Source organism: Erwinia sp. PsM31 (assembly GCF_030433775.1).
In the GTDB taxonomy this organism is placed as follows: domain Bacteria; phylum Pseudomonadota; class Gammaproteobacteria; order Enterobacterales; family Enterobacteriaceae; genus Erwinia; species Erwinia aeris.
This window is the reverse complement of record NZ_JARUWZ010000020.1, coordinates 1-57671: the sequence shown is the minus strand read 5'-3', so window position 1 is coordinate 57671 and position 57671 is coordinate 1. Positions and strand designations below refer to the sequence as shown.

General features: G+C 57.7%; 47 protein-coding genes and 3 tRNA genes (1 of these 50 running past the window's edge). 39 read left to right on the top strand and 11 right to left on the bottom strand.

The genetic code is table 11. The annotated features are described in order from the left end of the window. Together garR and QCD69_RS15350 are read left to right on the top strand one after the other, a co-directional pair. A protein-coding gene (gene garR, locus QCD69_RS15355; protein ID WP_253458835.1) for a 2-hydroxy-3-oxopropionate reductase crosses the window boundary here: on the top strand, window positions 1-622 show its 3' portion. 260 nt of this gene lie to the left of the window's left edge; the window shows 622 of its 882 coding nt (coding positions 261-882); the start codon falls outside the window, past its left edge; the stop codon is at window positions 620-622. A gap of 62 nt (window positions 623-684) precedes the next feature. Further along, window positions 685-1827 (top strand): glycerate kinase, encoded by a 1143-nt coding sequence (locus QCD69_RS15350; protein ID WP_253458838.1) that lies wholly within the window; start codon window positions 685-687, stop codon window positions 1825-1827. 169 nt (window positions 1828-1996) lie between these two features. Here QCD69_RS15350 and barA read toward each other — a convergent pair whose 3' ends face one another. Continuing rightward, the gene (gene barA, locus QCD69_RS15345; RefSeq protein WP_301252641.1) at window positions 1997-4738 is read right to left on the bottom strand and encodes a two-component sensor histidine kinase BarA; all 2742 of its coding nucleotides are present in this window, start codon (window positions 4736-4738) and stop codon (window positions 1997-1999) included. A gap of 86 nt (window positions 4739-4824) precedes the next feature. Here barA and rlmD point away from each other — a divergent pair, with 86 nt between their 5' ends. From rlmD to eno, 5 genes are all read left to right on the top strand, one after another. Further along, entirely contained in the window at window positions 4825-6141 is a 1317-nt protein-coding gene (gene rlmD, locus QCD69_RS15340; RefSeq protein ID WP_301252640.1) for a 23S rRNA (uracil(1939)-C(5))-methyltransferase RlmD, read from the top strand. Window positions 6142-6168: 27 nt separating this feature from the next. After that, window positions 6169-8397 (top strand): GTP diphosphokinase, encoded by a 2229-nt coding sequence (gene relA, locus QCD69_RS15335; RefSeq protein ID WP_253458847.1) that lies wholly within the window; start codon window positions 6169-6171, stop codon window positions 8395-8397. Window positions 8398-8620: 223 nt separating this feature from the next. After that, entirely contained in the window at window positions 8621-9403 is a 783-nt protein-coding gene (gene mazG / locus QCD69_RS15330) for a nucleoside triphosphate pyrophosphohydrolase (protein WP_301252639.1), read from the top strand. 326 nt (window positions 9404-9729) lie between these two features. Then, on the top strand, window positions 9730-11367 hold the full coding sequence (gene pyrG / locus QCD69_RS15325) for a glutamine hydrolyzing CTP synthase (RefSeq protein WP_253458853.1): 1638 nt from the start codon (window positions 9730-9732) through the stop codon (window positions 11365-11367). Window positions 11368-11566: 199 nt separating this feature from the next. Next, complete coding sequence (gene eno, locus QCD69_RS15320; RefSeq protein ID WP_253458856.1) at window positions 11567-12862, top strand: phosphopyruvate hydratase; 1296 nt, start codon at window positions 11567-11569, stop codon at window positions 12860-12862. Window positions 12863-12954: 92 nt separating this feature from the next. On the opposite strand, the gene QCD69_RS15315 is transcribed toward eno, so the two are convergent. Continuing rightward, the gene (locus tag QCD69_RS15315) at window positions 12955-13959 is read right to left on the bottom strand and encodes a hypothetical protein (protein ID WP_301252637.1); all 1005 of its coding nucleotides are present in this window, start codon (window positions 13957-13959) and stop codon (window positions 12955-12957) included. A 136-nt stretch (window positions 13960-14095) separates the two neighbouring features. Between QCD69_RS15315 and queE the strand changes: the two genes are divergently transcribed. Then, window positions 14096-14767 (top strand): 7-carboxy-7-deazaguanine synthase QueE, encoded by a 672-nt coding sequence (gene queE, locus QCD69_RS15310; protein ID WP_253458861.1) that lies wholly within the window; start codon window positions 14096-14098, stop codon window positions 14765-14767. A gap of 86 nt (window positions 14768-14853) precedes the next feature. Here queE and queD read toward each other — a convergent pair whose 3' ends face one another. Further along, window positions 14854-15213: a 6-carboxytetrahydropterin synthase QueD gene (queD, locus tag QCD69_RS15305; RefSeq protein WP_125287429.1), complete on the bottom strand. Its 360-nt coding sequence runs from the start codon at window positions 15211-15213 to the stop codon at window positions 14854-14856. Window positions 15214-15518: 305 nt separating this feature from the next. Between queD and cysJ the strand changes: the two genes are divergently transcribed. The 3 genes from cysJ to cysH are packed head-to-tail and all read left to right on the top strand — an operon-like array spanning window position 15519 to window position 19836. Next, complete coding sequence (cysJ, locus tag QCD69_RS15300; RefSeq protein ID WP_301252636.1) at window positions 15519-17324, top strand: NADPH-dependent assimilatory sulfite reductase flavoprotein subunit; 1806 nt, start codon at window positions 15519-15521, stop codon at window positions 17322-17324. 52 nt (window positions 17325-17376) lie between these two features. Beyond that, window positions 17377-19092 (top strand): assimilatory sulfite reductase (NADPH) hemoprotein subunit, encoded by a 1716-nt coding sequence (gene cysI / locus QCD69_RS15295; RefSeq protein WP_253458867.1) that lies wholly within the window; start codon window positions 17377-17379, stop codon window positions 19090-19092. 12 nt (window positions 19093-19104) lie between these two features. Continuing rightward, entirely contained in the window at window positions 19105-19836 is a 732-nt protein-coding gene (gene cysH / locus QCD69_RS15290; protein WP_253458870.1) for a phosphoadenosine phosphosulfate reductase, read from the top strand. Between the two features lie 246 nt (window positions 19837-20082). Here the strand turns inward: cysH and QCD69_RS15285 are convergent, their stop codons facing one another. The 4 genes from QCD69_RS15285 to QCD69_RS15270 all read right to left on the bottom strand — a co-directional run bounded on the left by QCD69_RS15285 (window position 20083) and on the right by QCD69_RS15270 (window position 22476). Further along, window positions 20083-20628 (bottom strand): hypothetical protein, encoded by a 546-nt coding sequence (locus QCD69_RS15285; protein WP_301252634.1) that lies wholly within the window; start codon window positions 20626-20628, stop codon window positions 20083-20085. Window positions 20629-20645: 17 nt separating this feature from the next. Then, window positions 20646-21035, bottom strand: a complete 390-nt coding sequence (locus QCD69_RS15280; protein WP_301252633.1) for a hypothetical protein — start codon at window positions 21033-21035, stop codon at window positions 20646-20648. 149 nt (window positions 21036-21184) lie between these two features. Further along, window positions 21185-21469: a YciI family protein gene (locus QCD69_RS15275; RefSeq protein ID WP_125287434.1), complete on the bottom strand. Its 285-nt coding sequence runs from the start codon at window positions 21467-21469 to the stop codon at window positions 21185-21187. Between the two features lie 8 nt (window positions 21470-21477). Beyond that, window positions 21478-22476, bottom strand: coding sequence for an aminopeptidase (locus QCD69_RS15270; RefSeq protein WP_301252632.1), 999 nt, complete (start codon window positions 22474-22476; stop codon window positions 21478-21480). A gap of 252 nt (window positions 22477-22728) precedes the next feature. On the opposite strand from QCD69_RS15270, the gene cysG reads away from it, so the two are divergent. The 13 genes from cysG (at window position 22729) to rpoS (ending at window position 33934) form a co-directional block, all read left to right on the top strand. Further along, on the top strand, window positions 22729-24135 hold the full coding sequence (cysG, locus tag QCD69_RS15265; RefSeq protein ID WP_253458876.1) for a siroheme synthase CysG: 1407 nt from the start codon (window positions 22729-22731) through the stop codon (window positions 24133-24135). A gap of 9 nt (window positions 24136-24144) precedes the next feature. Further along, window positions 24145-25053: a sulfate adenylyltransferase subunit CysD gene (cysD, locus tag QCD69_RS15260; RefSeq protein WP_253458879.1), complete on the top strand. Its 909-nt coding sequence runs from the start codon at window positions 24145-24147 to the stop codon at window positions 25051-25053. 9 nt (window positions 25054-25062) lie between these two features. Next, window positions 25063-26490 (top strand): sulfate adenylyltransferase subunit CysN, encoded by a 1428-nt coding sequence (gene cysN, locus QCD69_RS15255; protein WP_301252630.1) that lies wholly within the window; start codon window positions 25063-25065, stop codon window positions 26488-26490. After that, a complete protein-coding gene (gene cysC, locus QCD69_RS15250) occupies window positions 26490-27095 on the top strand; it encodes an adenylyl-sulfate kinase (RefSeq protein ID WP_301252628.1) in 606 nt (201 codons plus the stop codon). Before cysN ends, cysC begins: the two co-directional genes overlap by 1 nt. 56 nt (window positions 27096-27151) lie before the next feature. Beyond that, window positions 27152-27469 carry a DUF3561 family protein gene (locus tag QCD69_RS15245; protein WP_253458885.1) on the top strand — a complete coding sequence of 106 codons (318 nt, stop codon included), beginning with the start codon at window positions 27152-27154 and terminating at the stop codon, window positions 27467-27469. A 202-nt stretch (window positions 27470-27671) separates the two neighbouring features. Then, window positions 27672-27977, top strand: coding sequence for a cell division protein FtsB (ftsB, locus tag QCD69_RS15240; protein ID WP_125287441.1), 306 nt, complete (start codon window positions 27672-27674; stop codon window positions 27975-27977). 3 nt (window positions 27978-27980) lie between these two features. Further along, complete coding sequence (ispD, locus tag QCD69_RS15235; RefSeq protein WP_301252626.1) at window positions 27981-28691, top strand: 2-C-methyl-D-erythritol 4-phosphate cytidylyltransferase; 711 nt, start codon at window positions 27981-27983, stop codon at window positions 28689-28691. Further along, window positions 28691-29170: a 2-C-methyl-D-erythritol 2,4-cyclodiphosphate synthase gene (ispF, locus tag QCD69_RS15230; RefSeq protein ID WP_125287443.1), complete on the top strand. Its 480-nt coding sequence runs from the start codon at window positions 28691-28693 to the stop codon at window positions 29168-29170. Before ispD ends, ispF begins: the two co-directional genes overlap by 1 nt. Next, window positions 29170-30207, top strand: a complete 1038-nt coding sequence (gene truD / locus QCD69_RS15225) for a tRNA pseudouridine(13) synthase TruD (protein WP_301252625.1) — start codon at window positions 29170-29172, stop codon at window positions 30205-30207. The genes ispF and truD overlap by 1 nt, the downstream gene beginning before the upstream one ends. Window positions 30208-30284: 77 nt before the next feature. Beyond that, on the top strand, window positions 30285-31046 hold the full coding sequence (surE, locus tag QCD69_RS15220; protein WP_125287445.1) for a 5'/3'-nucleotidase SurE: 762 nt from the start codon (window positions 30285-30287) through the stop codon (window positions 31044-31046). Then, the gene (locus tag QCD69_RS15215; RefSeq protein WP_301252623.1) at window positions 31040-31666 is read left to right on the top strand and encodes a protein-L-isoaspartate(D-aspartate) O-methyltransferase; all 627 of its coding nucleotides are present in this window, start codon (window positions 31040-31042) and stop codon (window positions 31664-31666) included. Before surE ends, QCD69_RS15215 begins: the two co-directional genes overlap by 7 nt. 156 nt (window positions 31667-31822) lie before the next feature. Beyond that, window positions 31823-32890: a murein hydrolase activator NlpD gene (gene nlpD / locus QCD69_RS15210; protein WP_301252622.1), complete on the top strand. Its 1068-nt coding sequence runs from the start codon at window positions 31823-31825 to the stop codon at window positions 32888-32890. A gap of 51 nt (window positions 32891-32941) precedes the next feature. Then, the gene (rpoS, locus tag QCD69_RS15205; protein WP_125287448.1) at window positions 32942-33934 is read left to right on the top strand and encodes an RNA polymerase sigma factor RpoS; all 993 of its coding nucleotides are present in this window, start codon (window positions 32942-32944) and stop codon (window positions 33932-33934) included. A 67-nt stretch (window positions 33935-34001) separates the two neighbouring features. Here rpoS and QCD69_RS15200 read toward each other — a convergent pair whose 3' ends face one another. From QCD69_RS15200 to narL, 3 genes are all read right to left on the bottom strand, one after another. Next, window positions 34002-35300, bottom strand: a complete 1299-nt coding sequence (locus QCD69_RS15200; protein ID WP_253458896.1) for a hypothetical protein — start codon at window positions 35298-35300, stop codon at window positions 34002-34004. A gap of 163 nt (window positions 35301-35463) precedes the next feature. Next, window positions 35464-38016: a DNA mismatch repair protein MutS gene (mutS, locus tag QCD69_RS15195; protein ID WP_301252620.1), complete on the bottom strand. Its 2553-nt coding sequence runs from the start codon at window positions 38014-38016 to the stop codon at window positions 35464-35466. Between the two features lie 321 nt (window positions 38017-38337). Beyond that, a complete protein-coding gene (gene narL / locus QCD69_RS15190) occupies window positions 38338-38985 on the bottom strand; it encodes a two-component system response regulator NarL (RefSeq protein WP_253458950.1) in 648 nt (215 codons plus the stop codon). A gap of 313 nt (window positions 38986-39298) precedes the next feature. Here narL and QCD69_RS15185 point away from each other — a divergent pair, with 313 nt between their 5' ends. From QCD69_RS15185 to lldD, 6 genes are all read left to right on the top strand, one after another. Then, window positions 39299-40693: a NarK family nitrate/nitrite MFS transporter gene (locus QCD69_RS15185; protein WP_301252619.1), complete on the top strand. Its 1395-nt coding sequence runs from the start codon at window positions 39299-39301 to the stop codon at window positions 40691-40693. Between the two features lie 67 nt (window positions 40694-40760). Next, the gene (locus QCD69_RS15180; protein WP_301252617.1) at window positions 40761-44519 is read left to right on the top strand and encodes a nitrate reductase subunit alpha; all 3759 of its coding nucleotides are present in this window, start codon (window positions 40761-40763) and stop codon (window positions 44517-44519) included. Beyond that, on the top strand, window positions 44516-46054 hold the full coding sequence (gene narH / locus QCD69_RS15175) for a nitrate reductase subunit beta (RefSeq protein ID WP_301252615.1): 1539 nt from the start codon (window positions 44516-44518) through the stop codon (window positions 46052-46054). The genes QCD69_RS15180 and narH overlap by 4 nt, the downstream gene beginning before the upstream one ends. After that, window positions 46051-46776: a nitrate reductase molybdenum cofactor assembly chaperone gene (narJ, locus tag QCD69_RS15170; protein ID WP_301252614.1), complete on the top strand. Its 726-nt coding sequence runs from the start codon at window positions 46051-46053 to the stop codon at window positions 46774-46776. Before narH ends, narJ begins: the two co-directional genes overlap by 4 nt. Then, window positions 46773-47450, top strand: coding sequence for a respiratory nitrate reductase subunit gamma (gene narI / locus QCD69_RS15165; RefSeq protein WP_301252613.1), 678 nt, complete (start codon window positions 46773-46775; stop codon window positions 47448-47450). Before narJ ends, narI begins: the two co-directional genes overlap by 4 nt. A 181-nt stretch (window positions 47451-47631) precedes the next feature. Continuing rightward, window positions 47632-48765: an FMN-dependent L-lactate dehydrogenase LldD gene (lldD, locus tag QCD69_RS15160; protein ID WP_253458967.1), complete on the top strand. Its 1134-nt coding sequence runs from the start codon at window positions 47632-47634 to the stop codon at window positions 48763-48765. A 36-nt stretch (window positions 48766-48801) separates the two neighbouring features. Here the strand turns inward: lldD and QCD69_RS15155 are convergent, their stop codons facing one another. After that, entirely contained in the window at window positions 48802-49389 is a 588-nt protein-coding gene (locus QCD69_RS15155) for a DJ-1/PfpI family protein (RefSeq protein WP_301252611.1), read from the bottom strand. Between the two features lie 203 nt (window positions 49390-49592). Between QCD69_RS15155 and mltB the strand changes: the two genes are divergently transcribed. The 9 genes from mltB (at window position 49593) to QCD69_RS15110 (ending at window position 57664) form a co-directional block, all read left to right on the top strand. Beyond that, window positions 49593-50663, top strand: a complete 1071-nt coding sequence (mltB, locus tag QCD69_RS15150) for a lytic murein transglycosylase B (RefSeq protein WP_301252609.1) — start codon at window positions 49593-49595, stop codon at window positions 50661-50663. Window positions 50664-50837: 174 nt separating this feature from the next. Next, the gene (pncC, locus tag QCD69_RS15145; RefSeq protein WP_301252607.1) at window positions 50838-51332 is read left to right on the top strand and encodes a nicotinamide-nucleotide amidase; all 495 of its coding nucleotides are present in this window, start codon (window positions 50838-50840) and stop codon (window positions 51330-51332) included. A gap of 98 nt (window positions 51333-51430) precedes the next feature. Continuing rightward, entirely contained in the window at window positions 51431-52498 is a 1068-nt protein-coding gene (gene recA, locus QCD69_RS15140) for a recombinase RecA (RefSeq protein ID WP_253458981.1), read from the top strand. Between the two features lie 516 nt (window positions 52499-53014). Further along, on the top strand, window positions 53015-53530 hold the full coding sequence (locus tag QCD69_RS15135) for a regulatory protein RecX (RefSeq protein WP_253458984.1): 516 nt from the start codon (window positions 53015-53017) through the stop codon (window positions 53528-53530). Window positions 53531-53658: 128 nt separating this feature from the next. Beyond that, window positions 53659-56286, top strand: a complete 2628-nt coding sequence (gene alaS / locus QCD69_RS15130) for an alanine--tRNA ligase (RefSeq protein ID WP_253458987.1) — start codon at window positions 53659-53661, stop codon at window positions 56284-56286. 248 nt (window positions 56287-56534) lie between these two features. Next, window positions 56535-56720: a carbon storage regulator CsrA gene (csrA, locus tag QCD69_RS15125; protein WP_004155916.1), complete on the top strand. Its 186-nt coding sequence runs from the start codon at window positions 56535-56537 to the stop codon at window positions 56718-56720. 306 nt (window positions 56721-57026) lie between these two features. Further along, window positions 57027-57119 (top strand) — tRNA-Ser (locus tag QCD69_RS15120). Window positions 57120-57122: 3 nt separating this feature from the next. Continuing rightward, window positions 57123-57199 (top strand) — tRNA-Arg (locus tag QCD69_RS15115). Window positions 57200-57587: 388 nt separating this feature from the next. Next, window positions 57588-57664: transfer RNA gene (locus QCD69_RS15110), tRNA-Arg, on the top strand. Window positions 57665-57671 lie beyond the last annotated feature (7 nt).

Sequence of the window (57671 nt, the reverse complement as noted above, 5' to 3'; positions counted from 1 at the left end):
CACTATCGTAATCGATATGAGCTCCATCGCGCCGCTGGCGAGCCGTGAAATTCATGAAGCGCTGGCGAAAAAAAGCGTCGCGCTGCTGGATGCGCCGGTCAGCGGCGGCGAACCTAAAGCCATCGACGGCACGCTTTCGGTGATGGTCGGCGGCGACAAAGAGCTGTTCGATAAGTGCTACGATATTATGAAAGCGATGGCAGGCTCGGTGGTTCACACCGGCGAGATTGGCGCGGGCAACGTGACCAAGCTGGCTAACCAGGTGATTGTTGCGTTGAATATCGCGGCAATGGCGGAAGCGCTGACGCTGGCGACCAAAGCGGGCGTCAACCCGGATCTGGTCTACCAGGCGATACGCGGCGGCCTGGCGGGCAGCACGGTGCTGGATGCCAAAGCGCCAATGGTGATGAACCGCAACTTCAAGCCGGGTTTTCGTATCGATCTGCATATTAAAGATCTGGCTAACGCCCTGGATACGTCGCACGGCGTAGGCGCGCAGCTGCCGCTCACGGCGGCGGTAATGGAAATGATGCAGGCGCTGAAAGCTGACGGGCTGGGCACGGCCGATCACAGCGCGCTGGCCTGCTATTACGAAAAACTGGCGAAAGTCGAAATCAAATAGTCCCGTGGTCCGGCCTGCTGATCCAGGCCGGAACCTTCCCGGCCCCGCGCACGGATTAACGTATGAAAATAGTAATCGCACCGGATTCGTATAAAGAAAGCCTGTCGGCTCAGCAGGTCGCCACGCAAATCGAGCAGGGATTCAGGGAAATTTTCCCCGAAGCTCAGTATGTCAAACTGCCCGTCGCGGACGGCGGCGAAGGCACGGTCGAGGCGATGGTGGCGGCGACGGGCGGCAAAACCGTACGCCTGCGCGTCACCGGCCCGCTGGGCGAAGAGGTCGACGCCTTTTACGGTCTTTCCGGTGACGACAGCTGCGCCTATATCGAAATGGCGGCGGCCAGCGGGCTGGAACTGGTGCCTGCGGCGCGGCGCGATCCGCTGATCACCACCTCTTTTGGCACCGGCGAACTGATCCGCAGCGCGCTGGATAAGGGCGTACAGCGTTTTATTATCGGCATCGGCGGCAGCGCAACCAATGACGGCGGCGCGGGTATGGTGCAGGCGCTGGGCGCCAAACTGCTCGACAGCCAGGGCAGACAAATCGGTTTAGGCGGCGGCAGGCTTAACGATCTGGCGACGATAGACATCAGCGAACTGGATGCGCGGATCAAAAACTGCCGTTTTGAGGTTGCCTGCGACGTCACCAATCCGCTGCTGGGTAAAGAGGGCGCTTCCGCCGTGTTCGGCCCGCAGAAAGGGGCTACGCCGGAGCTGGTGGAACAGCTGGATAACGCGCTGGCGCACTATGCCCGGATTATCCGGCGGGATCTGGATATCGACGTGCTGTCGATCCCCGGCGGCGGCGCGGCAGGCGGGATGGGCGTGGCGCTGCACGCTTTTTGCGGCGCGGAACTGCGGCGCGGCATTGAAATCGTGACCGAGGCGCTGGGGCTGGACGAGCTGGTGCGGGACGCCACGCTGGTGATCACCGGCGAAGGGCGCATTGACAGCCAGACCATTCACGGCAAAGTGCCGATCGGAGTAGCGAAAGTCGCCAAGCGCTATAACAAGCCGGTTATCGGCATCGCGGGCAGCCTGACCAAAGATGTCGCGGTCGTGCATCAGCACGGTCTGGATGCGGTATTCAGCGTTATTTACAGCATTTGTACGCTGGACGACGCGCTGGAAAATGCGGCGGATAACGTGCGCATGACGGCACGGAACATCGCCGCCGCGCTGGCGATTGGCCAGAAACTTTCCTGACTCGTTCACTACGTTTTGTTTGCCGTGGCCGGATGGGCAAGCGCGCCCGGTACAGTCTGAGAGCAAACAGGGCTTCTGTAACAACAAGCCTTTTGCATCGGCCTGCTGCTCCGCTGGTTTTCTCTCAGGCCGGGCCGTTGTGTTTTCCTTGCTGGCGCAACGCCTGGCCTCAGCGTCCCTTGCCCGCTACCCTCGTCAGCTTTTCCTGCGCCAGCCGGGCGACGTTTTGCATCTCGTCCAGTAGTTCAAACAGCTCCGGCTCGACGTCTTCAACGGGCATGCCGCCGCGCAGGCTTTGCTCCAGCTGCTGGCACAGCTGCTTCATGCGGGGAACGCCGCTGTAGCTGGCGCTGCCGTGCAGTTTATGAATGATATCGCGCAGCGCCCCGACGTCGCCTTCCGCCATATGGCTTTCAACCTGTTTCTGCACTTCAGGCAGGAAATCCACCAGCATTTGCAGCAGATCGCGCGCCAGATCGGGCTTGTTGGCCGCCTGACGCAGCGCCAGATCCCAGTCCAGAGAGGCAGAAAGCGCGCCCGGCGCGGCAAGAGGCTGCGCTTTGTGCGGCGCATAGCGCAGCAGCAGGTTTTCCAGCCTGGCCTCGTCGATAGGCTTGGCCAGATAATCGTTCATGCCCGCCTTAATCAGCTGCGCTCTTTCGCCATCCAGCGTATGCGCCGTCACGGCGACAATTGGCGTGGAGGCGTGCGCAGGCAGCTCGCGGATCAGCTCGCTGGCACGAATGCCGTCAATTTCCGGCATCTGAATATCCATCAGGATAACGTCCAGCGGCTGGGTTTTCGCCTGCTGGATCGCCATCATCGCGCTGTCGCACAGCACCACCCGTTCAACCTGTTCCTCCAGCAGAGCGCCGATCAGCTTCAGGTTCGCCGGATTGTCATCGACGGCCATCACCGTCAGCGGCAGCTTGTGGCGGCGGGGCAGATCGTTTTCTTCGCGGGTATGGTGATCGAGCAGCACCGGCAGCAGCCGCGACAGCGAAACCGGCTTCAGCAGGCAGGCGCTGACGCCTTTATCTTTCAGCTCTTCCGCCCAGGTCTGCATCTGGCAGGGCAGAGCCATAATCACATTATCCGCACGCTCAAGCGCGGGCAGTGCCTGCCAGGGCAGCTGCCGCGAAGGTTCCTGGCTGACCGGCAAACCAATCAGCAGCGTGTCGTAATGCGCCTGCGGCAGCCCGGCAAGCGTTGGGCTATAGCTGACGGCCAACGGCGTGCTGGCCAGCAGCGCCAGCGTGGCCTGCGCGGCGGCCGGATTCGCCTCTATATAAGCCAGCGTTTTGCCTTCCAGACAGGCTACGGCGCGCGGATCCTGAGCGGCATTCGGGTTCAGCGCCAGGTTGACGTGAAACCAGAAGGTGGAGCCCTGATTCAGGCGGCTATGAAAAGAGATCTCGCCGCCCATTTCGTTAACCAGCTTTTGCGTAATCACCAGCCCCAGCCCGGTGCCGCCATGGCGTCGGGAAATGCTGGCGTCGGCCTGGCGGAAAGCCTGAAACAGCTGCGACTGCTGCTTTTCAGCGATGCCGATGCCGGTATCGTGGATCTGCACCTCAAGGTCAACGCGGTTGTTGCTCTGGGAGCGCTTCTCAATGCAGATATCGATGTTGCCGTGTTCGGTAAACTTAATCGCGTTGCCCAACAGGTTGACGATGATTTGCTGTAGGCGTAGCGGATCGCCGATGGTGTTGTCGGGCACGTCGGACTGAATGCTCAGCGTCAGCTCCAGCCCTTTTTCATGTGCGGACGGCGCCAGCAGGACGACGACTTCATCCAGGGTGGCGCGCAGCGGGAACGGGATGGTTTCCAGCACCAGCTTGCCCGCCTCCAGCTTGGAGAAATCCAGCACGTCGTTAATGATGCTCAGCAGGTTGTTGGCCGAACGCTCAATGGTATGCAGATAGTCGCGCTGCGTAATATTCAGCGGCGTTTTCAGCGTCTGGCGGGTAAAGCCAATTACGCCGTTAAGCGGCGTGCGCAGCTCGTGCGACATATTCGCCAGGAACTCCGACTTAATTCGCGCGGCCTCCTGGGCACGTTTTTTAGCCAGATCCAGCTCGACGTTCTGGATCTCCATCTGTTCCAGGGTTTCGCGCAGATCGGACGTCGCCTGATCGATATTTTGCTGCATCTCTTCGTGATAGGCGGTCAGCGACATCGCCATTGAGTTAATGCCGTTTTTCAGCATATCCAGCTCGCCGAGCATATGGCCCGTGACGCGGCTGTCCAGCTGGCCGCGTCGAATACGATCGACGGTATTGACCATATCGCGGATCGGGCCGGTGACGTCGCGCATCAGACGATAGGCGAACAGCATGGCCAGGCAAAGGCAGAGCAGCAGCAGCAGGGTGGAAACAAAAACTTCTTTATACTGCTGCAGCCGCACCGACTGCAGATCCAGTTCAATGGCGACATAGCCCAACGGATTGCCGTTGGGTTTGGCGTCCTCGACCGGCGACTCATCGGGATAATAGCTTTCCGATAAAATGGGCGTGCGCAAAATGACCGAATTGCCCAGCCGCTGATAGCTGAAGGGGGTAGAGAAGGTCGCGTCTGCCGGCAGACGCAGCTTGTCGGCGCTGGCGTGATAGTTGGACGTGACAAAAAGCTGATTCTGCGCGTCGAAAACGGTAATGGCGCGCACGATATCGGAATGGCGACGGTGGAGCAGGCTGACCAGCTGCCGCACCGCCTCTTTGCTGTGGAACGTCATGCCGTATTCGCTGGAAACCGCCAGCGGTTCGATAATATTGATGCCGGCATCCACCAGCTGGCGCTGCAGTTCGTTATAGCGATGCACGATAAAAAACGTGCTCAGCAGCAGCCCAATCATCAGCGTAGGCGCCAGAATCAAGATCATCATTCGTGCCCGCAGGCTGTATTTGGTCATAATTATCCTGTGGCGCCGTCGCCAGTCGAATTAATCCTGATGCTGGTGTAGGCTACGCGGGTTTAACCACTGTCGAGACAAAAGTAATGGCGCAATTCTACTCTGCAAAACGGCGCGTGACGACCCGCCAGATCATGACCGTGACGGTTACTGACCTTGACGGCTCCGGCCAGGGCGTGGCGCACCATCATGGCAAAACGCTGTTTGTCAGCGGCGCGCTGCCCGGCGAGCAGGCGGAAGTAGAAATCGTGGAAGAGAAACGCAGCTGGGCGCGGGCCAGGACAAAACGGCTTCTGTCGACCAGCCCGGAACGGGTTGCGCCAGCCTGTCCTTACTTTGGCCGCTGCGGCGGATGCCAGCAGCAGCACGCTTCGCCCGAGCTACAGCAGCGCAGCAAGGCCAAAGCGCTGTCGCGCCTGCTGAGCCAGCAAATTGGCGAGCCGGTGGCGGTGGAGAATATTATCGCCGGCAGCGCGTACGGCTACCGCCGCCGCGCTCGTCTGGGTCTGCACTATCATGCGCGCAGCCAGACGCTGCAAATGGGCTTTCGCCAGGCCGCCTCCAGCGAGCTGGTCGCCATTACGCAATGCCCCGTTTTGAAGCCCGAACTTGATGCACTGCTGCAGCCGTTGCACCAGGTACTAAGCAGCCTGCAGGCCGTAAGAAGGCTGGGCCATGCCGAGCTGGTACTGGCGGACAACGGCCCGCTGCTGGTGCTGCGCCATCTCGATCCGCTCAGCGCGGCGGACAGAGAGAAACTGGAACGGTTTTCGCATAGCCAGCAGGTCGCGCTTTTTCTGGCGCCGGACAGCGAAACGCTGGAGCAGATTGCTGGCGAGATGCCGTTCTATCAGCTCGACGGCCTGACGCTGACGTTCAGCCCGCGCGACTTTATTCAGGTCAACGGCGAGCTGAATCAGCAGATGGTGGCTCAGGCGATGGCGTGGCTGGATTTGCAGCCCACCGACCGCCTGCTGGATCTGTTCTGCGGCATGGGAAACTTTACGCTTCCTTCAGGAAAGCGGGTGGAAAATGTCACCGGTGTGGAGGGGGTTGCAGCATTAGTGGCAAAGGGTGCGTATAATGCGGGCCTGAATAATCTGAATAACATTGCATTTTATCAGCATAACCTGGAAGAAGAAGTGACGGCGCAGCCCTGGGCGGCGGAAGGTTTTAATAAGGTACTGCTGGATCCGGCCCGCGCTGGCGCGGCAGAAGCGATCCCTCACATTATTAAACTTGCGCCGGAAAGCGTGGTCTATGTTTCCTGTAATCCGACTACACTTGCCCGGGACAGCCAGATTTTCCTGGCTGCCGGCTATCGACCAGAAAGGATTACCCTGCTTGATATGTTTCCGCATACCGGGCACGTCGAATCCATGGTGTTATTCAGCCGAAAATAGCTTCCCGGAAGGAGGTTTGGAGAGGATATGGTTGCGGTAAGAAGTGCACATCTGAATACGGCCGGTGAGTTTGCGCTCGACCAGTGGATCACCAGTTTGGGGATCGCGAATCCCCAGTCATGCGAACGACTGGCTGATACCTGGCGCTATTGCGAAGAAACCACCCGCCATCATCCCGATGCGGCGCTCCTGCTCTGGCGCGGCGTCGAAATGGTGGAGATCCTCTCCATGCTCAGCATGGACAGCGAAAGCCTGCGCGCCGCGCTGCTTTTTCCTCTGGCGGACGCGGGCGTGGTGTCCGAAGAGGTGCTGGAAGAAAAGTACGGCAAAGCCATCGTCTCGCTGGTGCACGGCGTACGGGATATGGACGCCATCCGCCAGCTGAAAGCGACCCACAACGACTCTATGGCTTCGGAGCAGGTCGATAACGTCAGGCGCATGCTGCTGGCGATGGTGGAAGATTTCCGCTGCGTGGTAATCAAGCTGGCCGAGCGTATCGCCCATCTGCGCGAGGTGAAGGACGCGCCGGAAGACGAGCGCGTGCTTGCCGCCAAAGAGTGCACCAATATCTATGCGCCGCTTGCTAACCGTTTAGGGATAGGCCAGCTGAAATGGGAGCTGGAGGATTTCTGCTTCCGCTATCTGCACCCGGATGAATACAAACGCATCGCCAAACTGCTGCACGAGCGCCGCATCGACCGCGAGCAGTATATCGACACTTTCGTGCAGTCGCTGCGTGACGAGATCGTCAGGCAGGGCGTCAAAGCGGAAGTGTACGGCCGCCCGAAACATATCTACAGCATCTGGCGCAAGATGCAGAAAAAATCGCTGGCGTTCGACGAGCTGTTTGACGTGCGCGCCGTGCGTATCGTCGCCGAACGTTTGCAGGACTGCTACGGCGCATTGGGGATAGTGCATACGCTTTATCGCCACCTGCCCAGCGAATTTGACGACTACGTCGCCAATCCCAAGCCGAACGGCTATCAGTCGATTCATACCGTGGTGCTGGGGCCGAAGGGCAAAACCGTTGAGATCCAGATCCGCACGCGGCAGATGCATGAAGACGCCGAGCTGGGCGTGGCCGCACACTGGAAGTACAAAGAGGGCGGCACGACCGGCAGCGCGCGCGGCGCGTCGGGGCACGAAGAGCGTATCGCCTGGCTGCGTAAGCTGATTGCCTGGCAGGAAGAGATGGCGGACTCCGGCGAAATGCTGGACGAGGTGCGTAGCCAGGTCTTTGACGATCGCGTCTATGTGTTTACGCCTAAAGGCGACGTGGTGGATCTGCCCGCCGGCTCCACGCCGCTGGACTTTGCTTACCATATCCACAGCGATATCGGCCACCGCTGCATCGGCGCGAAAATCGGCGGCCGCATCGTGCCCTTTACCTATCAGCTGCAGATGGGCGATCAAATCGACATCATCACCCAAAAGCAGCCGAACCCAAGCCGCGACTGGCTGAATCCCAACCTGGGCTACGTCACCACCAGCCGTGGGCGATCAAAAATTCACGCCTGGTTCCGTAAGCAGGATCGCGATAAAAATATCGTCGCGGGCAAGCAGATCCTCGATAACGAGCTGGATCACCTGGATATCAGCCTGAAAGAGGCGGAAAAGCTGCTGCTGCCGCGCTATAACGTCAACTCGCTGGACGAGCTGCTGGCCGCTATCGGCGGCGGCGATATTCGTCTGAACCAGATGAGCAACTTCCTGCAATCGAAGCTGAACAAGCCGAGCGCGGAAGAAGAAGATCGCGAGGCGCTGCGCCAGCTGACGCTGAAATCCTCCGTGCCGCGCAGCAAGGAGAGCGGCCGCGTGGTGGTCGAGGGCGTCGGCAACCTGATGCACCATATCGCCCGCTGCTGCCAGCCGATCCCCGGCGACGATATCACCGGCTTTATCACCCAGGGACGCGGCATCTCTATCCACCGCGCCGACTGCGATCAGCTGACCGAGCTGATGTCGCACGCGCCGGAAAGAATTGTCGATGCGGTGTGGGGCGAAAGCTACTCCAGCGGCTACTCGCTGGTGGTGCGCGTCACCGCCAACGATCGCAGCGGCCTGCTGCGCGACATCACGACCATCCTCGCCAATGAGAAGGTCAACGTGCTGGGCGTCTCCAGCAGGAGCGATACCAAAAAGCAGCTGGCGACTATCGATATGGATATCGAAATTTACAATCAGCAGGTGCTGGGCCGCGTGCTGGCCAGGCTGAACCAGGTGCCGGATATCATTGACGCCAGAAGGCTGCATTAATGCCTTCCCCCTGCCCGGACAGGCCTGCTTAGGCGACGACCCTGCAAGCCTGCTGCCTGGTTGCCGTTTTGCGCGCCGGCCGCGTTTATCCCTGTCAGGGGATAGCGCGCTGGCCGGGCGCAGGTGGTCTGCTGATGACCGAAGCTTTATTCCTTTCCCTGCATGAATTTTGCCTTGCCATGCCGTATAGTCGTTTTTTTCTTCCTTACAAATGGACTCCGTTATGAACGCTATCGATCGCCTGCTGGGCATCATGAAAACCCTGCGCGATCCGCTAGTTGGCTGCCCGTGGGATCGTGAGCAGACCTTTGCCAGCATCGCGCCTTACACCCTTGAAGAAACCTATGAAGTGCTGGACGCCATCAGCCGCGAAGATTTTGACGATCTGCAGGGCGAGCTGGGCGATCTGCTGTTTCAGGTGGTGTTCTATGCGCAGATGGCGCAGGAAGAAGGGCGCTTTGACTTTAATGCCGTTTGCCAGACCATCAGCGACAAGCTGGAGCGTCGCCATCCGCATATCTTTGGCGATGCGCAGGTTCGCGACAGCAAAGAGGTGCTGGTGAACTGGGAAGCGATTAAAACGCAGGAACGTGCCGGTAAAGCGCAGCACTCGGCGCTGGACGATATTCCTCGCGCGCTGCCCGCGCTGATGCGCGCGCACAAAATCCAGAAGCGTTGCAGCAACGTCGGCTTTGACTGGCATACGCTTGGCCCGGTGCTGGACAAAGTTTACGAAGAAATTGATGAAGTGATGCACGAAGCCAAACAGGCGGTCATCGACCAGCAAAAGCTGGAAGAGGAGATTGGCGATCTGCTGTTTGCCACGGTTAATCTCTCGCGGCATCTGGGCAGCAAAGCGGAAACGGCGCTGCAAAAAGCCAACGATAAATTCGAGCGTCGCTTCCGTCAGGTAGAAGAAATTATCGCCGCACAGGGATTGCCAATGCAGGAGGCCACGCTGGAGCAAATGGAGGCCGCCTGGCAGCAGGTGAAGGCGAAGGAATAGCAGGGCCTGAAAAGGGAAAATCTGTTTCTCCCGTCCGTTAGCCCGTCTTTCGCGGCGGGCCAGCGCGCCCCTTTTGTTTTTTCCGCTTTGCTATCCTGGCAGCGGTCGGATTATTCCCTCGTGGCGAATAACTCGCTGACTCGATTCAACAAAAGTGTGATCGCAATCAACTTCAGCACGCAGAGAATCGGGTACTCTCGTGACGGTCAATACGATGGCTGGCACATAACCGGAAACGATTAATTGTGGCATGCAGGGGAATCCCGTATACTGTTTTCCCGTCCTGGTTATTCCATCGTCTTTAAACCTACTTTCTCAGGTTCAGCATGACAACGAACTATATTTTTGTGACCGGCGGGGTCGTATCCTCTCTGGGTAAAGGCATTGCCGCAGCCTCCCTGGCCGCCATTCTTGAAGCACGTGGTCTTAATGTGACCATCATGAAGCTGGACCCATATATCAACGTGGATCCGGGTACCATGAGCCCTACTCAGCACGGCGAAGTCTTCGTCACCGATGACGGTGCGGAAACGGATCTCGATCTGGGCCACTATGAGCGCTTCATTCGCACCAAAATGAGCCGCCGCAACAACTTCACCACTGGCCGTATCTACTCGGAAGTGCTGCGCAAAGAGCGTCGCGGCGACTATCTGGGCGCGACCATTCAGGTGATCCCGCACATTACCAACGCCATTAAAGAACGCATCATCGAAGGTGGCGAAGGTCACGACGTGGTACTGGTGGAAATCGGCGGCACCGTCGGCGACATCGAATCCCTGCCGTTCCTTGAAGCGATCCGCCAGATGGCGGTTGACGTTGGCCGTGAGCACACCATGTACATGCACCTGACGCTGGTGCCTTATATGGCGGCGGCGGGTGAAGTCAAAACCAAGCCAACCCAGCACTCGGTGAAAGAGCTGCTCTCTATCGGCATCCAGCCTGACGTGCTGATCTGCCGTTCAGACCGCGCCGTGCCGGCCAACGAGCGGGCGAAAATCGCGCTGTTCTGTAACGTGCCGGAAAAAGCGGTTATTTCGCTGAAAGACGTTGATTCTATCTATAAAATTCCGGGTATGCTCAAATCGCAGGGCCTGGATGACTATATCTGCAAGCGCTTCAACCTGAACGCGCCGGAAGCGAACCTGGCCGAATGGGAACAGGTTATCTATGAAGAAGCCAATCCGGGCGGCGAAGTCACCATCGGCATGGTCGGCAAATATGTTGAGCTGCCGGATGCCTATAAGTCGGTGATTGAAGCGCTGAAGCACGGCGGCCTGAAAAACCGCGTAACGGTCAACATCAAGCTGATCGATTCGCAGGATGTGGAAAGCCGTGGCGTAGAAATTCTGAAAGATTTGGATGCTATCCTGATCCCTGGCGGCTTCGGCTATCGTGGCGTGGAAGGCAAGCTGATGACCGCTCGCTACGCGCGTGAAAACAATATTCCTTACCTGGGCATCTGCCTGGGGATGCAGGTCGCGCTGATGGAGTTCGCGCGTAACGTAGCCGGTATGGCGGATGCGAACTCAACGGAATTTGTGCCAGACTGTAAGTACCCGGTCGTGGCGCTGATCACCGAATGGCGCGACGAAGAGGGCAACGTTGAAGTGCGTTCTGAGAAGAGCGATCTGGGCGGCACCATGCGCCTGGGCAGCCAGCAGTGTCAGCTGACGCCGGACAGCCTGGTGCGCCAGCTGTATGGCTCCGACACCATCGTTGAGCGCCATCGCCACCGCTATGAAGTCAACAATATGCTGTTAAAGCAGATTGAAGCGGCCGGATTACGCGTTGCCGGGCGTTCTGGTGACGATCAGCTGGTCGAGATCATTGAGATCCCGAACCATCCGTGGTTTGTTGCGTGTCAGTTCCACCCGGAATTCACCTCAACGCCGCGTGACGGTCATCCACTCTTCGCCGGCTTCGTTAAGGCAGCCAGCGAGCACCAGAAGCGTTTGGCGAAATAAGTAGTTTTCATGGCAGCGCGCGAATTTATACTTGCCAGGTTTTGAGCTGAAGCAAGGCGGCTATCGAGTGGATCCCCGGCGCTTACTTTAGTAAGTGACCGGGGTGAGCCAGCCAGCACCGCTCCGGCTCGAAAGATAAGAACTATTTTCGCGCGTTGTTTGTCTGAGTTTTAAGTTAACTTGTACTGAGGAAAAACTAATGTCCAAAATCGTTAAAGTCATCGGTCGCGAAATCATCGACTCTCGTGGCAACCCGACCGTTGAAGCAGAAGTGCATCTGGAAGGCGGTTTTGTCGGTATGGCGGCCGCACCATCAGGCGCTTCTACCGGTTCCCGTGAAGCGCTGGAACTGCGTGACGGTGACAAATCTCGTTTCCTGGGTAAAGGCGTGACCAAAGCCGTTGCAGCCGTTAACGGCCCAATCGCTGACGCGGTAACCGGCAAAGATGCCAAAGACCAGGCAAACATCGACAAGATCATGATCGATCTTGACGGCACCGAAAACAAATCCAAATTTGGCGCTAACGCCATTCTGGCCGTTTCTCTGGCTGCGGCTAAAGCTGCTGCTGCCGCTAAAGGCATGCCGCTGTATGAGCACATCGCCGAGCTGAACGGCACCCCGGGCAAATTCTCTATGCCGCTGCCAATGATGAACATCATCAACGGCGGTGAGCACGCCGACAACAACGTCGACATTCAGGAATTCATGATCCAGCCAGTAGGCGCGAAAACGCTGAAAGAAGCGATCCGCATGGGTTCTGAAGTGTTCCACACACTGGCAAAAGTGCTGAAGTCTAAAGGCATGGGCACCGCTGTAGGCGACGAAGGCGGCTATGCGCCAAACCTGGGCTCCAACGCCGAAGCGCTGGCCGTTATCGCGGAAGCGGTAAAAGCAGCAGGCTACGAGCTGGGCAAAGACATCACGCTGGCGATGGACTGTGCGGCTTCTGAATTCTACAAAGACGGCAAATATGTACTGGCTGGCGAAGGCAACAAAGCCTTCACTTCCGAAGAGTTCACTCACTTCCTGGAAGATCTGACCAAACAGTACCCAATCGTCTCTATCGAAGACGGCCTGGACGAATCCGACTGGGACGGCTTTGCCTATCAGACCAAAGTGCTGGGCGACAAAATCCAGCTGGTGGGCGACGACCTGTTCGTGACCAACACCAAAATCCTGAAAGAAGGTATCGAGAAAGGCATCGCTAACTCCATTCTGATCAAATTCAACCAGATCGGTTCTCTGACCGAAACCCTGGCTGCAATCAAAATGGCGAAAGACGCGGGCTATACCGCAGTGATTTCTCACCGTTCAGGCGAAACCGAAGACGCAACTATTGCCGACCTGGCAGTAGGTACCGCAGCGGGCCAGATCAAAACCGGTTCTATGAGCCGTTCTGACCGTGTTGCCAAGTACAACCAGCTGATCCGTATCGAAGAATCGCTGGGCAGCCGTGCGCCGTTCAACGGTCTGAAAGAAGTTAAAGGTCAGTAAGCTGACGTTTTCCCGGCCTTAAAGGTCGGGATGATCTGAAAGCCCCGTCTCTGGACGGGGCTTTTTTATTGGCTATTTACCGGCCGTCACGCTTAGCCTTTCAGTTCAACCTTCAGGTTTTTCGTGCTGCTGCCCAGGGTGCTCGCATCATCGGAAGGGATAACATAGCCCTTGTCGGCGGCCACATGCTGCCGGTAATAATCCACTACCGCCGCGTCCTGCTGGTTTGAAGTCGTGGATTTTTTCAGGCCATAAACGTTGCCGTCCGCGTCTTTCGCTTTAATGCTGTCGGGCGCGTTTGAAACCAGATCGTCCAGCGTCCCGGAAACCCTGCCGTCGCCCTTCGCGGGGCCAATGGTCATGGCCGCGTTATTGCCTTCGATATAGCTGACGTCGTAATAAGTCTGTCCGCTGCCGCCGTCAAATTTCACCTCGCCCAGCGTCGCGTTGGCGCCGTCGCCTGCGGTGCTGCGGAAATTGCCCGACCAGTTGGCATCAAAGTTCTGCGTTTTGGTTTCGCCCGGTTGCAAGGTGAGATCGTCAGGCCTGGCGCTGCCGTCGGCGTTGGGCGTAAAGGCGATGGTCATGGGCTTGTCGCCTTTGTTTTCAAACGTCAGGCTGTTTTTGGCAGGATCGAGCGCTGTATTGCTGTTTACCGCCTGGCTGCTGCTGGTGGATGAGGCGGCCGTAACGTCAGCGTTTGCGGCCGTTGTGGTCTGCGACGGCGCGGCGGTTCCGTTGGCTAAGGGCGTGGTCGAAGGGCCATTAGCGACCGCTGGCGAGGCGGCGTTGATGCGTTCGGGCGAAGCGTGTGCCTTATTCACCTGCTGCGCCAGCGAATCGATAGCGGACAGCGCCGTCTGTAACAGTTTGCCAATCTGCTGCATAAACTGATTAAACGAAGAGCTGCCCGCGTCATCCTGCCCATTTTTACTCAGCTCCGGCAGATTACTGGTCGCGGGCGAGCCAAAGCTGATGCTGCCCGTGCGCGCGGCCTGCGCGCCGGACTGCTGCTGAGGCGGCTGGAACGCGCTCGACGCCTCGCTGCTGGCATTCAGCAGTACGCGATTCAGTAAACTGCTGATGGGCATGTTCATAGGATTACCTCAGAAAAGAGTGATGAGGTTAGGTGGGATAAAAAGTTGCCGGGTTCCCCCGCACAATGTGATTTGGTTAAAAAGCCGCTATCTGTCATACTTTGCGCCCTTATTTTTACAGTCAATTGAGAGCGTGATGCAGTACCCGATTAATGAAATGTTCCAGACGTTGCAGGGCGAAGGGTTTTATACCGGCGTTCCGGCAATTTTTATCCGCCTGCAGGGATGCCCGGTGGGCTGCAGCTGGTGTGATACCAAACACACCTGGGATAAGCTGGCCGATCGGGAAACCTCGCTGGGCGATATCTTGCTGAAGACGGTGGAAACCGATGCATGGGGCGCGGCGGACGCGGAGGCGTTACTGGCGGTAATTGCGCAGCGCGGCTGGACGGCCCGGCACGTGGTGATTACCGGCGGCGAGCCCTGCATTCACGATCTGACGCCGCTGACCGAAGCGCTGGAGCAGCAGGGCTTCAGCTGCCAGATTGAAACCAGCGGCACGCATCGGGTGCAGTGCAGCGAAAAAACCTGGGTTACCGTTTCGCCTAAGGTCAATATGCGCGGCGGCTATGATGTGCTGAACCAGGCGCTGGTTCGCGCTGATGAAGTGAAGCATCCGGTGGCCCGTCAGCGCGACGTAGAGGCGCTGGACGCCCTGTTGGCGACGCTGAGCGACAGCAAGCCGCGTATCATTGCCCTACAGCCGATCAGCCAGAAAGACGACGCGACCAAACTTTGCATTGAAACCTGCATCGCGCGCAACTGGCGCCTGTCGATGCAGACACACAAATACCTGAATATCGCCTGATAAAAAAAGGCGGCACCGAGGCCGCCTTTTTAGTTAATCCCTGTCATTGTTATCCATAGGCTTCGGCGACCTCTGCCGCCAGAGCATCAGCCTTTGTAAACGCAGCCCGCCGTGCAGGTCTCTTTGATCATCACGGCGCTGAGCAGAGGCAGCGTCGGCTTCATCCGATCCCAGATCCATTTTGCCAGCACTTCGCTGGTCGGGTTTTCCAGCCCTGGGATCTCGTTCAGATAATAGTGATCCAGCCTGTCGTAAAGCGGCCTGAAGGCCGCCTTCAGTTCGGCAAAATCCATGACCCAGCCGGTATGCGCGTCCACTTCGCCGGTGATTTCGAGCCGCACCAGGAAAGAGTGCCCGTGCAGGCGGCCGCATTTATGGCCTTCCGGCACGTTGGGCAGGTGGTGAGCCGCCTCGAATTGGAAATCTTTAAACAGCGTGGTAGCCATATGACAGTCTCGGTTATTTCTCAAAAAAACGGGCGAAGTCTACCTGAAAAAGCCTTTTTTCGCACCCGTTTCCCGGCCAATCCGCACATCCTGGCCCGTAGCAAAAGCGCCTTCTGACTAAGTTCATAATAAACAATAAGTTAATTAACCGGTTTCGCCGCTATCGCTTACTTGTAAAACCGTTTAGTCATTTTGGTTATTTTATATTACCAACCCTTCTTTAAGGGTTATTATGCCAGTCGTTACCCTAACGTTATCTTGCTGTCTTTACGGCCCTGACCACCGATACTGGAACTTTCAACGCAATGACGACTCAGGCACCTCCTGCTTCTCTGCTTCCGCTTAACCCGGAACAGCTTTCCCGCCTTCAGGCGGCAACCGGCGATTTCTCTACCACGCAGCTGGCCTGGCTCTCCGGCTACTTCTGGGGCATGGTCAATCAGGCGCCGGGCGCGGTAACCGCCAGCGCGCCAGCGCCGGTCGATGCGCCAACCATTACGCTGCTTTCCGCCTCGCAGACCGGCAACGCCCGTCGCGTCGCCGAGCAGCTGCGCGACGATCTGCTGGCGGCTAAGCTGAACGTGAACCTGGTCAACGCGGGCGACTACAAGTTCAAGCAGATCGCACAGGAGAAGCTGCTGGTCGTTGTTACCTCCACGCAGGGCGAGGGCGAGCCGCCGGAAGAAGCCGTGGCGCTGCATAAGTTTCTGATGTCAAAGAAAGCGCCGAAGCTGGCCGACACCGCTTTCGCAGTCTTTGGTCTGGGCGATACCTCTTATGAGTTCTTCAGCCAGGCCGGCAAAGATTTCGATAACAAGCTGGGCGAGCTGGGCGGCGAACGCCTGCTGGATCGCGTGGATGCCGATGTCGAATACGCGGCCGAAGCGGAACAGTGGCGGAAAAAGATTGTAGAGATCCTGAAAGCGCGCGTGCCGAGCGAATCGCCGGCCGCAGCGGCAGTCACCGCTACCGGCACGGTTAACGAAGTGCTTAGCAGCCCTTACACCAAAGAAGAGCCGCTGACCGCCAGCCTGGCCGTGAATCAGAAGATCACCGGCCGTAACTCCGACAAAGACGTGCGCCATATCGAAATCGACCTGGGCGATTCCGGGCTGCGCTATCAGCCGGGCGACGCGCTGGGCGTCTGGTATGAAAACGATCCCGCGCTGGTGCAGGAGCTGGTCGGGCTACTGTGGCTGAAAGGCAGTGAGCCCGTAGAGGTCAACGGCGCTACGCTGCCGCTCAGCGAAGCGCTGCAAAAGCATTTCGAGCTGACGGTCAACACCACGCAAATCGTCGAGCAGTACGGCAAGCTTAGCCGCGATGAAAATCTGCTGGCCCTGGTCGGCGATAAGAGCCGTTTGCAGCACTATGCGCAGACGACGCCGATCGTGGATATGGTGCGTCAGGCGCCAATCGAGCTGCGCGCCGAACAGCTGACGGCGCTGCTGCGTCCGCTGACGCCGCGTCTTTATTCTATCGCCTCTTCGCAGGCGGAGAGCGAAAGCGAAGTGCACATTACCGTCGGTGCGGTGCGCTATGACATCGATGGCCGCGCGCGCGCGGGCGGCGCTTCGAGCTTCCTGGCGGATCGGCTGGAAGAAGACGGCGAAGTCCGCGTCTTTATTGAACATAACGATAACTTCCGCCTGCCGGCCAATCCCGAAACGCCGGTCATTATGATTGGGCCGGGCACCGGCATCGCGCCGTTCCGCGCCTTTATGCAGCAGCGCGATAACGACGGCGCAGAAGGCAAAAACTGGCTCTTCTTCGGCAATCCGCACTTTACCGAAGACTTCCTGTACCAGGTCGAATGGCAGCGCTACGTGAAAGACGGCCTGCTGACCAATATCGATCTGGCGTGGTCGCGCGATCAGCAGCAAAAAGTTTACGTGCAGGACAAAATTCGCGCCAAAGGGGCGGAAGTGTGGCGCTGGATCCAGCAAGGCGCGCATATTTACGTGTGCGGCGACGCCAACCGTATGGCGAAGGATGTGGAGCAGGCCCTGCTGGAAGTGGTGGCGGAGCATGGCGGTATGGATACGGAAAGCGCCGACGAATTCTTAAGCGAGCTGCGTATCGAGCGCCGCTATCAGCGCGACGTCTACTAGCCGGCCCCGCCGGATATCCGGCGGCACTAACGAATATTAAAGAGAAAGCCTTATGAGCAATGAAAAACATCCTGGCCCGTTGGTGGTTGAAGGCAAGCTGACCGACGCCGAGCGCCTGAAAAAAGAGAGCAACTATCTGCGCGGCACCATCGCGGAAGATTTAGATAACGGCCTGACCGGCGGTTTCACCGGCGACAACTTTCTGCTGATCCGCTTCCACGGCATGTACCAGCAGGACGACCGCGATATTCGCGCCGAGCGCGCCGAGCAGAAGCTGGAGCCGCGTCACGCGATGATGCTGCGCTGCCGTCTGCCGGGCGGCATCATTACGCCGACGCAGTGGCTGGCTATCGATAAGTTCGCGGCGGACAACACGATTTACGGCAGCATTCGTCTGACCAACCGCCAGACCTTCCAGTTTCACGGCATCCTGAAGGGCAACGTCAAGCCTGCTCACCAGATGCTGAGCGAAGTCGGCCTGGACGCGCTGGCAACGGCGAACGACGTGAACCGTAACGTGCTGTGCACCTCGAACCCGATAGAATCCGAGCTGCATCAGGAAGCCTACGAGTGGGCGAAAAAACTCTCCGAGCATCTGCTGCCGCAGACCCGCGCCTATGCGGAAATCTGGCTGGATCAGGAAAAGGTCGCCACCACGGATAAAGAGCCGATCCTGGGCGAAACCTATCTGCCGCGTAAGTTTAAAACCACCGTAGTGGTGCCGCCGCATAACGATGTGGATCTGCACGCTAACGATCTGAACTTTATTGCTATTGCCGAGAACGGCAGGCTGGTCGGCTTTAACCTGCTGGTGGGCGGCGGATTGTCTATCGATCACGGCAACAAAGCGACTTACGCGCGCACCGCCAGCGAGTTTGGCTATCTGCCGGTCGAAAAAATCCTCGACGTCGCGGAAGCGGTCGTCACCACGCAGCGCGACTGGGGCAACCGTACCGATCGTAAAAACGCCAAAACCAAGTACACGCTGGAGCGCGTGGGCGTGGAAACCTTTAAGCAGGAAGTGGAGCGCCGCGCCGGCCTGACCTTCGAGCCGATCCGCCCTTATGAATTCACCACGCGCGGCGACCGTTTCGGCTGGGTGAAAGGGATTGATAACAACTGGCATCTGACGCTGTTTATTGAAAATGGCCGCCTGCTGGACTATCCGGGCCGTCCGCTGAAAACCGGCCTGGCCGAAATTGCGAAGGTGCACAAAGGCGACTTCCGCCTGACCGCCAATCAGAACCTGATTGTGGCGGGCGTGCCGGAAGCGCACAAGCCGGCGATCGAAGCGCTGGCCCGCGAGCACGGCCTGATGGAAAACGTCACCGCGCAGCGCGAAAACTCGATGGCCTGCGTGGCGTTCCCGACCTGTCCGCTGGCGATGGCGGAAGCCGAACGTTTTCTGCCGTCGTTCGTGACCCGCGTGGAAGAGCTGATGACGGCGCACGGCGTGGGCGATGAGCATATCGTCCTGCGCGTGACCGGCTGTCCTAACGGCTGCGGCCGCGCGCTGCTGGCCGAGGTCGGCCTGGTCGGCAAAGCGCCGGGGCGCTATAACCTGCATCTGGGCGGCAACCGCATCGGCACGCGCATCCCGCGTATGTACCGTGAAAACATTACCGAAGATGAAATTTTAACTACCCTCGATCATCTGTTGGGTCGCTGGTCAAAAGAACGCGAAGCGGACGAAGGCTTTGGCGATTTCACTATCCGCGCTGGCGTGGTGGAACCTGTTCTCGATCCGGCTCGCGATTTTTGGGCATAACGGAGGCGCGAAATGGCTGTACTCGATCTCTCGGCACTGAATGCACTACCCAAAGTCGAACGCGTAATGGCGCTGGCGGAAATCAACACCAGGCTGGAAAAGCTGTCGGCACAGGATCGCGTTATTTGGGCGCTCGAAAATCTGCCCGGCGAGGCGGTGCTTTCTTCCAGCTTTGGCATCCAGGCGGCGGTGAGTCTGCATCTGGTGACCCAGGCGAAGCCGGATATTCCGGTGATCCTGACCGATACCGGCTATCTGTTCCCGGAAACCTATCAGTTTATTGACGAGCTGACCGATAAGCTCGGTCTGAACCTGAAGGTATTCCGCGCCGAACAGAGCGCGGCGTGGCAGGAAGCGCGCTACGGCAAGCTGTGGGAGCAGGGCGTGGAAGGTATCGAACGCTACAACGAGATCAACAAAGTTGAGCCGATGAACCGCGCGCTGGAAACGCTGCATGCGCAGACGTGGTTTGCCGGTCTGCGTCGCGATCAGTCCAGCAGCCGCGCCCATCTGCCGGTGCTGGCTATTCAGCGCGGCGTGTTCAAGGTGCTGCCGATTATCGACTGGGACAATCGCCAGGTTTATCAGTATCTGAAGGAGCACGGCCTGGGCTATCATCCGCTGTGGGATCAGGGCTATCTGTCGGTTGGCGATACGCACACCACGCGGAAGTGGGAGCCGGGCATGGCGGAAGAAGAAACGCGCTTCTTCGGCCTGAAACGCGAGTGCGGCCTGCACGAATAACGTTAAAGGGCGGAGGTTATCTTCCGCCCTCATTACAAACAAATTATTAAAACCCGCCAATCCTTGTCTTTATTACACATCCATACCCAGCGATAGTTTTCTTTGGCGCCGCTGAAGCAGATATCCAGCAGTTTTCTATAGGTTTGGTACTGCAAGAGCTTACGTAGGTTTATCACTGCTGCGGCTATACTGTCTGACGCACGCTGAACCAGATAAGGTAGTTCGCCGCATAACATGACTTTTTGCTCAGAGGGGAGCAAGGATCCTTGAGGTAAGATTATTTCCCGGCTCTGATGCCCGGAAGTATGGCGTATGCCTTTTGCTATAAGCCAGGATCCGTACTCGCTTATCGTTATTTTCCCAGGCAAAATGAATGCAAGGCCCGCTGGTCATGCCTAACGGGTTGGGCTGTAGATCTTTTACTTTTGTATGACCACTATCGGTAGGAATATAAACAGAACGACCCTGTGCCGCATCCCAATTTCCGCTATGGTAATGCCATACGTCATAAAGCGCATAGATGTCGGCGCCTGCGTAACGCATTCCGTTGGTCTTACACCATGAAGGTTTGTTTCTGCCTTCTTGATCCAGCTCTTCAGCCAACTGTTGGATAAGATAATCAAACGATGCACGGCTGTTATCATCCATTTGAGGCAAATCCGTTAAAAATATATCGTTGGCTGCTTCACCTGGTATACCTAAAATTTGCTTGCGGTCGCCGTGTTCAAACTGTGGCGCTAATACGATTTCAATTTTCGATGTTGGGGTTATTGCTACCCTTGTTGCAACCATTTTTCTGACTTTCCCTTTCAGAATTTTTTATTATTCTTGCTGGCCACAAGAGCGGCATGAACAGCAATTGAAGCTTTTTTATTGCGAGTGTGAACACGAACGGACTGGTTAAATCCTTTACTGGCGGAATCTGGATCCAGAATGTCTGAATACTCAACGCTCGCATCAATGGCATGATGGCCAGAAGCTACGCTCTGGTTGACCTTCGAGGCGGGCAGTAAAAATTTGGGCTGGGCACGCTCTTCAACCATACGTTCCAGCTCTCTGTGATAGGCCTCTGCCTGTTTCAGCAAGACAGGATCGGACGCATAACGTTTCTCTTCAGCATTTTCTTCAGCCTGAATTTTAAGATATAGCTTGCGCTGCTCCGGCGTTAGCTGTTTCGTTTCAGGTGGATGATATTTCATAGATCCCTCCTTAATTGGCGATTTAATCACCACGATGAGGGTATCGTAGGCTAATTTATTTATGCTAACAATACCTCGCTAAGCAAAGCCTCCATCAGGGATGACGAAAGCTTTATTATGCGAGTCAGCCCTGATTTATTCCCGAAAACCTACAGTCCCACCAGCGCAGAAAAGTCCGCCGAACCGCGCGTGACGTTCACTTTAGTGACCTCGTAATCCGCCACCTTCTGAAAAGCATCCTCTGCCAGAATACGATCCAGCCGAGCGCGATCGATATCCTTTATCAGGATCACGCCGCCAGTACGGGGATCTTTACGTCCGGCGGCAATAAAGGTGCCGTCGGCAAAGTAAGTATCCAGCCAGGCGATATGCGCATCCAGCGCCGCTTCCACTTCCGGCATCGGGCGGTTATAGGTCAGACTGACAATGTACATAGGCTTCCTTAAGCTTCAGGTTGAGGATTGGCTAACTCGCGGATCAGCGGCAGCAGGATTTTCACGCTGTCGCGCGTGCGGTGCGTGATGCGGCCAGGCAGCCAGCGATCGATCCAGGCAAGGTTATCGCAGCTGGCCTGCTGCTGACAGCTTCCCTGCGGAAAATGCGCGTTACTGGTATGCACCCGATGGCCTTTTTTATCCCAGTTGGCGGCGCGAACGCTCAGCAACGGAATGCCTGCCTTATCAAACGTCTCTACCGCCGGTTCATTTTTCACCGCTTTGCCCAGCGTGGCGGCAGGAATATGCGCCGAGCGCGCCAGCGCCAGCGCCCGATCGCGCGTCTGCCGCGCCACCGGTTCAGGCGTGTTGGTGCCGCTGTTGAACCAGAGCCGGTTGCCCACGAGCAGATCGTTTAGTTTTATCACTAGCAGCGTGTTCTTTTTCTCTTCCGGCTTCATGCGGGCGAGATAATCCTCTTCGCCATGCAGCGCCGAGGCGCTTAGCGCCACAAAGCGCAGGCTGTAGTGCAGCGGCATCGACTGTAAACGCTCCGCCAGCTCCAGCATCACCGCCACCCCGGAAGCGTTATCGTCCGCGCCCTGTAAAGTCAGGCCGCCGCGATTTTTTTGCCGATCGCTGTCGCTTAGCGGCAGCCAGGTATCGGCCTGCGCCAGAATAACTATCTGCTGCGGCACCTCGCCTGCGCGGGCGGCGATAACCGATGTCGCGATAACGCTGCGATCGCTAACGCGGCCATCCTGTGATTTATAGTGATAGTGCGCCGTAAAATCTCTTTTATTGCTCTCATAGCCCCACTGCTGAAACTGCTGTTGCAGATAGTCGGCGTTTAACATCTCGGCAGGACTGCCAGCCATACGCCCTGGAAAGTAAGTCGCGATATGGCGCAGCTGCTGTTCGGCAAGCTGACCTTCATTGGTCGCGGCGTGAAGCGGGGAAAGCACGCCCAGCGCCAGCAGGGCGCTCAGGCAAAGTCGGGAAAACATGTCACGTCCTTAATCGTCATCCTGTAACGAAACAGCGAAAATATTTTGCTGTCCCAGTATGAAAGTGTGACGGGCTCCGCACAATTACAATCCTTCTGAAAGCCCCTGAAATCGCTCCGCTAAGCACATTTTGTGCGTAGCTTTACCGTAACGTTATTCCATTCGGTAACTACTCATTCCAATTAGTAATTTCATAAGCCTCCGCCGCCGCCCTATAGTCGCGTTAACTTTTTGTTATTTAGCAAGGCTGACGTGGATTATCTTCCCCTTTTTGCAGACATCCGAAACAAACCGGTGCTGGTGGTTGGCGGCGGCGACGTAGCCGCGCGCAAAATCGAACTGCTGCGTCGCGCAGGCGCGCGGGTGCAGATTGCCGCACGCGAACTGTGTGAAGAGCTGACGGCGCTGCAGGAGAGCGGTGAAGTCGAGTGGATTGCTCGCGACTATCAGAGCGCCCAGCTCGACCTGGTCTATTTCGTGATTGCCGCCACCGACGACGGCGAACTGAACAGCCGCGTCTTTGACGATGCCAGCGAGCGCAGGCTGCTGGCTAACGTGGTCGATGACCAGCCTAAATGCTCTTTTATTTTCCCTTCTATTGTCGACCGGTCGCCGCTGGTCGTGGCTATTTCCTCCAGCGGCACGGCGCCCGTACTGGCGCGCCTGCTGCGTGAAAAGCTTGAGTCTCTGTTGCCCGCCCATCTGGGGCAGATGGCCGCGCTGGCCGGCAGCTGGCGCGACAGAGTTAAGCAGCGGCTGAGCAAAATGTCAGAGCGCCGCCGCTTCTGGGAAAAGGCGTTTAACGGTCTTTTCGCCAGCCAGGTCGCTTCCGGCAATCTGACGGGCGCGGAACAGACGCTGGCTCGCCAGCTGGACGATCCGGAGGCGAGCCAGGGCGAAATTATCCTGGTCGGCGCGGGGCCTGGCGATGCCGGCCTGCTGACGCTGCGCGGGCTGCAGGTGATGCAGCAGGCGGACGTGGTGCTGTACGACCATCTGGTCAGCGACGAGGTGCTGGATTTAGTCCGACGCGACGCCGACCGCATCTGCGTGGGCAAGCGCGCCAGCGCGCACAGCGTGCCGCAGGAAGAGACTAACCGGATGCTGGTCGAGCTGGCGAAGAAGGGCAAGCGGGTTGTGCGCCTGAAGGGCGGCGATCCCTTTATTTTTGGTCGCGGCGGCGAAGAGCTTCAGGCGGCGGTTGAGGCGGGCATTCCTTTTCAGGTGGTGCCGGGCGTGACCGCAGCGGCAGGCGCGACGGCCTATGCCGGCATTCCGCTGACGCATCGCGACCATGCGCAAAGCGTGCTGTTTATCACCGGCCATTGCCGGGCCGACGGCGAAGAGATGGACTGGCCATCGCTTGCTCGCGCGCGGCAGACGCTGGCTATTTATATGGGCACGGTAAAAGCCGCCGAAATCTCGGCGCAGCTTATTGCCCATGGCCGCGACGCGCAAACGCCGGTAGCGGTGATCGGGCGCGGCACGCGTCAGGATCAGCAGGTGCTGACCGGCACGCTACAGGAATTAGAACAACTGGCACAACGTGCGCCAACGCCCGCCCTGTTAGTGATAGGGGAAGTGGTCAACCTGCATCAGCAGCTGGCGTGGTTTCAACATTCAGCGCAGCGGGCGTCCGCCGTTGTGAATTTGGCTTGAGGAAAAGTTATGGATCAAAAACGACTCACCCACCTGCGTCAACTGGAAGCGGAAAGTATCCATATCATCCGTGAAGTGGCGGCAGAGTTCGGCAATCCGGTCATGATGTACTCTATCGGCAAAGACTCTTCGGTGATGCTGCACCTGGCGCGTAAAGCGTTCTATCCGGGCACGCTGCCTTTCCCGCTGCTGCACGTGGATACCGGCTGGAAATTTCGTGAAATGTACGAATTCCGCGACCGTACGGTAAAAGAGATTGGCGCCGAGCTGCTGGTGCATAAAAACCCGGAAGGCGTGGCGATGGGCATCAATCCCTTCGTGCACGGCAGCGCCAAGCACACCGACATTATGAAAACCGAAGGGCTGAAGCAGGCGCTGAACAAATACGGCTTTGATGCCGCGTTCGGCGGCGCGCGTCGCGACGAGGAAAAATCCCGCGCGAAAGAGCGTATCTACTCCTTCCGTGACCGTTTCCACCGCTGGGATCCGAAAAACCAGCGTCCTGAGCTGTGGCACAACTACAACGGCCAGATCAATAAAGGCGAAAGCATTCGCGTTTTCCCGCTCTCTAACTGGACCGAGCTGGATATCTGGCAATATATCTTCCTGGAAAATATCGACATTGTTCCACTGTATCTGGCCGCTAAGCGTCCGGTACTGGAACGCGACGGCATGTTGATGATGATTGACGACGACCGTATCGATTTACAGCCTGGCGAGAAGATTGAGGAGCGGATGGTGCGTTTCCGTACGCTGGGCTGCTGGCCGCTAACCGGCGCGGTGGAATCTGAAGCGCAGACGCTGCCTTCGATCATCGAAGAGATGCTGGTTTCAACCACCAGCGAACGTCAGGGGCGCGTGATCGACCGCGATCAGTCCGGCTCGATGGAGCTGAAGAAACGCCAGGGTTATTTCTAAGGAGCCGAGATGAACAACGTCATTGCACAACAAATTGCCGACCAGGGCGGCGTGGAAGCCTGGCTGCACGCTCAGCAGCACAAAAGCCTGCTGCGTTTTCTGACCTGCGGCAGCGTCGACGACGGCAAAAGCACGCTGATTGGCCGCCTGCTGCACGACACGCGCCAGATTTATGAAGATCAGCTCTCTTCGCTGCACAACGACAGCAAGCGTCACGGCACCCAGGGCGAGAAACTGGATCTGGCGCTGCTGGTGGACGGCCTGCAGGCCGAGCGGGAACAGGGCATCACCATCGACGTGGCCTATCGCTATTTCTCCACTGAAAAGCGCAAATTTATTATTGCCGACACGCCGGGGCACGAGCAGTACACCCGCAATATGGCGACAGGCGCATCAACCTGCGACCTGGCCATTCTGCTGATCGACGCCCGTAAAGGCGTGCTGGATCAGACGCGTCGTCACAGCTTTATCTCCACGCTGCTGGGCATCAAGCACCTGGTGGTGGCTATTAATAAGATGGATCTGGTCGAGTACAGCGAAGAGAAGTTCGAGCAAATCAAACAGGACTATCTGGATTTTGCCGAACAGCTGCCGAACGATCTGGATATCCGCTTTGTGCCGCTGTCGGCGCTGGAAGGGGAAAACGTCGCTTCCGTGAGCGAGGCGATGGGCTGGTACACCGGCCCGACGCTGCTGGACGTGTTGGAAACCGTCGAGGTCAAGCGCGTGGTGGAACAGCAGCCGATGCGCTTCCCGGTGCAGTACGTCAACCGACCTAACCTGGATTTCCGCGGCTATGCGGGCACCCTGGCGTCGGGAACGGTACAGGTCGGCCAGCGCGTGAAGGTGCTGCCATCCGGCGTGGAATCGTCCATCGCCCGCATCGTGACCTTTGACGGCGATTTGCAGGAAGCGCAGGCTGGCGAAGCGATTACGCTGGTGCTGAAGGACGAAATCGATATCAGCCGCGGCGATCTGCTGGTAGATGCCAGTACAGAGCTGAAGCCCGTGCAGGCCGCCAGCGTGGACGTGGTATGGATGGCGGAACAGCCGCTGGCGCCGGGTCAGAGCTTCGATATTAAAATCGCCGGCAAGAAAACCCGCGCGCGCGTCGAAAAAATTCAGTATCAGGTGGAAATCAACAGCCTGGCCCAGCGTCAGGTGGAAAACCTGCCGCTGAACGGCATCGGCCTGGTGGATCTGACCTTTGACGAGCCGATGGTGCTGGATAAATACCAGCAGAATCCGGTTACCGGCGGCATGATCTTTATTGACCGTCTGAGCAACGTTACCGTCGGCGCAGGCATGATCCGCGAACCGAACGAGGAAGCGGCGCAGGCGACCGGTGATTTCAGCGCTTTTGAACTGGAATTTAACGCGCTGGTGCGTCGCCACTTCCCGCACTGGGGCGCTCGCGATATTTCAGGCGGTCAATAATGGCCGCTCACGATGAAAACGTCGTCTGGCATGCGCACGCGGTAACGCGTGCGGAGCGCGAGCAGCTGCACGGTCATCAGGGCGCGGTGCTGTGGTTTACGGGGCTTTCCGGCTCCGGTAAATCCACCGTGGCGGGCGCGCTGGAGCAGGCGCTGCATCAGCTTGGCGTCAGCACCTATCTGCTGGATGGCGACAACGTGCGTCACGGCCTCTGCCGCGATCTGGGCTTCAGCGACGCCGATCGTAAAGAGAATATCCGGCGCGTCGGCGAAGTCGCAAAGCTGATGGTCGATGCGGGCCTGATCGTTCTGAGCGCCTTTATCTCTCCGCATCGGGAAGAGCGGCAGATGGTGCGCGACATGGTTGGGGAAGGGCGCTTTATTGAAGTCTTTGTCGACACGCCGCTGGCTATCTGCGAAGCGCGCGATCCCAAAGGCCTGTATAAAAAAGCGCGGGCCGGCGAGCTGCGTAATTTCACCGGCATTGACGCCGTTTATGAAGCGCCGGAACGTCCGGAAATCCGCCTGGATGGCGAACAATTGGTAACAAATTTACGGGTTCAAGTGTTAGATCTGCTGCGTGACCGCGATATTATCAAAGCCTGAGATAGCCGCGGCAAAACGCCTCAGAGCGGGCCGTATTACGCGTCAACAGGATACTTATGCATAACGTTACGCCCATGCTGGCCCGCAAAGATGACGGTCAGGAAGAGTCTTCCTGGTCGTTTCCCGGTGGAGTGGCAGGCTTTGCCTGCTACTGGTTCGCGCTCGCGATCCCTTTTATGCTTTACGGCTCTAACACGCTGTTCTTCTTCCTCTATACCTGGCCCTTCTTTCTCGCGCTGCTGCCCGTTTCCGTTCTGGTCGGTATTATCGCCAGCGTGCTGCTGCGCGGCCATCTGATTTGGACGCTCCTGCTCACCGTCGTGGTGGTTATAGGCCTTTTCTGGCTGCTGTTTACGCTGCTGAGCGGTTGGTAATCGCCCTCATTGTGGTAAGGTTTGCCCGCCCGTGGGCAAAATCTGATGTCTGAATGCGCCCGGTGGTAACAGAAGGTTGCCTGACGACGCTGTTTAGCCCCGTGGAACGCTCACCAATTCGCCAAACGGCGGCTATTTCAAGGCCGCAGTGGAGTCGGGAGAAAAGTTATGGGATGATTGAGCCGTTTTTCAGGGGGCGGGGATGGGAAAACTTACGCTGCTGTTACTTGTACTACTCGGCTGGCTGCAATATTCGCTCTGGCTGGGCAAGAACGGCCTACATGACTATACGCGCGTTAACGACGATGTTGCGGTGCAGCAGAGCAGTAACGCCAAATTAAAAGCGCGCAACGATCGGCTGTTTGCGGAAATCGATGACCTGAATGGCGGTTCCGAAGCTATCGAAGAACGCGCGCGCAATGAGCTGGGCATGATCAAGCCCGGTGAGACCTTCTATCGCCTTGTGCCGGATCGCAGTAAAAACGCGCAGGCCAATCAACAACGATAAAACATGACTATCGCAGGTACTGAGGTGATTGCCGTTGTGCCCGCTGCCGGTGTCGGCAGCCGGATGCAGGCGGCCTGTCCTAAGCAATATCTTCGCATTAACGGCAAGAGCGTGCTTGAGCACGCCATTGACGGCCTGCTGGCGCATCCGCAGGTCAATCAGATTATCGTGGCTATCACGCCAGAAGATCCCTGGTTCTTTACGCTGCCGGTCGCTAAGGATCCTCGCGTGCGCTGGGTCGCCGGCGGCAAAGAACGAGCCGACTCGGTGCTGGCCGGTCTGCAAGCCGCGCCAGAGGCCCGTTGGGTGCTGGTGCACGACGCGGCGCGTCCCTGTCTGCATCCCGACGATTTACACCGCCTGCTGGCGATTACCGCGACCAGCCGCATCGGCGGCATTTTGGCCGCGCCCGTGCGTGACACCATGAAGCGCGCGGAACCCGGCTCGCCGGCAATTGCCCATACGGTGGAGCGGGAGGCGCTCTGGCACGCGCTGACGCCGCAGCTGTTTCCGCTGGAGCTGTTGCGTCACTGTCTGCAGCGGGCGCTGCAGGAAGGCGCGTCCATCACGGACGAGGCCTCCGCGCTGGAATATTGCGGCTATCATCCCGAACTGATCGTCGGCCGCAGCGACAATATCAAGGTGACGCGACCGGAAGATCTGGCGCTGGCCGCTTTTTACCTGACTCAATTACATAATAAGGAGAGCGCATAATGCGTATCGGCCACGGTTTTGATGTACACGCGTTTGGCGGCGAAGGCCCGCTGATTATTGGCGGCGTGCGAATTCCTTATGAGAAAGGGCTGCTGGCCCATTCCGACGGCGACGTGGCGCTTCATGCGCTGACCGATGCGCTGCTGGGCGCGGCGGCGCTGGGCGATATCGGCAAGCTTTTCCCCGATACCGACGCGGCTTATAAAGGGGCAGACAGCCGCGAGCTGCTGCGTGAAGCCTGGCGCCAGATTGAGAAAAAAGGCTATCGCGTTGGTAACGTCGACGTGACTATTATCGCCCAGGCACCGAAAATGCTGCCGCACGTGCCGCAGATGCGCATTCATATCGCGGAAGATCTGGGCATCCATATGGACTGCGTCAATGTGAAAGCGACCACCACTGAAAAGCTGGGCTTTACCGGCCGTGGCGAAGGCATCGCCTGTGAAGCCGTTGCGCTGCTGATCAAGGCTGACGCTTAATGACCGCCTGGCTTTATGGGCAGCCCGCCGCCAGCGGCGTGGTCAAAGCGAACCCGGAAGATTTCGTGGTGATCGAAGATCTGGGCTACCGGCCGGACGGCGACGGTGAACAGGTGCTGGTGCGCATTCGTAAAAACGGCTGCAATACCCGCTTTGTGGCCGAGGCGCTGGCAAAGTTCGCTAAAATTCATCCGCGCGACGTCAGCTTTGCCGGCATGAAAGATCGTCACGCCGTGACCGAGCAGTGGTTCTGCCTGCGCGTGCCCGGCAAAGAGACGCCGGATTTTACCGCTTTTCAGCTGGAAGGCTGTGAAGTGCTGGAGAGCGCGCGGCATCGTCGTAAGCTGCGTACCGGCGCGCTACAGGGCAATGCCTTTACGCTTATCCTGCGTCAGATTTCCGACCGGGCGTCCGTTGAGCAGCGTCTGCAGCAGATAGCGCAGGGCGGTTTCCCGAACTATTTTGGCGAGCAGCGCTTTGGCCATGCCAACAACAACCTGATTATGGCGCAGCGCTGGGCGGCGGATGAGATCCGCGTGCGCGAGCGCAACAAGCGCAGCTTTTTACTTTCCGCCGCGCGCAGCGCGCTGTTTAATCAGGTCGTCAGCGATCGCCTGAGTAAAATGGGATCGCTGACCCGCGTGATGCCGGGCGATGCGTTGCAGCTTACCGGACGCGGCAGCTGGTTTGTGGCCGCCGAAGAAGAGCTGCCTGGGCTGCAGGCGCGCACGGAGAATAACGAGCTGCGCGTGACGGCACCGCTGCCGGGCAGCGGCGATCCGGGCACCCAGGGCGAGGCGCTGGCGTTTGAGCAGCAAAGCCTGGCGCACGAAACGGCGCTGATTGCGCTGCTGGCGCGCGAGCGCGTAGAGGCGGCTCGCCGCGCCGCGCTGGTGGTGCCGCGTGATTTGCGCTGGAGCTGGTGGGATGATGTCACCGTCGAGCTTTCCTTCTGGCTGCCGGCGGGCAGTTTTGCCACCAGCCTGGTGCGCGAACTGCTTAACCAGCCGGACGGCGAGGCGGACGTAGCGGAATAGGCGCAAAAGGCGCGCCCCGGCGGCGGTCGGGGATGATATGATACCCAACAGATTGAAAAGAAGGGGTTAAATTCCAGATGCGAATATTGCTGAGTAATGATGACGGTATCCACGCGCCGGGTATTCAGACGCTGGCGGCCGCGCTGCGCGAGTTTGCAGAGGTGCAGGTGGTGGCGCCGGATCGCAACCGCAGCGGCGCATCTAACTCGCTGACGCTGGAAACGCCGCTCCGTACCTTCAGCTATCCCAACGGCGATATTGCGGTACAGATGGGTACGCCAACCGACTGTGTCTATTTGGGCGTGAACGCGCTGATGCGCCCCAAACCGGATATCGTCGTTTCCGGCATTAATGCGGGAGCGAACCTGGGCGACGACGTCATCTATTCCGGCACCGTGGCGGCGGCGATGGAAGGGCGCCATCTGGGCCTGCCCGCGCTGGCCGTCTCGCTGGACGGGCATCAGCATTACGACACCGCCGCCGCCGTAACCTGTTCTCTGCTGCGGGCGCTGCAGCGCGAGCCGTTGCGCACCGGCCGGATCCTGAACATCAACGTGCCGGATTTACCGCTCAGCGAAATTAAAGGTATCCGCATGACCCGCTGCGGCAGCCGTCATCCCAGCGATCAGGCTATCCCGCTACAGGATCCGCGCGGCCATACGCTGTACTGGATTGGCCCGCCGGGTGAAAAGTTCGACGCCGGTCCCGATACGGACTTTGCCGCCGTCGAAGAAGGTTACGTGTCGGTAACCGCGCTGCATGTCGATCTCACCGCGCATGGCGCGCAGGAGGTCGTTGCTTCATGGTTAGCCAGTTCGGGAGTTGAAAACGAATGGTAAACCGCCGCATTGAAACGCTGCTGGACCAGCTGCGCCACCAGGGCATTACGGATGAAGCCTTGCTGAAGGCGATTGAAGCGGTGCCGCGCGAGCGTTTCGTTGATGAAGCTTTCGAGCATAAAGCCTGGGACAATACGGCGCTGCCGATTGGCTCCGGGCAAACCATTTCCCAACCCTATATCGTGGCGAAAATGACCTCGCTGCTGGCGTTGAAACCCGAGTCGCGCGTGCTGGAGATCGGCACCGGTTCGGGCTATCAAACCGCTATCCTCGCGCATCTTGTCGGGCATGTTTGCTCCGTCGAACGTATCAAAGGCCTGCAATGGCAGGCGAAACGGCGGCTGAAGCAGCTCGATCTGCACAATGTTTCCACCCGTCACGGCGATGGCTGGCAGGGCTGGCCGGCGCGCGGCCCTTTCGATGCGATAATCGTTACCGCTGCGCCGCCGGAGATCCCGGTCGAGCTGATGAACCAGCTTGATGAAGGCGGCATCATGGTGCTGCCGGTCGGCGACGAACAGCAGCAGCTCAAGCGCATCACCCGTAAAAACGGCGAATTTCTGGTGGAAACCATTGAGCCGGTGCGATTTGTGCCGCTGGTGCAGGGCGATCTGGCCTGAGCGCCCGGCCAATTGTACGCATCTGTTAATGGCTTCTATCTGTTAATGGCACGCGACGGCCGATATTGTTACTATTCAATCTATTCAGAATTTAATGCTGCTGGCGCAGGTTTAGCCGAGCGCGGCCGCACAGTTTTGCCGTAGCGGGGGATATAAATGAGCACGGGAAGCCCGGTAGTAAAATTACGCCGTATTGCGGCGGTTTCACTCGTTGGTTTTTGGTTAGCTGGCTGTTCCAGCGATAACGCACAGGCGCCAATCAGCTCGGTAGGCGGCAACGGCAGCGCCAACAGCGGCGGGGGATTAATCACCCAGCCACCGCCGATAGCCTCCGGCTCCGGCCGCGCCGCGCCCGCAGCGAGCGGCGGCAGAAGTGAAAATGTTGTTACGCAAAATGGGCGTATCATCTATAACCGCTCGTATGGGAATATTCCGAAAGGTAGCTACAGCGGCGAAACTTACACCGTTAAACGCGGCGATACGCTGTTCTATATTGCCTGGATTACCGGCAACGATTTCCGTGATTTAGCCGAACGAAATAACGTCTCTGCGCCTTACAGCCTCAATGTGGGCCAGCAGTTGCAGGTTAGTAACGGCTCCGGCGGCACCCTGACCGGCGGCAATGCCATCACCGCAGCGGATGCAACGGCGGGCGGCGTGCCCACTCAGCCGACCACTGCGCAAATGAAGAGCACAACGGTTGCACGTCAGCCGGTTATTACGTATTCTGAGGATTCAGGTAAACCAAGTGAGGGTAAAATGTTACCTTCAGCCGGTACAAATACTGTCGCAACGACGACAGCGCCGGTAAGTGCTCCGACCGTCAGCAGCACAACGAATAGCTCTACTCCGGTAGGCAGCTGGCGTTGGCCGACCGACGGGAAGATTATCGATAACTTTTCTGCTTCCGAAGGCGGCAACAAAGGTATCGATATCGCGGGATCGCGAGGACAGCCCGTTGTATCAACCGCCTCAGGGCGCGTTGTGTATGCCGGGAATGCGCTGCGCGGTTATGGCAACTTGATTATCATCAAACATAATGATGACTACCTGAGTGCATATGCCCATAACGACACGATGCTGGTCCGCGAGCAGCAGGAAGTAAAAGCGGGTCAGAAGATTGCGACAATGGGCAGTACCGGCACCAGTTCGGTTAGATTGCATTTTGAAATTCGTTACAAGGGGAAATCCGTAAACCCGTTGCGCTATTTGCCGCAGCGATAAACCGGCAGAACCCTGGTTGTTCTGCCCTGGGATCACGGGTAGGAGCCGCTAATGAGCCAGAATACGCTGAAAGTTAATGAGTTACATGAAGACGCGGAATTCGACGAAAACGGAGCTGAGATTTTTGATGAGAAGGCTCTTGTCGGAAATGAACCTGCTGATAACGATATAGCTGAAGAAGAGCTGTTGTCACAAGGCGCTACACAACGTGTTTTGGATGCGACGCAGCTCTACCTGGGGGAGATCGGTTATTCACCGCTCCTTACGGCAGAGGAAGAAGTTTTCTTCGCTCGTCGTGCTCTGCGTGGTGACATTCCGTCTCGTCGCCGCATGATTGAAAGTAACTTACGTCTGGTAGTGAAGATCGCCCGTCGTTACAGCAATCGTGGTCTGGCTTTGCTGGATCTGATAGAAGAAGGTAACCTGGGCCTGATCCGCGCGGTAGAGAAATTTGACCCTGAACGTGGGTTCCGTTTCTCTACTTACGCTACCTGGTGGATCCGTCAGACGATTGAACGGGCGATCATGAATCAAACCCGTACCATCCGTCTGCCAATCCACATTGTTAAAGAGCTGAACGTCTATCTGCGTACCGCCCGCGAACTGGCCCACAAGCTGGATCACGAGCCAAGCGCGGAAGAAATTGCCGAACAGCTGGACAAACCCGTTGATGACGTCAGCCGTATGCTGCGCCTCAACGAACGCATCACGTCAGTTGACACGCCGTTAGGCGGAGATTCTGAGAAAGCGCTGCTGGATATCCTGGCCGACGAGAAAGACAACGGTCCGGAAGATACCACCCAGGACGATGACATGAAGCAGAGCATCGTCAAGTGGCTGTTCGAACTGAACGCCAAACAGCGTGAAGTGCTGGCGCGTCGTTTCGGCCTGTTAGGCTACGAAGCGGCAACGTTAGAAGATGTGGGTCGCGAAATCGGTCTGACCCGTGAACGTGTTCGCCAGATTCAGGTTGAAGGTCTTCGTCGTCTGCGGGAAATTCTGCAGGCTCAGGGACTGAACATTGAAGCCTTGTTTCGCGAATAATGCGGGCGCTTAAAGAGTGAAAGCGAAAAGCGGTGGTGCAAACCACCGCTTTTTTATTGCCTGTAAATCAGACAACTTCCTTAACTTTCTCTTTTGCGTCGGATTTCACATCCTGCATCGCATAGGTATCCATTACCGCGCCTTTATAAGCGCTCATCAACATCTGCATCGGCGTAACTTTGCCGGTCAACAGCCCTTGCGCCATGCCTTTTAGCGCGTCAAACGCGGTTTTCACGCCGCCCACGATGCCGCCTTTGATCACATCCCACGGATTGGTACTTTCTGCGCGACCCATCCCGGTCAGCACGTTGCTGAGTCCAGGAATAAAGGCCAGCGCCTTGCCCAGCTTCAGGCAAATGCCCTGAAAACCGCTTTTATTGGTGCCGTTCAGGTTGACCATTTCGTCGTTGGTGGTGGTTAAACGGCCGTCTTTGGGAAAGGCTTTATCCAGTCCCTGTTCCGCCACGTCTTTGACGATCGCCGCTTCCGTCCCGTGACGGGCATCGCCGCTTTTGGTAAGGCCTTCGATTTTGCCGTTAGTGGAGATTTTACCGCGATCGCCGCCTTCCCGGTTATCCAGCGCCTTAACGTTATTTAAAAAGTAAGACATGTTTTTGGCGGCCAGCGCCCGGCTTTTCTCGTCCGGGTTATTGGCCGTCCAGTCGCCGAACTGCTTTTTCAGCTCGCTCTGCTTGATATCTTTCTGATTGCCCAGGTTTTTCAACACCGGGTTCTCGTTGATGATTTGATCGGCGGTGCGGTTGTCGCCATCCATGTTTTTAAACAGCGTGCTGCTGGAAGGCGGAACGCTGGTGTCCTTTTCGCTGGCTGGCATCGTCTGCCCGCCGGCGTTCGCATCGGCAGTCCCGGTTGCGCCTGTGGCCGTCGCACCCAGCGAAGAGAGCAGCTCCTTAAGCTGAGACAGCGCGCTGCTGAGTTGCGTATCGGTTGTGCTGCTGTTGCCGGACGACTGCTGGCTCTCCTGGCTTTGTTTAAGCAGTTTGGTAATGCTGTCGAGCAGCATTTGCAGCTGCGACATCACGTTCTGCGTGTTTTTGGCGGAAGGGGAGCCGTTTTGCGCGCCGGTGCCTGAAGATTGCTGCTGCGCCAGCTGCTCCTTGAGCTTGCTCAGCTCCTCCTTGCCCTGCTTTAACAGCGAATCGATCAGCGTTTTATAATCGGCACTGAGCGAGGCCGTAGAGCTTTTCTGCGTAGTGGTGCCCTGCGCGCCGCCGTATTGCAACAGACTGGACTTTTCCGGTGCTGCGGCGAGGCTGCCGTTCTGCGCTTTACCCGGGCGCGCGGAGAACTGTCCCGCGTTAATCGCCTCGCTGTTTATCCCAACGGGATTCACTCTTAAATTCATGACACTCTCCACTGGATTAGATGAAATGACGCGGACAAAACGGCGCGATGCAGACCGCTAACGCTTTATCACTGTCATTACGTGGGAGAGAGGAGGGGGATAGTTCCATTGCAAAGAAAAGGCCCGCGTGAGGCGGGCCTGCGCTTAAACCATCAGCCTGCAACTAAACCAGCGATTTCAGACGATAGATCCATTCCAGCGCCTGACGCGGCGACAGCGTGTCGGGATCTAACGCTTCCAGCGCCTCAACGGCCGGGGACGTCTCTTCAACCAGCAGCGGCAGCTGTGGGCCTTCCGCGCTGCCTGCGGCCGCGCTGGCCGAGCTGGCTTCCAGCTCTTTCAGCTTCTGCCGCGCCCGCTTGATCACTTCTTTCGGCACGCCTGCCAGCGCGGCAACGGCCAGTCCGTAACTTTTGCTGGCCGCGCCGTCCTGCACGCTGTGCATAAAGGCGATGGTGTCGCCGTGCTCCACGGCATCCAGATGCACGTTGGCGACGCCTTCCATCTTCTCTTCCAGCGTGGTCAGCTCGAAATAGTGCGTGGCGAACAGCGTCATCGCTTTGATGCGGTTCGCCAGGCTTTCCGCGCAGGCCCAGGCAAGAGAAAGACCGTCGTAGGTCGAGGTGCCGCGGCCGATCTCGTCCATCAACACCAGGCTGTATTCCGTCGCGTTATGCAGAATATTGGCGGTTTCGGTCATTTCGACCATAAAGGTTGAGCGACCGGAAGCGAGATCGTCCGCCGCGCCAACGCGGGTGAAGATGCGGTCGATGGGGCCAATTACCGCTTCTTCCGCCGGAACGTAGCTGCCGATAAAGGCCATCAGCGCTATCAGCGCGGCCTGGCGCATATAGGTGCTTTTACCGCCCATGTTCGGCCCGGTGATCACCAACATGCGGCGCTGCGGTGACAGCGTCAGCGGGTTGGCGATAAACGGCTCTTTCAGCACCTGCTCGACCACCGGATGACGGCCGCCGGTCAGTCTGATGCCTGGCTTATCGGTAAAGGTCGGACAGTTGAAGTTCAGGGTCCAGGCGCGCTCGGCAAGGTTGCTCAATACGTCCAGCTCCGCCAGCGCGGCGGCGCTGATCTGCAGCGCTTCCAGATGCGGCAGCAGCAGATCGAACAGCCCGTCGTAAAGGGCCTTTTCCAGCGCCAGCGCCTTGCCTTTCGAGGTCAGAACCTTGTCTTCATACTCTTTCAGCTCGGGGATAATATAGCGCTCGGCGTTTTTCAGCGTCTGACGGCGCACGTAGTTGATCGGCACCAGATGGCTTTGCCCACGGCTGACCTGAATATAGTAGCCGTGTACGGCGTTAAAACCGACCTTGAGCGTATCCAGCCCCAGCTTTTCACGCTCGCGGATTTCCAGCTTGTCCAGATAGTCGGTGGCGCCGTCCGCCAGCGCGCGCCACTCGTCCAGCTCTTCGTTATAGCCTGGCGCAATCACGCCGCCGTCGCGCACCAGCACGGGCGGTGCATCGATAATGGCGTTTTCCAGCAGTTCGCGCAGCTCGTCGAACTGGCCCATCTGCTGGCGCAGCGTTTGCAGATGCGGCACGTCGCTGTCAACCAGCAGCGCGTCCAGCCCGGGCAGTTGCTGAAAAGCGTGACGCATCCTGGCCAGATCGCGCGGGCGCGCCGTGCGCAGCGCCAGCCTGGCGAGGATACGCTCCAGATCGCCGACCTGCCGCAGCAGCGGCGCCAGCTCGGCGGTAAAATCCTGTAGCGCGCCGATGCTTTGCTGCCGGTTGATAAGCGTTGCGGTGTCGCGGATCGGCATATGCAGCCAGCGTTTCAGCATGCGGCTGCCCATCGGCGTGACGGTTCTGTCCAGCACCGAAGCCAGCGTGTTATCGATGCCGCCCGCCAGGTTCTGGGTGATTTCCAGATTGCGGCGCGTGGCGGCGTCCATGATGATGCCATCCTGCTGACGCTCCATCGTCAGCGAGCGGATATGCGGCAGCGAGGTGCGCTGGGTATCTTTTACATATTGCAGCAGGCAGCCTGCCGCACGCAGCGCAAACTGCGCCTGCTCGACGCCGAAACCGTTCAGATCGCGGGTGCCGAACTGCATGTTCAGCTGCTGGCGCGCGGTATCCACCTCGAACTCCCACAGCGGACGACGACGTAAGCCACGACGATTTTCAATCAGCGACATGGCGGCAAAATCTTCGGGATAGAGCAGCTCCGCCGGATTGGTGCGCTGTAGCTCTGCCGCCATCGTTTCCAGATCGCTCGGCTCCGCCAGGCGGAAGCGGCCGGAACTGATATCCAGCGTGGCGTAGCCGAAGCCGCGCGAACCCTGCCAGATGGCCGCCAGCAAATTGTCCTGACGCTCCTGCAGCAGCGCTTCGTCGCTGATGGTGCCGGGCGTGACGATGCGTACCACTTTACGCTCGACCGGGCCTTTGCTCAGCGCCGGATCGCCGATCTGTTCGCAGATCGCCACCGACTCGCCCAGCTGCACCAGTTTCGCGAGGTAGTTTTCCACGGCATGATGCGGGACGCCAGCCATCGGGATCGGTTCGCCAGCGGAAGCGCCGCGTTTGGTCAGCGAGATTTCCAACAGCTGAGAGGCGCGTTTAGCATCGTCATAAAACAGCTCGTAAAAATCGCCCATGCGGTAGAACAGCAGGATCTCCGGATGCTCGGCTTTCAGACGCAGGTACTGCTGCATCATGGGCGTATGGGAAGAAAGATTGTCAGTGGTCATTATCAGGTCTTCTTTTCCAGTCCATTGAATATAAAGTCGGCGCGGGACGCTGAGTTTTACTTCAAAACGGTGATTGGGCAGGCGCGCCAGCGAGGTCAGCGCAGGTGACGGGCACGAGAGCGGCGCCTTTTTCTGAGGGCTATAGTAACGCAGCGCGATCGATGCTGTCACAGGTAAAAGCCAGAGACGGGCCGCAAAGCGTAAAAATAGAGGGAGCAAAATGCGATAGCGTTGGCGAAACCGTTTAGCGACAGAGGGTGAAGCGCAGCCCTGTCCGGCGACTACTGCGGTGCCGGAAAAGCGGAGCGAAGAAAGTTTTTATCAGCCGTGGCCGTTTTGCAGCGCCCAGACGGCCGCTTCCACCCGGGATTTCAGCTTCATTTTTTTCAGCAGATGTTTAACATGCACTTTTACCGTGCTTTCCGTAATCGACAGCTTGCGGGCAATGGCTTTATTGGTCATCCCCAGCGTGATTAGCTTCAGAATATCGCGTTCGCGGCGCGTCAGCTGTTCCACATCGCGCGCTTCTGTCGGGCGTGATTCACGCAGGCTGGCCACCAGCACGTTGGTCAGCTTTTCGCTTAACACCATCTGGCCGGCGGCGGCCTGATGCAGCGCTTTCAGCAACGCTTCCGGCTCCATATCCTTCAGCAGATAACCATCCGCGCCGTGTTTTAACGCGTTTACCACGTCATCTTCATGATCGGAAACGCTGAATACCACGATGCGCCCGGAAAGCTCGATGGTGCGCAGCTGCACCAGCGTATCCAGCCCGTTCATGCCTGGCATATTTAAATCCAAAAGGATCAGGTCGGGGTCATGCTGTTCCGCCAGTACGACGCCCTGCGCGCCGTCGCTGGCTTCTGCGATAACCTGCAAACTTTCTTCCATTTCAATCAACTGTTTAACGCCGTTCCGCAGCAGCGGATGATCGTCAATCAGCAGGATAGTGGCAGCTTCTTCTTTCACGCTTGGATTTTCCACAGTCAGAGGGCGGCGAATGATTCCCGGTTAGCCTCTTAATCTTACCGATTAAAAACGTTAACCCTATACCACTAAGGGAGTAACCATAAATTTCTTCTTTCCGCAGTCTAACTGAAAAAAGCCCCCGCTGTGCGGAGTAATTACATGAATTTTATAAATATGTTTCCGATATGTCTCTACTCATCCAGGCGCAGCGGCAGCACGGAGGCAAAAGATCACCTGCATCCACGTTGATTTGCGTCAACCCGGCGTCAGAAGCGGTTAAGCAGAATGCGCTCCATTCAAACCGGAGATGACTATGACGCAACTTGCCCCTCTTCAACCCGAAGAAAACGGTGCCGTTATCCAGGACTGGCAGCCGGAAAACGAGCGGTTCTGGCAGCAGCGTGGAAAACGCATCGCCAACCGTAACCTGTGGATTTCCGTTTTCTGTTTGCTGCTCGCTTTCTGTGTCTGGATGCTGTTCAGCGCCGTTGCAGTGAACCTGAACAAAGTTGGCTTCACCTTTACCACCGAGCAGCTTTTTCTGCTGACGGCGCTGCCTTCCATTTCCGGCGCGCTGCTGCGGATCCCTTACTCTTTTGTGATCCCCGTGTTCGGCGGACGGCGCTGGACGGCTTTCAGCACCGGTATCCTGCTGGTCCCTTGCCTGTGGCTTGGGTTTGCCGTGCAGGACACCAGCACCGCTTTCAGCATTTTTGTGCTGATCGCGCTGCTGTGCGGCTTTGCGGGCGCGAACTTTGCCTCCAGCATGGGCAATATCAGCTTCTTTTTTCCTAAAGCGCAGCAGGGCGGGGCGCTGGGCATCAACGGCGGTCTGGGCAACCTGGGCGTCAGCGTAATGCAGTTCGCCGCCCCGCTGGCCGTTTCCATCGCCGTTTTCGGCGCCTTCGGCGGCGGCGCGCAGCACACCAGCAGCGGCGAAACGATCTGGCTGCAAAACGCCGCGTGGATCTGGGTGCCGTTCCTGCTTGTCGCGACGCTGGCGGCCTGGTTCGGCATGAACGACCTGGCGGCGGCGAAATCTTCTCTGCGCGAGCAGCTGCCGGTACTGAAACGCGGCCACCTGTGGGTGATGGCGCTGCTTTACCTGGCGACTTTTGGCTCTTTTATCGGCTTTTCCGCCGGTTTCGCCATGCTCGCCAAAACGCAGTTTCCGGATATCAGCATTCTTCACTACGCCTTTTTCGGCCCGCTGCTGGGCGCGCTGGCGCGGTCGGCGGGCGGCATTATTTCCGACAGGCTGGGCGGCGTACGCGTGACGCTGGCTAACTTTGTGCTGATGGCGCTGTTTGCCGCGCTGCTGTTCCTGACGCTGCCGGGGGAAGGAACCAGCGGATCCTTTAGCGCCTTTTTCGCCGTGTTTATGGGACTGTTTTTAACCGCCGGCCTGGGCAGCGGCTCGACCTATCAGATGATCGCCGTGATTTTCCGCAAGCTCACCCTGGAGAAGGCGAGCGCGGAAGGGAAAGACATAGAGACTGCGCAGCGGGAAGCAGTGACCGAAACCTCCGCCGCGCTCGGTTTTATCTCCGCTATCGGCGCGCTGGGCGGCTTTTTCATTCCGCAGACGTTTGGCCTTTCGCTGTCCATGCTGGGTACGCCGACGGGCGCGATGAAAATCTTCCTCGCCTTCTATCTGCTTTGCGTTGGCGTCACCTGGCTGGTTTACGGCCGCAAAAATAAATTTTGATAACGTGCGGAGGCAATGTCCCTCCGCCGCCTGAGCAATATCACCTAAGCCTTCAGGAGTTTTCCGGATGAGCAAATTTCTCGACAGGTTTCGCTACTTTAAACAGCTGGCGGAACCCTTTGCTGGTCAACATGGCCAGACACTCAACACCAATCGCGACTGGGAAGAGGGCTACCGTAGCCGCTGGCAGCACGATAAAATCGTGCGCTCCACGCATGGCGTAAACTGCACCGGCTCCTGCAGCTGGAAAATTTACGTCAAAAATGGCCTCGTCACGTGGGAAACACAGCAAACCGACTATCCGCGCACCCGACCGGATTTGCCGAATCACGAGCCGCGCGGCTGTCCTCGCGGCGCCAGCTACTCCTGGTATCTCTACAGCGCCAACCGCCTGAAATATCCGCTGATGCGCAAAAAGCTGCTCAAGCTGTGGCGCGAAGCCAAAGCGGAGCATCAGGATCCGGTCGCGGCCTGGGGATCGATCGTCAGCGATCCGCAAAAAGCGCAGAGCTATAAGATCGCTCGCGGTCGCGGCGGCTTCGTCCGGTCAAGCTGGCAGGAGGTCAACGAGCTGATCGCGGCATCCAATATCTATACGGCGAAAACCTTCGGCCCGGATCGCATTATCGGCTTTTCACCGATCCCGGCGATGTCGATGGTTTCCTATGCCGCAGGCGCGCGCTATCTGTCGCTGATCGGCGGCGTCTGCCTGAGTTTTTATGACTGGTATTGCGATTTGCCGCCCGCTTCGCCCATGACCTGGGGCGAGCAGACCGACGTGCCGGAATCGGCCGACTGGTATAACTCTTCTTATATTATCGCCTGGGGCTCTAACGTGCCGCAGACGCGCACGCCGGATGCTCATTTCTTTACCGAGGTGCGCTACAAGGGCACCAAAACCGTGGCGATCACGCCTGACTATGCCGAGGTCGCCAAGCTGTGCGATCAGTGGCTGAATCCTAAGCAGGGCACCGACAGCGCGCTGGCGCTGGCTTTAGGACACGTGATGCTGAAGGAGTTTCACCTTGAGCGCGAGGTGCCCTATTTCCGTGACTACGTGCGCCGCTATACCGATATGCCGATGCTGGTGCTGCTGGAGCCGCGCGAGGGCGGCTACTACGCCGCCGGACGCCAGCTCCGCGCCAGCGATCTGATTGATAACCTGGGGCAGGAAAACAACCCGCAGTGGAAAACCATCGCCATCGACCAGGAGAGCGGTGAGCTGGTGGCGCCGCAGGGATCCATCGGCTATCGCTGGGGAGAAAAAGGCAAGTGGAACCTGGAGTCGCGTGAAGGTGGCTCGCAGCGGGAAGTCACGCTTCAGCTTAGCCTGCTGGGCAGCCATGACGAGATCGCCGAGGTCGGCTTTCCCTATTTCGGCGGCCTGGAAAGCGAAAACTTCAGCAGCGTACCGCTGGAGGAGATCCTGCTGCACAAGCTGCCGGTGAAGCGTTTGCAGCTGGCCGACGGCAGCGCTGCGCTGGTCGCCAGCGTGTATGATCTGACGCTGGCGAACTACGGGCTGGATCGTGGTCTGCACGACGAAAACTGCGCAGGCAGCTATGACGAGATCAAAGCCTACAGCCCGGCCTGGGCCGAGCAGATCACCGGCGTGTCGCGGCAGAATATCATTCGGCTGGCGCGCGAGTTCGCCGACAACGCGGAAAAAACGCGTGGCCGCTCGATGATTATCGTCGGCGCCGGGATGAACCACTGGTATCACATGGATATGAACTACCGTGGGCTGATCAATATGCTGATCTTCTGCGGCTGCGTGGGGCAGAGCGGCGGCGGCTGGGCGCACTATGTCGGTCAGGAAAAACTGCGGCCGCAGACCGGCTGGACGCCGCTGGCTTTCGCGCTCGACTGGCAGCGTCCGCCGCGCCATATGAACAGCACCTCGTTCTTCTATAACCATTCCAGCCAGTGGCGCTACGAAACCGTGCAGACCAGCGAGCTGCTCTCGCCGCTGGCCGATAAAAAGCGCTACGGCGGCAGTTTAATCGACTTTAACGTGCGTTCCGAGCGCATGGGCTGGCTGCCTTCCGCGCCGCAGCTGAACGGCAATCCGCTGAACATCGCCGCGCAGGCGAAAGCGGCCGGGATGCCGCCGGTGGATTTCACCGTGGAAAGCCTGAAAACCGGCACGCTGCGCTTTGCCGCCGAGCAGCCGGACAATCCGCAGAACTTCCCGCGTAACCTGTTTGTCTGGCGCTCCAACCTGCTGGGATCGTCCGGCAAAGGCCATGAGTACATGCTCAAATATCTGCTGGGCACGGAAAACGGCATTCAGGGTAAAGATTTAGGCGTGCAGGGCGGCGTGAAGCCGGAAGAAGTGGAATGGCAGGAGAAAGGCGGCGAGGGCAAGCTGGATCTGGTGGTAACGCTGGATTTCCGCCTGTCCAGTACCTGTCTCTATTCCGATATCGTGCTGCCTACCGCCACCTGGTATGAAAAAGACGATATGAATACTTCGGATATGCATCCGTTTATTCATCCGCTGTCGGCGGCGGTCGATCCGGCCTGGGAAGCGAAAAGCGACTGGGAGATCTATAAAGACATCGCCAAACGCTTCTCGGAGCTTTGTCCGGGGCATCTCGGTGTGGAAACCGATATCGTCACGCTGCCGGTGCAGCACGATTCGCCGGCGGAGCTGGCGCAGCCTTTTGACGTTAAAGAGTGGAAAAAAGGCGAGTGCGACCTGATCCCCGGCAAAACCGCGCCGCACATTATTGCCGTAGAGCGCGACTATCCGGCCACCTGGGAACGCTTTACCTCGCTTGGCCCGCTGCTGGACAAGCTGGGCAACGGCGGTAAGGGCATCAGCTGGAACACGCAAAAAGAGGTCGATTTCCTTAAAGAGCTGAACTACGTCAAGACGGATGGCCCGGCCGCCGGCCGGCCGAATATCGACAGCGCCATCGATGCGGCCGAGGTCATTTTATCCCTCGCGCCGGAAACCAACGGTCAGGTGGCAGTTAAAGCCTGGCAGGCGCTGAGCGACATTACTGGCCGCGACCACACTCACCTGGCGCTGAACAAAGAAGACGAAAAAATTCGCTTCCGCGATATCCAGGCGCAGCCGCGCAAAATTATCTCCAGCCCCACCTGGTCAGGACTGGAAGACGAGCACGTCTCCTATAACGCCTGTTATACCAACGTGCATGAGCTGATCCCGTGGCGCACGCTCAGCGGACGCCAGCAGCTTTATCAGGATCACGAGTGGATGCGCGCCTTTGGCGAAAGCCTGCTGGTTTATCGTCCCCCTATTGATACCAGGGCGGCCAAACCGTTGCTGAACAAAAAGCCGAACGGCAATCCGGAAAAGGCGCTGAACTTCCTGACGCCGCACCAGAAATGGGGCATTCACTCTACCTACAGCGACAACCTGCTGATGCTGACGCTGTCGCGCGGCGGCCCTATCGTCTGGATGAGTGAAGAAGACGCGCAGGAGCTGGGGATTGCGGACAACGACTGGATTGAAGCCTTTAACGCCAACGGATCGCTGACCGCTCGCGCAGTGGTCAGCCAGCGCGTACCGGCAGGCATGACCATGATGTACCACGCGCAGGAACGCATTGTGAACATTCCCGGTTCGGAAATTACCGGCCAGCGCGGCGGCATTCATAACTCCGTGACCCGCGCCTGTCCTAAACCAACCCATATGATCGGCGGCTACGCGCAGCTTTCCTACGGCTTTAACTATTACGGCACCGTAGGGTCCAATCGCGATGAGTTTGTGGTGGTGCGCAAAATGAATCACGTTCACTGGCTGGACGGTGAAGGTAACGACGACTGCCAGGGCGGCAAGGGGAGAAAATCATGAAAATTCGCTCGCAGGTCGGCATGGTGCTGAATCTGGATAAATGTATCGGCTGCCACACCTGTTCCGTGACCTGTAAAAACGTCTGGACCAGCCGTGAAGGGATGGAATACGCCTGGTTTAACAACGTTGAAAGCAAGCCGGGCGTCGGCTATCCGCAGGCATGGGAAGATCAGGAAAAATGGAAGGGCGGCTGGATCCGTAAAATCAACGGCAGGCTGGTGCCGCGCATGGGCAACCGCGTCGGGCTGCTGTCGAAAATTTTCGCTAACCCGGACGTGCCCGCGCTGGACGATTACTATGAACCGTTCGACTACGACTATCAGCATTTACACAATGCGCCCGCTGGCAAACATCAGCCGATAGCGCGGCCGCGCTCGCTGATCACCGGCAAGCGGATGAAAAAAATCGAAAACGGCCCGAACTGGGAAGAGATCCTTGGCGGCGAGTTTTCCAAACGCTCGCAGGATAAAAATTTCGATAACATCCAGAAAGAGATGTACGGCCAGTTTGAACACACCTTTATGGCCTATCTGCCGCGCCTGTGCGAGCACTGCCTGAACCCGGCGTGCGTGGCGACCTGCCCAAGCGGCGCCATCTATAAGCGCGGCGAAGACGGTATCGTGCTGATCGATCAGGACAAGTGTCGCGGCTGGCGCATGTGTCTGACCGGCTGTCCCTATAAAAAAATCTACTTCAACTGGAAAAGTGGCAAATCGGAGAAGTGTATTTTCTGCTATCCGCGTATTGAAGCGGGCCAGCCCACGGTCTGTTCCGAAACCTGCGTAGGGCGCATCCGCTATCTTGGCGTGCTTTTGTACGACGCGGATCGTATTGAAGAAGCGGCAGCGAGCGAGCATGAACAGGATCTTTATGAAAGCCAGAGGGCGATCTTCCTCGATCCCCACGATCCCGATGTGATTGCCGAAGCGTTAAAAGAAGGTATCCCGCAAAGCGTGATTGACGCAGCGCAACGCTCGCCGGTTTATAAAATGGCGATGGAGTGGAAGCTGGCGCTGCCGCTGCATCCGGAATACCGCACGCTGCCGATGGTCTGGTACGTGCCGCCGCTGTCGCCCATTCAGAGCGCTGCGGACGCGGGCGACCTGCCGCACAACGGTATTCTGCCGGACGTGGAAAGCCTGCGCATTCCCGTGCAGTACCTGGCGAACCTGCTGACGGCGGGCGATACCGCGCCGGTTTTGCTGGCGCTAAAGAGAATGCTGGCCATGCGTCATTATAAACGCGCGGAAACCGTCGATAACCTTGTCGACACGCGGGCGCTGGAACAGGTCGGCTTAAGCGAAGCGCAGGCGCAGGAGATGTACCGCTATCTGGCCATCGCCAATTATGAAGATCGTTTCGTGGTGCCTTCCAGCCATCGTGAACTGGCGCGGGAAGCCTTCCCGGAAAGCAAAGGCTGCGGCTTCAGCTTCGGCGATGGCTGCCACGGCAGCGACGGGCGCTTCAACCTGTTTAACAGCCGCCGCATCGACGCGATTGATATTGGCAAAAAAACGCAGGAGGAGCAGCCATGATCACGCTACGTATCGTCGCCCGGCTGCTGGATTATCCCGATGAAGCGCTCTTTACGCATCAGGCTGAAATGCTGGCGGCGCTGAAAGCGGGCAGCGAGCTTGATGCCGCGCAGCGCGCGCAGCTCACCGATTTTATTACGGAATTCTGCGCAGGCTCGCTGCTGGACAGGCAGGCCGACTATTGCGAGCTGTTCGATCGCGGTCGGGCCACCTCTTTGCTGCTGTTCGAGCATGTTCACGGCGAGTCGCGCGATCGCGGCCAGGCAATGGTCGATCTGCTGGAGCAATATCGCGCCGACGGCCTGGAGCTGAGCGCGAAAGAGCTGCCCGATTTTCTGCCGCTCTATCTGGAGTATCTGGCCAGCCTTGACGTCACCCGCGCCCGCGCTGGCCTGGCCGACGTGGCGCCAATCCTCGCGCTGCTGGCCGCCAGGCTAAAACAGCGCCAAAGCCGCTATAGCGAGCTGTTCACCGTGCTGCTGGCGCTCTCCGGGGCCGGGCTGGCGGTAGATGACCTGACGCCGAAAATCCATAAAGAGGCCCGCGACGATACGCCAGCGGCGCTGGATGCGGTCTGGGAAGAGGAGCAGATTAAGTTTCTCGGCGAGCAGGGCTGTGCTTCCGCCCAACAGGCCGCGCATCAGCGCCGCTTTGCCGACGCCGTCGCGCCGCAGTATCTGGACGTGGCGGCAATGACAACATCCACGGGGCGTTCATCATGAATTTTCTCTCAGGTTTCTTTTTCGATATTTATCCTTATATCGCAGGCAGCGTTTTCCTGATTGGTAGCTGGCTGCGCTACGACTATGGCCAGTACAGCTGGCGCGCCGGCTCCAGCCAGATGCTGGATAAAAAAGGGATGCGGCTCGCCTCCAACCTGTTTCATATCGGCATCATTGGTATTCTCTTCGGCCATTTCGTCGGCCTGCTGACGCCGCACTGGATGTACGAGGCTTTTCTGCCGATCGCCGCCAAGCAGAAGCTGGCGATGGTGGCCGGCGGCGTTTGCGGTTTGCTGACGCTGGCGGGCGGCGCGCTGCTGCTTAAGCGTCGCCTGCTCAATCCGCGCGTCAGGGCCACCAGCAGCGCCGGCGATATCCTGATCCTGACGCTGCTGGTAGCGCAGGCCACGCTGGGGCTGCTGACCATTCCTTTCTCCGCGCAGCATATGGATGGCAGCGAAATGATGAAGCTGGTCGGCTGGGCGCAGGCGATCGTGACCTTCCATGCGGGCGCGTCGCAGCATCTGGAAGGCGTGGCGCTGATTTACCGCGTGCATATGGTACTGGGCATGACGCTGTTTCTGCTGTTTCCGTTCTGCCGCCTGGTGCATATCTGGAGCGTGCCGCTGGAATATTTGACGCGGCGCTATCAGCTGGTACGCAATCGCCGTTAGTTGTGCGGCGTTACCTTGTGCAAAAAAGGCGATCGTCTGGTTTGTTGCCAAAATGTTGAGATGTGGGTCAGCGTATCCGTTTTCCGTCTCGACTACACTGCCTGTTCTTCCGGGCCGCTCTCGCGGCTCGTTTACTTTGCTTCGCGATGAAGCCGAGCGTTTTAACAAGGCAGGAAACCAGATGATCATTTCCGCATCAACGGATTACCGGGCAGCGGCACGGCGCAGGCTGCCGCCTTTCCTTTTCCACTATATCGACGGCGGTGCCTATAGCGAGCACACCCTCAGGCGCAATACGGCCGATCTGGCCGATATCGCGCTACGCCAGCGCATCCTGAAAAATATGGCCGAGCTGAGCCTGGAAACCACGCTGTTCGACGAGAAGCTGGCGATGCCGGTCATTCTCGCGCCGGTAGGACTGACGGGCATGTATGCACGGCGTGGCGAAGTGCAGGCGGCGCGCGCGGCGGCAAAAATGGGCATTCCCTTTACGCTTTCCACCGTTTCCGTCTGTCCCATCGAAGAGGTCGCGCCGGCGATTTCACGGCCTATGTGGTTCCAGCTTTACGTCTTAAAAGACCGTGGCTTTATGCGAAACGCGCTGGAGCGGGCCAAAGCCGCAGGGGTAAAAACGCTGGTCTTTACCGTGGATATGCCGGTGCCTGGCGCGCGCTACCGCGATGCGCATTCCGGCATGAGCGGGCCGAATGCGGCTTTCCGCCGGATGGTGCAGGCCATGCTGCATCCGCAGTGGGCGTGGGATGTGGGCCTGAACGGCAAGCCGCACGATCTGGGCAATGTCTCGGCCTATCGCGGCCATCCGACCACGCTGGAAGACTACATTGGCTGGCTGGGCGCCAACTTCGATCCCTCTATCTCCTGGAAAGATTTGGAGTGGATCCGTGAGTTCTGGCAAGGGCCAATGATCATTAAGGGCATTCTCGATCCGCAGGATGCGAAGGATGCCGTGAGCTTCGGCGCCGATGGCATTGTGGTGTCTAACCACGGCGGCCGTCAGCTGGACGGCGTGCTTTCTACCGCGCGTGCGCTGCCCGCCATTGCCGATGCGGTAAAAGGCGACATTAAGATCCTGGCGGATTCAGGGATACGAACCGGGCTGGACGTGGTGCGGATGCTGGCGCTGGGCGCGGACAGCGTGCTGCTGGGCCGAGCCTTTGTCTATGCGCTGGCCGCAGCGGGCGAAGCTGGCGTGGTGAATCTGCTCTCGCTGATGGAAAAAGAGATGCGCGTGGCGATGACGCTGACCGGCGCGAAATCGGTAGCCGACATCAGCCGCGAGTCGCTGACGCTGTAAAGGTTGGCAGGCGAGGGCGCCTGCCGACAGCACAGACTAGTTGGCGTTTAGCCCGCTGTAAGAGCGCCAGTGGTCAAAATAGATATGGTCAGCCTGGAAATCGGCCGTTTCGGTATCGTCGGTCAGGCGCCAGGCCAGCTGAAAGGCGAACTCAAAACTTTTGCCCAGCCCTTTGCCGCTCAGCAGGTTGCCGTCTTCCACCACCTCCTCCGCACTATAAACGCCATCGGTAACGCCCTTATACAAATCACCTGAGCAGGTATAGCGACGGCCCTTCAACAGATGATTGCCGCCCAGCACGCGCGCGGCAGCAGAACAGATCGGCGCAATCCATTTGCCCGCTTCGTCATGACGGCGAATAAACGCCGTGACCAGCGGGTTGGCCGCCAGGTTAACGGTGCCTTCCGGCCCGCCAGGGATAACCACGGCGTCAAACTCTTTATCCAGGCCCGCCAGCAGAACATCCGCTACCACCGGCACGGCATGGTAGCTGGGCACCTCACGCGTATCATGGCAGGCGACAGTCGTTACCTTAACGTGCAGACGGTTTAATATATCAATAATAATAAAGGCCTCCGCCTCTTCGAATCCCGGCGCCAGCAGCACCGCAGCCTGTTTGCTCATTACTCCTCCTGATTTGATAAAATGCTATTTTCTATTAAATGAAATGGCGTTTTATTTTAATGGCAGCAGCGAGTTTACGCCGTCTGGCCGCGCAGGAAAAGAGAAAGGAAAAAAGCGGCAGATTTACATAACATCTGTTTTCAGAAGGGCTGGCGATGTTCTAACATGAATGCTACTTTTCCGTTTTGCACTCTGGATATTCAATGCGTTATCTGGCCTCATTTTTGCCCGCGCTGCTGCTGCTTTCCGCCTGCAGCAGTAAAGCCCCTGCGCCTGAGCCTCACGGCAATCCTTTTCGGGGCAACAACAGCTTTTTACTGGATCCCGAGCATAACGTAGCGCCGCTGGACGGCGATTTCGCCAACAGCCCGACGGCCGAAGCCTTTATCGATAAAATGGTGCGCGAACACGGTTTTAACCGTCAGCAGCTGCATAACGTGCTGGCACAGGCGAAGCGGCTGGATTGGGTGCTGCGGCTGATGGATCGGCAGGCGCCTTCTTATCAGGCACCCTCCGGCCCGAACGGCGCCTGGATCCGCTATCGCAAAAAATTTATCGTGCCGGATAACGTGCAGAACGGCGTCCAGTTCTGGAATCAATATCAGGACGCGCTCAATCGTGCCTCGGAAGTTTACGGCGTGCCGCCGGAAATCATCGTCGGCATTATTGGCGTCGAAACCCGCTGGGGACGCGTAATGGGTAAAACGCGCATTATCGATGCGCTGGCGACGCTGGCGTTCGCCTATCCTCGTCGCGCCGAGTACTTTAGCGGCGAGCTGGAAACCTTCCTGCTGATGGCGAAAGAAGAGAACGACGATCCGCTTGATTTACGCGGTTCGTTCGCTGGCGCCATGGGCTACGGCCAGTTTATGCCTTCTGCCTTTAAGCAATACGCCGTTGATTTCAATGGCGACGGCCATATCAATCTTTGGGATCCTGTAGACGCAATAGGCAGCGTGGCCCACTATTTCAGCGCGCACGGTTGGATAAAAGGCGGCACCGTAGCCGTACCGGCTAACGGCGAAGCGCCGCAGCTGGAAACGGGCTTCAAAACCCGCTATAAGGCCGCGCAGCTCTCTGCCGCCGGTTTGTCGCCGCAGGTGCCGCTACAGGACAATCAGCAGGTCAGCCTGCTGCGTTTTGATATGGGCACTTACTATCAATACTGGTACGGGTTGCCGAATTTTTACGTTATTACCCGCTATAACCACAGCAATCACTATGCGATGGCCGTGTGGCAGCTGGGCCAGGCCGTACGCGACGCCCGTCAGTAACGTCAGTTTTACCTCCCGATCGCCCGGCGGCGCGTTGCCGGGCAATCGCCTGTTTCTACAACGCTTTTCCTGACTGACTTTATGAAAGCGGTTCGCAAATCCCGCCTTTGTCTCTTCGTGCCTGGCTAAAAAGTGCTAATCTTCATTCTTACGATAAGCAAGCAGGGAACAAGAATGACGGACAGCGAATTGCGCCTGTTAAGCCAGGAAATCGGTCAGCATTTACAGCGCCTTAATGCCACGGTTACCGCGGCGGAATCCTGTACGGGCGGTTGGATAGCAAAAGTGATTACCGACGTCGCCGGCAGTTCACAATGGTTTGAGCGGGGCTTTGTCACCTACAGCAATGAGGCCAAGCAGACGCTGGTGGGCGTGACGGCCGCCTCGCTGGAAAGCTTTGGCGCGGTCAGCGAACAGGTGGTGACAGAGATGGCGGAAGGGGCGCTTAAACAGGCCCGCGCGCAGTATGCTGTAGCTGTCAGCGGCATCGCCGGCCCCGATGGCGGAACGGCGGAAAAACCGGTGGGAACGGTGTGGTTCGGCTTCGCAGCGGAAGGCGCTAACTCGCTGGCGCAGCGCAAAATTTTTGCGGGCGACAGAGAGGCCGTTCGACGTCAGGCCACGGCTTATGCGCTGTTGACGCTACGTGACCATTTTCTTAAAAATTAAGCTTGATACTGTATGACTATACAGTATAATTGCACCCATATTGATTGAGACACGAAGCCGCGAAAGCGTGCTTTACCCCCGCGTGATTAGGAGTGGAAATGGCTATTGACGAAAACAAGCAAAAAGCACTGGCAGCAGCGCTGGGCCAGATTGAAAAGCAATTTGGTAAAGGCTCCATCATGCGCCTGGGTGAAGACCGCACTATGGATGTGGAAACCATCTCTACCGGTTCGCTTTCGCTGGATATCGCGCTGGGCGCGGGCGGCCTGCCAATGGGCCGTATCGTCGAAATTTACGGGCCGGAATCTTCCGGTAAAACCACGCTGACGTTACAGGTTATCGCGTCTGCACAGCGCAAGGGCAAAACCTGCGCCTTTATCGATGCCGAGCATGCGCTCGATCCGGTTTACGCTAAAAAGCTGGGCGTGGACATTGATAATCTGCTCTGCTCGCAGCCGGACACCGGTGAGCAGGCGCTGGAAATCTGTGATGCGCTGGCGCGTTCCGGCGCGGTTGACGTAATCATCGTTGACTCCGTGGCGGCGCTGACGCCGAAAGCGGAAATCGAAGGCGAAATCGGCGACTCGCATATGGGTCTGGCGGCTCGTATGATGAGCCAGGCTATGCGTAAGCTGGCCGGTAACCTGAAGAACTCCAACACGCTGCTGATCTTCATCAACCAGATCCGTATGAAAATCGGCGTGATGTTCGGTAACCCGGAAACCACTACCGGCGGTAACGCGCTGAAATTCTACGCCTCTGTCCGTCTGGATATCCGCCGTATCGGCGCGATTAAAGAGGGTGACGAAGTCGTCGGTAGCGAAACCCGCGTGAAAGTGGTGAAAAACAAAATCGCCGCGCCGTTCAAGCAGGCTGAGTTCCAGATTATGTACGGCGAAGGCATCAATATCTACGGCGAGCTGGTAGACCTTGGCGTGAAGCACAAGCTGATTGAAAAAGCGGGTGCCTGGTACAGCTACAACGGCGATAAAATCGGTCAGGGTAAGGCAAACGCCGGCAACTTCCTGAAAGAGAACCCGGCTGTGGCTACCGAGATCGAAAACAAGCTGCGCGCTACGCTGATGAACAATCCGGACACGACGCCAGACTTCGTGGCTGACAAAGATGATGCCAACGAAGCCAGCGAAACTAACGAAAACTTCTGATTAGCAGCCCGCGAGGGCAGATAGTCGGAAAGCGCTGAAAAGGAGTGGCCCTGTGCCGCTCCTTTTTTATTTTCGACTTACGCTTTCTGAACCAGCTTGTTACGGCAGCAGCCAGGTTCTTTCTATTGCGCACACGCGCAAAAGAGCATTGTTTTCAGCGCTGTGAACCGCCCAGGCGAGTTTTTTTCCAGCGAACGAGCTGCCTTGTACTGATTTTTCCAGGGTACGAGTCGCCAGGCGCCCTCTGTTTTCAGCGTACGAATCACCTTGTATCAATTTTTTTCAGTGTACGAGCCGCCCGGCGGCGCCTGCTTTTAACGTACGAACTAACTTGTTTCAGGGGGCGAGCCGCCTGGCGCTACCTGTTTTAGCGTTACGAAACGCCTTGTATCACCTGTTTCCCGCTTACAAATCGCCTTTGCCGCCTTTCCCCACACATTAGCCAAAGCGCTTTGTTTCTTTTGCGGTTCCTCGCTACCCTTACCATGAGTTAATTTTTTGCATAACCGGAGCAAGATGTCTGACGCCACCGAACGAAGCCAGTTTACCCGCCTGTTAGATCGGGCCATGCGCATTCTGGCCATGCGCGATCACAGCGAGGCGGAATTTCGTCGCAAGCTTTCGCTCTCTGCAGAGCGGGCCGCGATGTATGCTAAAACGCAGGCGCAGCAGCCTGAATCCGTTACGCCAGAGCAAATCGATCGGGTCGTCGCCTGGTGTTATGAAAGCAATTATCTGGACGATGCCCGCTTTGCGGAGCGCTTTGTCGCCAGCCGCAGCCGTAAGGGCTACGGCCCGCAGCGCATCCGTATGGAGCTGGGGCAGAAGGGCGTGGCGAAGCCGCTGATCGATGAAACGCTGGCCAAAACGGAAATCGACTGGCAGCAAATGGCGTTCGACTCGGCGGAGCGGAAGTTTGGCCTGCCGCTGCCGACCGAATGGAAGGAAAAAGCCAAAGTGCAGCGCTATTTAATGACTAAAGGCTTCTTTTCCGAAGATATCCGCAGCGTTTTTTCAAATTTTGAAGATTGAGCGCCAATGGGATTTTACTTCGCACCGAAGAAAATTTATCTTATTCACCACTTTTTGTTCGTGTGTTGCTTAGCCTTACGGCAGGTTTAAACCCACGAAACGTTCGTTAGCGTGATTCCAGGACAATTATGAGCAAGAGCACTGCGGAGATTCGCCAGGCGTTTCTCGACTTTTTCCATAGCAAGGGACATCAGGTTGTAGCCAGTAGCTCCCTCGTCCCGACTAATGACCCGACGCTGCTGTTTACCAACGCCGGGATGAACCAGTTCAAAGACGTTTTCCTGGGCCAGGACAAGCGCAGCTACTCGCGCGCAACCACCTCGCAGCGCTGCGTACGCGCAGGCGGTAAACATAATGACCTGGAAAACGTTGGCTATACCGCCCGTCACCATACCTTCTTTGAAATGCTGGGCAACTTCAGCTTCGGCGACTATTTCAAACGCGAAGCTATCGGTTTTGCGTGGGAGCTGCTGACCAGCGCGCAGTGGTTTAACCTGCCGAAAGAGAAGCTGTGGGTTACCGTCTACGAAACCGATGATGAAGCCTTCAATATCTGGGCAGATGAAATCGGCGTGCCGCGTGAGCGTATTATCCGCATTGGCGATAACAAGGGCGGCGCTTACGCCTCTGATAACTTCTGGCAGATGGGCGACACCGGCCCGTGCGGCCCGTGCAGCGAAATCTTCTTTGACCACGGCGACCATATCTGGGGCGGCCCGCCGGGCAGTCCGGAAGAGGACGGCGATCGCTTTATTGAGATCTGGAACATCGTCTTTATGCAGTTCAACCGTCAGCCTGACGGCACCATGCTGCCGCTGCCGAAGCCTTCCGTCGATACCGGTATGGGCCTGGAGCGTATCTCCGCCGTGTTGCAGCACGTTAACTCCAACTACGAAATCGATCTGTTCCAGAAGCTGATCAAGGCTGTTGCAGAAGCGACTGGCGCCACCGATCTGAGCAGCAAATCACTGCGCGTCATTGCCGACCATATCCGTTCCTGCGCTTTCCTGATTTGCGATGGCGTGATCCCATCCAACGAAAACCGCGGCTACGTGCTGCGCCGCATTATTCGCCGCGCTATTCGTCACGGCAACATGCTGGGCGCGCAGGGGTCCTTCTTCTGGAAACTGGTAGCGCCGCTGATTGACGTTATGGGCGCAGCGGGCGAAGAGCTGGCGAAGCAGCAGGCTCAGGTTGAGCAGGTGCTGAAAACCGAAGAAGAGCAGTTTGCGAAAACGCTGGAGCGCGGTCTGGCGCTGCTGGACGAAGAGCTGGAGAAGCTGCAGGGCGACACGCTGGACGGTGAAACCGTTTTCCGCCTGTATGACACCTTTGGCTTCCCGGTCGATTTAACCGCCGACGTCTGTCGCGAGCGTAATCTGAAAATTGACGAAGCGGGCTTCGAGAAAGCGATGGAGCAGCAGCGTCAGCGTGCTCGTGAAGCCAGTGGCTTTGGCGCGGACTACAGCAACGTTATCCGCATTGATGAAGCCTCGACCTTCAAAGGTTATGACCAGCTTGAGCTGAGCGCGACCGTTACCGCTATCTTTGTGGACGGTCAGCCTGCAAATGCGATTGCCGCCGGTCAGGAAGGCGTTATCGTGCTGGATGAAACGCCATTCTACGGCGAATCAGGCGGCCAGGTAGGCGATACCGGCGAGTTGCGTAACAACGATGCGGTGTTCACCGTTACCGACACGCAAAAATATGCGCAGGCGATTGGTCATATCGGCAAGCTGGCTTCCGGTCAGCTGCGGGTCGGCGATCGTCTGGCCGCGCACGTGGACGAAGAGCGTCGCGCGCGTATTCGTCTGAATCACTCAGCGACGCACCTGTTACACGCTGCGCTACGTCAGGTTCTGGGCCATCATGTGGCACAGAAAGGCTCACTGGTGAACGATAAATATCTGCGCTTCGACTTCTCCCATTCTGAAGCGATGAAGCCGCAGGAAATCCGTCAGGTTGAGGAAATCGTCAACGCACAGATCCGCCGTAACCTGGCGGTCGACACCAACGTGATGGAGCTGGAAAAAGCGAAAGCGCTGGGCGCGATGGCGCTGTTTGGCGAAAAATATGACGATCGCGTCCGCGTGCTGACGATGGGCGATTTCTCTACCGAACTTTGCGGCGGCACGCACGCCAGCCGCACGGGCGATATCGGCCTGTTCCGCATCACCTCTGAAGCCGGTACGGCGGCAGGTATTCGCCGTATTGAAGCGGTGACGGGCGAAGGCGCGTTAAAGCAGATGTATGCCCAGAGCGAGCAGCTGCAGGAGATCGCTCACCTGGTGAAAGCCAACAGCAGCAATCTGAATGAAAAAGTGCGTGGCCTGATGGATAACGTCCGCGCGCTGGAAAAAGAACTGCAGCAGCTGAAAGATCAGCAGGCCGCGCAGGAGAGCGCTTCTCTCAGCAGTAAAGCTATCGACGTCAAGGGCGTTAAGCTGCTGGTAAGCGAGTTGACCAACGTCGAGCCGAAAATGCTGCGTACGATGGTGGACGATCTGAAGAACCAGCTGAAGTCAGCCGTTATCGTGCTGGCTACCGTTGCGGAAGGAAAGGTTTCGCTGATTGCCGGCGTAACCAAAGATGTAACCGATCGCGTGAAAGCCGGCGAGCTGGTGGGCGAACTGGCTCAGCAGGTTGGCGGTAAGGGCGGCGGCCGCCCGGATATGGCTCAGGCCGGCGGCACCGATGCCGGAGCACTACCAGGGGCTCTGGCCGGTGTTGAAAGCTGGGTGGCGGCAAAACTGTAACACTATAAAAAAGCATCCCGGAAAGCGCGGTGGGGCAGGGCTTCACCGCGTCATTCTGTCAGATGTTATCGCAAAAAACACAAAGTCAGGTTGATGGTGTGTATTTCGGCTAAACTAAGTATCAGCAGAATGTATTACCGTGATGATGCACTTGTTGTGCATTTGTCATAGTCTATATTTAGCGTTATATGATGGATAATGCCGGGCGACAGTTAACCCGACTCTTTTAATCTTTCAAGGAGCAAAGAATGCTTATTCTAACTCGTCGAGTTGGTGAAACCCTCATGATCGGTGATGAGGTGACTGTAACGGTGCTGGGAGTAAAAGGGAATCAGGTTCGCATCGGTGTGAATGCCCCTAAAGAAGTTTCGGTTCATCGCGAAGAGATTTATCAGCGTATTCAGGCCGAAAAAACTCAGCAAACGAGTTACTAACGGATCCAGCGCCTTGCCGCCCAGGCGAGGCGCTACCGGTTTTGTCCTTCTTTCCCGCCTTTCTTTGTTTTTCTTTCGCTGTATCTCTTCGGGCCTGTACACACTTCCCTGCTGTGAAAGGGCCGATTATTGTTGATAAATCACTCTTTTTGCTTTCCAAATACCCATTTTGGCTGGGAAATGCGCAATCAAACGCGAGAGTGAAAAAATATGTTTGACTTATAAGGCCCAGAAAGTAATATGTGCGCCACGCAGTGCCGATGAGCAGAAACAAGTTCAGAAGCACAGCTCGATAAGAGCGCGTATGGTGAGGTGGCCGAGAGGCTGAAGGCGCTCCCCTGCTAAGGGAGTATGCGGTCAAAAGCTGCATCCGGGGTTCGAATCCCCGCCTCACCGCCATTTGCATCCGTAGCTCAGCTGGATAGAGTACTCGGCTACGAACCGAGCGGTCGGAGGTTCGAATCCTCCCGGATGCACCATATTTAAGAAGTGTTGCAGCCATTGTGTTCTGGTAAAGCAGTAAGTATTAGCCGCCAGCACAAGGGATGATAACGTTGCTTTAGCAACGGCCCGTAAGGGTAAGGCGTAAGCCGAATAATCCTCCCGGATGCACCATATTTAAGAAGTGTTGCAGCCATTGTGTTCTGGCAAAGCAGTAAGTATTAGCGGCCAGCACAAGGGATGATAACGTTGCTTTAGCAACGGCCCGTAAGGGTGAGGCGTAAGCCGAATCATCCTCCTGGATGCACCATATTTTATAAAGTGGCTTAGCAAGTCGCCGCTTTGTTTAAGTAGTACCGATACAGCGTTAGCAGCCTGTATCAAGGTGAGTCGTCAGCACCCCTGCGTTATACCAGAATTTGTTATGCATCCGTAGCTCAGCTGGATAGAGTACTCGGCTACGAACCGAGCGGTCGGAGGTTCGAATCCTCCCGGATGCACCATATTTTG

Bases quoted from the DNA above. Each gene is read 5' to 3' on its own strand.
- QCD69_RS15350 (WP_253458838.1), top strand. From the start codon at position 685: ATGAAAATAGTAATCGCACCGGATTCGTATAAAGAAAGCCTGTCGGCT.
- barA (WP_301252641.1), bottom strand. From the start codon at position 4,738: ATGACCAAATACAGCCTGCGGGCACGAATGATGATCTTGATTCTGGCG.
- rlmD (WP_301252640.1), top strand. From the start codon at position 4,825: ATGGCGCAATTCTACTCTGCAAAACGGCGCGTGACGACCCGCCAGATC.
- relA (WP_253458847.1), top strand. From the start codon at position 6,169: ATGGTTGCGGTAAGAAGTGCACATCTGAATACGGCCGGTGAGTTTGCG.
- mazG (WP_301252639.1), top strand. From the start codon at position 8,621: ATGAACGCTATCGATCGCCTGCTGGGCATCATGAAAACCCTGCGCGAT.
- pyrG (WP_253458853.1), top strand. From the start codon at position 9,730: ATGACAACGAACTATATTTTTGTGACCGGCGGGGTCGTATCCTCTCTG.
- eno (WP_253458856.1), top strand. From the start codon at position 11,567: ATGTCCAAAATCGTTAAAGTCATCGGTCGCGAAATCATCGACTCTCGT.
- QCD69_RS15315 (WP_301252637.1), bottom strand. From the start codon at position 13,959: ATGAACATGCCCATCAGCAGTTTACTGAATCGCGTACTGCTGAATGCC.
- queE (WP_253458861.1), top strand. From the start codon at position 14,096: ATGCAGTACCCGATTAATGAAATGTTCCAGACGTTGCAGGGCGAAGGG.
- queD (WP_125287429.1), bottom strand. From the start codon at position 15,213: ATGGCTACCACGCTGTTTAAAGATTTCCAATTCGAGGCGGCTCACCAC.
- cysJ (WP_301252636.1), top strand. From the start codon at position 15,519: ATGACGACTCAGGCACCTCCTGCTTCTCTGCTTCCGCTTAACCCGGAA.
- cysI (WP_253458867.1), top strand. From the start codon at position 17,377: ATGAGCAATGAAAAACATCCTGGCCCGTTGGTGGTTGAAGGCAAGCTG.
- cysH (WP_253458870.1), top strand. From the start codon at position 19,105: ATGGCTGTACTCGATCTCTCGGCACTGAATGCACTACCCAAAGTCGAA.
- QCD69_RS15285 (WP_301252634.1), bottom strand. From the start codon at position 20,628: ATGGTTGCAACAAGGGTAGCAATAACCCCAACATCGAAAATTGAAATC.
- QCD69_RS15280 (WP_301252633.1), bottom strand. From the start codon at position 21,035: ATGAAATATCATCCACCTGAAACGAAACAGCTAACGCCGGAGCAGCGC.
- QCD69_RS15275 (WP_125287434.1), bottom strand. From the start codon at position 21,469: ATGTACATTGTCAGTCTGACCTATAACCGCCCGATGCCGGAAGTGGAA.
- QCD69_RS15270 (WP_301252632.1), bottom strand. From the start codon at position 22,476: ATGTTTTCCCGACTTTGCCTGAGCGCCCTGCTGGCGCTGGGCGTGCTT.
- cysD (WP_253458879.1), top strand. From the start codon at position 24,145: ATGGATCAAAAACGACTCACCCACCTGCGTCAACTGGAAGCGGAAAGT.
- cysN (WP_301252630.1), top strand. From the start codon at position 25,063: ATGAACAACGTCATTGCACAACAAATTGCCGACCAGGGCGGCGTGGAA.
- cysC (WP_301252628.1), top strand. From the start codon at position 26,490: ATGGCCGCTCACGATGAAAACGTCGTCTGGCATGCGCACGCGGTAACG.
- QCD69_RS15245 (WP_253458885.1), top strand. From the start codon at position 27,152: ATGCATAACGTTACGCCCATGCTGGCCCGCAAAGATGACGGTCAGGAA.
- ftsB (WP_125287441.1), top strand. From the start codon at position 27,672: ATGGGAAAACTTACGCTGCTGTTACTTGTACTACTCGGCTGGCTGCAA.
- ispD (WP_301252626.1), top strand. From the start codon at position 27,981: ATGACTATCGCAGGTACTGAGGTGATTGCCGTTGTGCCCGCTGCCGGT.
- ispF (WP_125287443.1), top strand. From the start codon at position 28,691: ATGCGTATCGGCCACGGTTTTGATGTACACGCGTTTGGCGGCGAAGGC.
- truD (WP_301252625.1), top strand. From the start codon at position 29,170: ATGACCGCCTGGCTTTATGGGCAGCCCGCCGCCAGCGGCGTGGTCAAA.
- surE (WP_125287445.1), top strand. From the start codon at position 30,285: ATGCGAATATTGCTGAGTAATGATGACGGTATCCACGCGCCGGGTATT.
- QCD69_RS15215 (WP_301252623.1), top strand. From the start codon at position 31,040: ATGGTAAACCGCCGCATTGAAACGCTGCTGGACCAGCTGCGCCACCAG.
- nlpD (WP_301252622.1), top strand. From the start codon at position 31,823: ATGAGCACGGGAAGCCCGGTAGTAAAATTACGCCGTATTGCGGCGGTT.
- rpoS (WP_125287448.1), top strand. From the start codon at position 32,942: ATGAGCCAGAATACGCTGAAAGTTAATGAGTTACATGAAGACGCGGAA.
- QCD69_RS15200 (WP_253458896.1), bottom strand. From the start codon at position 35,300: ATGAATTTAAGAGTGAATCCCGTTGGGATAAACAGCGAGGCGATTAAC.
- mutS (WP_301252620.1), bottom strand. From the start codon at position 38,016: ATGACCACTGACAATCTTTCTTCCCATACGCCCATGATGCAGCAGTAC.
- QCD69_RS15185 (WP_301252619.1), top strand. From the start codon at position 39,299: ATGACGCAACTTGCCCCTCTTCAACCCGAAGAAAACGGTGCCGTTATC.
- QCD69_RS15180 (WP_301252617.1), top strand. From the start codon at position 40,761: ATGAGCAAATTTCTCGACAGGTTTCGCTACTTTAAACAGCTGGCGGAA.
- narH (WP_301252615.1), top strand. From the start codon at position 44,516: ATGAAAATTCGCTCGCAGGTCGGCATGGTGCTGAATCTGGATAAATGT.
- narJ (WP_301252614.1), top strand. From the start codon at position 46,051: ATGATCACGCTACGTATCGTCGCCCGGCTGCTGGATTATCCCGATGAA.
- narI (WP_301252613.1), top strand. From the start codon at position 46,773: ATGAATTTTCTCTCAGGTTTCTTTTTCGATATTTATCCTTATATCGCA.
- lldD (WP_253458967.1), top strand. From the start codon at position 47,632: ATGATCATTTCCGCATCAACGGATTACCGGGCAGCGGCACGGCGCAGG.
- QCD69_RS15155 (WP_301252611.1), bottom strand. From the start codon at position 49,389: ATGAGCAAACAGGCTGCGGTGCTGCTGGCGCCGGGATTCGAAGAGGCG.
- mltB (WP_301252609.1), top strand. From the start codon at position 49,593: ATGCGTTATCTGGCCTCATTTTTGCCCGCGCTGCTGCTGCTTTCCGCC.
- pncC (WP_301252607.1), top strand. From the start codon at position 50,838: ATGACGGACAGCGAATTGCGCCTGTTAAGCCAGGAAATCGGTCAGCAT.
- recA (WP_253458981.1), top strand. From the start codon at position 51,431: ATGGCTATTGACGAAAACAAGCAAAAAGCACTGGCAGCAGCGCTGGGC.
- QCD69_RS15135 (WP_253458984.1), top strand. From the start codon at position 53,015: ATGTCTGACGCCACCGAACGAAGCCAGTTTACCCGCCTGTTAGATCGG.
- alaS (WP_253458987.1), top strand. From the start codon at position 53,659: ATGAGCAAGAGCACTGCGGAGATTCGCCAGGCGTTTCTCGACTTTTTC.
- csrA (WP_004155916.1), top strand. From the start codon at position 56,535: ATGCTTATTCTAACTCGTCGAGTTGGTGAAACCCTCATGATCGGTGAT.